At 67.4% G+C, this 55,980-nt stretch carries 52 protein-coding genes and 1 tRNA gene (1 of these 53 only partly in view); 40 read left to right on the top strand and 13 right to left on the bottom strand.

From position 1 onward, the window contains the following. A protein-coding gene (locus G4G00_RS04840) for a TIGR03862 family flavoprotein (protein ID WP_164271611.1) crosses the window boundary here: on the bottom strand, nt 1-230 show its 5' end (the start). 1,018 nt of this gene lie to the left of the window's left edge; only the first 230 of its 1,248 coding nucleotides appear in the window; its start codon is at nt 228-230; its stop codon lies beyond the left edge, outside the window. Continuing rightward, nucleotides 217-651 (bottom strand): FKBP-type peptidyl-prolyl cis-trans isomerase, encoded by a 435-nt coding sequence (locus G4G00_RS04835; protein WP_108749211.1) that lies wholly within the window; start codon nt 649-651, stop codon nt 217-219. Before G4G00_RS04835 ends, G4G00_RS04840 begins: the two co-directional genes overlap by 14 nt. Nucleotides 652-717: 66 nt before the next feature. Here G4G00_RS04835 and G4G00_RS04830 point away from each other — a divergent pair, with 66 nt between their 5' ends. The 4 genes from G4G00_RS04830 (at nt 718) to G4G00_RS04815 (ending at nt 3,865) form a co-directional block, all read left to right on the top strand. Beyond that, the gene (locus G4G00_RS04830) at nt 718-1,083 is read left to right on the top strand and encodes a DUF6164 family protein (RefSeq protein ID WP_108761715.1); all 366 of its coding nucleotides are present in this window, start codon (nt 718-720) and stop codon (nt 1,081-1,083) included. Nucleotides 1,084-1,396: 313 nt separating this feature from the next. Continuing rightward, nucleotides 1,397-2,164, top strand: coding sequence for a sulfurtransferase (locus tag G4G00_RS04825; RefSeq protein WP_108752725.1), 768 nt, complete (start codon nt 1,397-1,399; stop codon nt 2,162-2,164). A gap of 138 nt (nt 2,165-2,302) precedes the next feature. Further along, nucleotides 2,303-3,298: an LLM class flavin-dependent oxidoreductase gene (locus G4G00_RS04820; RefSeq protein WP_108749214.1), complete on the top strand. Its 996-nt coding sequence runs from the start codon at nt 2,303-2,305 to the stop codon at nt 3,296-3,298. Nucleotides 3,299-3,367: 69 nt separating this feature from the next. Further along, entirely contained in the window at nt 3,368-3,865 is a 498-nt protein-coding gene (locus tag G4G00_RS04815) for a pyridoxamine 5'-phosphate oxidase family protein (protein WP_164271608.1), read from the top strand. 91 nt (nt 3,866-3,956) lie between these two features. On the opposite strand, the gene G4G00_RS04810 is transcribed toward G4G00_RS04815, so the two are convergent. Both G4G00_RS04810 and G4G00_RS04805 read right to left on the bottom strand, forming a co-directional pair. Beyond that, complete coding sequence (locus G4G00_RS04810; RefSeq protein WP_108752728.1) at nt 3,957-4,616, bottom strand: exopolysaccharide biosynthesis protein; 660 nt, start codon at nt 4,614-4,616, stop codon at nt 3,957-3,959. Continuing rightward, a complete protein-coding gene (locus G4G00_RS04805) occupies nt 4,600-5,943 on the bottom strand; it encodes a hemolysin family protein (protein WP_108752729.1) in 1,344 nt (447 codons plus the stop codon). Before G4G00_RS04805 ends, G4G00_RS04810 begins: the two co-directional genes overlap by 17 nt. A gap of 283 nt (nt 5,944-6,226) precedes the next feature. Between G4G00_RS04805 and G4G00_RS04800 the strand changes: the two genes are divergently transcribed. Together G4G00_RS04800 and G4G00_RS04795 are read left to right on the top strand one after the other, a co-directional pair. Continuing rightward, entirely contained in the window at nt 6,227-6,853 is a 627-nt protein-coding gene (locus tag G4G00_RS04800; protein WP_079221423.1) for a DUF47 family protein, read from the top strand. Nucleotides 6,854-6,866: 13 nt separating this feature from the next. Continuing rightward, complete coding sequence (locus G4G00_RS04795) at nt 6,867-7,988, top strand: inorganic phosphate transporter (RefSeq protein ID WP_108752730.1); 1,122 nt, start codon at nt 6,867-6,869, stop codon at nt 7,986-7,988. 507 nt (nt 7,989-8,495) lie between these two features. On the opposite strand, the gene G4G00_RS04790 is transcribed toward G4G00_RS04795, so the two are convergent. The 3 genes from G4G00_RS04790 to parE all read right to left on the bottom strand — a co-directional run bounded on the left by G4G00_RS04790 (nt 8,496) and on the right by parE (nt 12,744). Continuing rightward, on the bottom strand, nt 8,496-9,989 hold the full coding sequence (locus G4G00_RS04790) for a S10 family peptidase (protein WP_164271605.1): 1,494 nt from the start codon (nt 9,987-9,989) through the stop codon (nt 8,496-8,498). Between the two features lie 121 nt (nt 9,990-10,110). Further along, entirely contained in the window at nt 10,111-10,686 is a 576-nt protein-coding gene (locus tag G4G00_RS04785) for a GNAT family protein (RefSeq protein ID WP_108752732.1), read from the bottom strand. Between the two features lie 168 nt (nt 10,687-10,854). Then, nucleotides 10,855-12,744: a DNA topoisomerase IV subunit B gene (gene parE / locus G4G00_RS04780; RefSeq protein ID WP_108749221.1), complete on the bottom strand. Its 1,890-nt coding sequence runs from the start codon at nt 12,742-12,744 to the stop codon at nt 10,855-10,857. A gap of 160 nt (nt 12,745-12,904) precedes the next feature. On the opposite strand from parE, the gene G4G00_RS04775 reads away from it, so the two are divergent. The 10 genes from G4G00_RS04775 to truD all read left to right on the top strand — a co-directional run bounded on the left by G4G00_RS04775 (nt 12,905) and on the right by truD (nt 20,857). Further along, nucleotides 12,905-13,141, top strand: coding sequence for a hypothetical protein (locus G4G00_RS04775; protein WP_108751520.1), 237 nt, complete (start codon nt 12,905-12,907; stop codon nt 13,139-13,141). Nucleotides 13,142-13,540: 399 nt separating this feature from the next. Continuing rightward, complete coding sequence (locus G4G00_RS04770) at nt 13,541-15,205, top strand: CTP synthase (protein ID WP_108752734.1); 1,665 nt, start codon at nt 13,541-13,543, stop codon at nt 15,203-15,205. An 88-nt stretch (nt 15,206-15,293) separates the two neighbouring features. Further along, nucleotides 15,294-16,124, top strand: coding sequence for a 3-deoxy-8-phosphooctulonate synthase (gene kdsA, locus G4G00_RS04765; protein WP_108749223.1), 831 nt, complete (start codon nt 15,294-15,296; stop codon nt 16,122-16,124). Continuing rightward, the gene (locus tag G4G00_RS04760; protein WP_108752735.1) at nt 16,121-16,477 is read left to right on the top strand and encodes a hypothetical protein; all 357 of its coding nucleotides are present in this window, start codon (nt 16,121-16,123) and stop codon (nt 16,475-16,477) included. Before kdsA ends, G4G00_RS04760 begins: the two co-directional genes overlap by 4 nt. Nucleotides 16,478-16,508: 31 nt before the next feature. Continuing rightward, entirely contained in the window at nt 16,509-16,901 is a 393-nt protein-coding gene (locus G4G00_RS04755) for a hypothetical protein (protein WP_240336084.1), read from the top strand. A gap of 53 nt (nt 16,902-16,954) precedes the next feature. Next, a complete protein-coding gene (gene eno, locus G4G00_RS04750; RefSeq protein WP_108752736.1) occupies nt 16,955-18,247 on the top strand; it encodes a phosphopyruvate hydratase in 1,293 nt (430 codons plus the stop codon). Between the two features lie 4 nt (nt 18,248-18,251). Continuing rightward, nucleotides 18,252-18,602: a cell division protein FtsB gene (ftsB, locus tag G4G00_RS04745; RefSeq protein WP_108755893.1), complete on the top strand. Its 351-nt coding sequence runs from the start codon at nt 18,252-18,254 to the stop codon at nt 18,600-18,602. Next, nucleotides 18,599-19,297 carry a 2-C-methyl-D-erythritol 4-phosphate cytidylyltransferase gene (gene ispD, locus G4G00_RS04740; RefSeq protein ID WP_108755894.1) on the top strand — a complete coding sequence of 233 codons (699 nt, stop codon included), beginning with the start codon at nt 18,599-18,601 and terminating at the stop codon, nt 19,295-19,297. The genes ftsB and ispD overlap by 4 nt, the downstream gene beginning before the upstream one ends. A 34-nt stretch (nt 19,298-19,331) precedes the next feature. Further along, a complete protein-coding gene (gene ispF, locus G4G00_RS04735) occupies nt 19,332-19,829 on the top strand; it encodes a 2-C-methyl-D-erythritol 2,4-cyclodiphosphate synthase (protein ID WP_005409005.1) in 498 nt (165 codons plus the stop codon). Beyond that, complete coding sequence (gene truD / locus G4G00_RS04730) at nt 19,826-20,857, top strand: tRNA pseudouridine(13) synthase TruD (RefSeq protein ID WP_164271602.1); 1,032 nt, start codon at nt 19,826-19,828, stop codon at nt 20,855-20,857. The genes ispF and truD overlap by 4 nt, the downstream gene beginning before the upstream one ends. An 85-nt stretch (nt 20,858-20,942) precedes the next feature. Here truD and G4G00_RS04725 read toward each other — a convergent pair whose 3' ends face one another. Then, the gene (locus G4G00_RS04725; protein WP_108749231.1) at nt 20,943-21,482 is read right to left on the bottom strand and encodes a Smr/MutS family protein; all 540 of its coding nucleotides are present in this window, start codon (nt 21,480-21,482) and stop codon (nt 20,943-20,945) included. Between the two features lie 209 nt (nt 21,483-21,691). On the opposite strand from G4G00_RS04725, the gene surE reads away from it, so the two are divergent. Genes surE through G4G00_RS04705 form a run of 4 tightly spaced genes read left to right on the top strand, consistent with a single transcriptional unit; the run spans nt 21,692 to nt 24,561 of the window. Continuing rightward, on the top strand, nt 21,692-22,471 hold the full coding sequence (surE, locus tag G4G00_RS04720) for a 5'/3'-nucleotidase SurE (RefSeq protein WP_108749232.1): 780 nt from the start codon (nt 21,692-21,694) through the stop codon (nt 22,469-22,471). Next, nucleotides 22,468-23,145, top strand: a complete 678-nt coding sequence (locus G4G00_RS04715; protein WP_108752742.1) for a protein-L-isoaspartate(D-aspartate) O-methyltransferase — start codon at nt 22,468-22,470, stop codon at nt 23,143-23,145. The genes surE and G4G00_RS04715 overlap by 4 nt, the downstream gene beginning before the upstream one ends. A gap of 19 nt (nt 23,146-23,164) precedes the next feature. After that, the gene (locus G4G00_RS04710) at nt 23,165-23,779 is read left to right on the top strand and encodes a YqaA family protein (protein WP_164271599.1); all 615 of its coding nucleotides are present in this window, start codon (nt 23,165-23,167) and stop codon (nt 23,777-23,779) included. Beyond that, entirely contained in the window at nt 23,776-24,561 is a 786-nt protein-coding gene (locus G4G00_RS04705; protein WP_108752744.1) for a peptidoglycan DD-metalloendopeptidase family protein, read from the top strand. Before G4G00_RS04710 ends, G4G00_RS04705 begins: the two co-directional genes overlap by 4 nt. Nucleotides 24,562-24,690: 129 nt before the next feature. Here the strand turns inward: G4G00_RS04705 and G4G00_RS04700 are convergent, their stop codons facing one another. Both G4G00_RS04700 and yhbY read right to left on the bottom strand, forming a co-directional pair. Further along, nucleotides 24,691-25,065 carry an Mth938-like domain-containing protein gene (locus G4G00_RS04700; protein ID WP_108752745.1) on the bottom strand — a complete coding sequence of 125 codons (375 nt, stop codon included), beginning with the start codon at nt 25,063-25,065 and terminating at the stop codon, nt 24,691-24,693. A 12-nt stretch (nt 25,066-25,077) separates the two neighbouring features. Then, nucleotides 25,078-25,383, bottom strand: coding sequence for a ribosome assembly RNA-binding protein YhbY (yhbY, locus tag G4G00_RS04695; RefSeq protein WP_108752746.1), 306 nt, complete (start codon nt 25,381-25,383; stop codon nt 25,078-25,080). Between the two features lie 64 nt (nt 25,384-25,447). Here yhbY and rlmE point away from each other — a divergent pair, with 64 nt between their 5' ends. The 18 genes from rlmE to G4G00_RS04605 all read left to right on the top strand — a co-directional run bounded on the left by rlmE (nt 25,448) and on the right by G4G00_RS04605 (nt 47,547). Beyond that, a complete protein-coding gene (rlmE, locus tag G4G00_RS04690; RefSeq protein ID WP_008265654.1) occupies nt 25,448-26,080 on the top strand; it encodes a 23S rRNA (uridine(2552)-2'-O)-methyltransferase RlmE in 633 nt (210 codons plus the stop codon). A gap of 67 nt (nt 26,081-26,147) precedes the next feature. Further along, a complete protein-coding gene (ftsH, locus tag G4G00_RS04685) occupies nt 26,148-28,085 on the top strand; it encodes an ATP-dependent zinc metalloprotease FtsH (RefSeq protein ID WP_164271596.1) in 1,938 nt (645 codons plus the stop codon). 94 nt (nt 28,086-28,179) lie between these two features. Next, nucleotides 28,180-28,368: a hypothetical protein gene (locus tag G4G00_RS04680; RefSeq protein WP_108752747.1), complete on the top strand. Its 189-nt coding sequence runs from the start codon at nt 28,180-28,182 to the stop codon at nt 28,366-28,368. Between the two features lie 500 nt (nt 28,369-28,868). Continuing rightward, entirely contained in the window at nt 28,869-29,765 is an 897-nt protein-coding gene (gene folP, locus G4G00_RS04675; protein WP_108752748.1) for a dihydropteroate synthase, read from the top strand. Further along, nucleotides 29,765-30,718 (top strand): tRNA (adenosine(37)-N6)-dimethylallyltransferase MiaA, encoded by a 954-nt coding sequence (miaA, locus tag G4G00_RS04670; protein WP_164271593.1) that lies wholly within the window; start codon nt 29,765-29,767, stop codon nt 30,716-30,718. The genes folP and miaA overlap by 1 nt, the downstream gene beginning before the upstream one ends. A 96-nt stretch (nt 30,719-30,814) precedes the next feature. Next, complete coding sequence (gene hfq / locus G4G00_RS04665; RefSeq protein ID WP_079221450.1) at nt 30,815-31,090, top strand: RNA chaperone Hfq; 276 nt, start codon at nt 30,815-30,817, stop codon at nt 31,088-31,090. Between the two features lie 14 nt (nt 31,091-31,104). After that, nucleotides 31,105-32,415: a ribosome rescue GTPase HflX gene (gene hflX, locus G4G00_RS04660; RefSeq protein WP_108752750.1), complete on the top strand. Its 1,311-nt coding sequence runs from the start codon at nt 31,105-31,107 to the stop codon at nt 32,413-32,415. 186 nt (nt 32,416-32,601) lie between these two features. Then, nucleotides 32,602-33,909, top strand: a complete 1,308-nt coding sequence (locus tag G4G00_RS04655) for an MFS family transporter (protein ID WP_108752751.1) — start codon at nt 32,602-32,604, stop codon at nt 33,907-33,909. A 62-nt stretch (nt 33,910-33,971) separates the two neighbouring features. After that, a complete protein-coding gene (locus G4G00_RS04650) occupies nt 33,972-34,466 on the top strand; it encodes a nicotinamide-nucleotide amidohydrolase family protein (protein WP_108751521.1) in 495 nt (164 codons plus the stop codon). A 35-nt stretch (nt 34,467-34,501) separates the two neighbouring features. Beyond that, a complete protein-coding gene (ubiB, locus tag G4G00_RS04645; RefSeq protein ID WP_108755901.1) occupies nt 34,502-36,184 on the top strand; it encodes a 2-polyprenylphenol 6-hydroxylase in 1,683 nt (560 codons plus the stop codon). A gap of 160 nt (nt 36,185-36,344) precedes the next feature. Continuing rightward, nucleotides 36,345-36,980, top strand: a complete 636-nt coding sequence (lexA, locus tag G4G00_RS04640; protein WP_108749246.1) for a transcriptional repressor LexA — start codon at nt 36,345-36,347, stop codon at nt 36,978-36,980. A 204-nt stretch (nt 36,981-37,184) separates the two neighbouring features. Beyond that, nucleotides 37,185-38,222, top strand: a complete 1,038-nt coding sequence (gene recA, locus G4G00_RS04635) for a recombinase RecA (RefSeq protein WP_108749247.1) — start codon at nt 37,185-37,187, stop codon at nt 38,220-38,222. 111 nt (nt 38,223-38,333) lie between these two features. Next, nucleotides 38,334-38,825, top strand: a complete 492-nt coding sequence (recX, locus tag G4G00_RS04630; protein WP_108749248.1) for a recombination regulator RecX — start codon at nt 38,334-38,336, stop codon at nt 38,823-38,825. Between the two features lie 109 nt (nt 38,826-38,934). Next, nucleotides 38,935-41,583, top strand: coding sequence for an alanine--tRNA ligase (gene alaS / locus G4G00_RS04625; RefSeq protein WP_164271590.1), 2,649 nt, complete (start codon nt 38,935-38,937; stop codon nt 41,581-41,583). Nucleotides 41,584-41,733: 150 nt separating this feature from the next. Next, a complete protein-coding gene (gene csrA / locus G4G00_RS04620; protein ID WP_108749250.1) occupies nt 41,734-41,937 on the top strand; it encodes a carbon storage regulator CsrA in 204 nt (67 codons plus the stop codon). A gap of 78 nt (nt 41,938-42,015) precedes the next feature. Then, nucleotides 42,016-42,108: transfer RNA gene (locus G4G00_RS04615), tRNA-Ser, on the top strand. 169 nt (nt 42,109-42,277) lie between these two features. Beyond that, entirely contained in the window at nt 42,278-46,963 is a 4,686-nt protein-coding gene (locus G4G00_RS04610) for an ATP-dependent helicase (RefSeq protein WP_164271588.1), read from the top strand. A 101-nt stretch (nt 46,964-47,064) separates the two neighbouring features. Beyond that, nucleotides 47,065-47,547 (top strand): LuxR family transcriptional regulator, encoded by a 483-nt coding sequence (locus G4G00_RS04605; protein WP_164271585.1) that lies wholly within the window; start codon nt 47,065-47,067, stop codon nt 47,545-47,547. 44 nt (nt 47,548-47,591) lie between these two features. Here the strand turns inward: G4G00_RS04605 and G4G00_RS04600 are convergent, their stop codons facing one another. Both G4G00_RS04600 and G4G00_RS04595 read right to left on the bottom strand, forming a co-directional pair. Next, entirely contained in the window at nt 47,592-49,700 is a 2,109-nt protein-coding gene (locus tag G4G00_RS04600) for a phospholipase C, phosphocholine-specific (protein ID WP_164271583.1), read from the bottom strand. 8 nt (nt 49,701-49,708) lie between these two features. Beyond that, the gene (locus G4G00_RS04595; RefSeq protein WP_164271580.1) at nt 49,709-52,087 is read right to left on the bottom strand and encodes a TonB-dependent receptor; all 2,379 of its coding nucleotides are present in this window, start codon (nt 52,085-52,087) and stop codon (nt 49,709-49,711) included. A 233-nt stretch (nt 52,088-52,320) separates the two neighbouring features. Between G4G00_RS04595 and G4G00_RS04590 the strand changes: the two genes are divergently transcribed. After that, nucleotides 52,321-53,433 carry an alpha/beta fold hydrolase gene (locus G4G00_RS04590; protein ID WP_164271566.1) on the top strand — a complete coding sequence of 371 codons (1,113 nt, stop codon included), beginning with the start codon at nt 52,321-52,323 and terminating at the stop codon, nt 53,431-53,433. 45 nt (nt 53,434-53,478) lie between these two features. Here the strand turns inward: G4G00_RS04590 and G4G00_RS04585 are convergent, their stop codons facing one another. Continuing rightward, a complete protein-coding gene (locus G4G00_RS04585; RefSeq protein WP_164271564.1) occupies nt 53,479-54,180 on the bottom strand; it encodes a pirin family protein in 702 nt (233 codons plus the stop codon). A 139-nt stretch (nt 54,181-54,319) separates the two neighbouring features. On the opposite strand from G4G00_RS04585, the gene G4G00_RS04580 reads away from it, so the two are divergent. Further along, nucleotides 54,320-55,234: a LysR family transcriptional regulator gene (locus tag G4G00_RS04580; protein ID WP_108755908.1), complete on the top strand. Its 915-nt coding sequence runs from the start codon at nt 54,320-54,322 to the stop codon at nt 55,232-55,234. Nucleotides 55,235-55,980: the final 746 nt, after the last annotated feature.

Genomic DNA, 55,980 nt, shown 5'->3' with positions numbered 1-55,980 from the left:
GCGGCGCTGTGTTCGCGGTAACGGCTGTCGAACAATGGCCGTTCGTCGGAATGGGTCAGGTTCAGCCCGCCCTTGCCGGCAATCAGGAACTTGCGGCCGGGCGAGCCCTTGGCCTCGTACAGATCGACCTCCAAGCCGGCCGCGCGCAGGCGCTCGGCGGCGAACAGGCCAGCCGGGCCGCCGCCGACCACGGCGACGCGGCGCGGCGGTTGCAGATCAGGGTTGGACATCGAGCAGCTCGACGTCGAACACCAGCGAAGAGCCGGCCGGGATCGGGCCGACGCCACGGTCGCCATAGCCATACTCCGGCGGGATCATCAGGGTGCGCTTGCCGCCTACCTTCATGCCGGCCACGCCTTCGTCCCAGCCACGGATGACCTGGCCGGCGCCGAGCGCGAAGACGAAGGGCTGGCCGCGACCGACCGAGCTGTCGAAGGTCTTGCCGTGCTTGTTCTCGGTGCGGTTGTCGTAGATCCAGCCGGTGTAGTGCACGGTTACTTTCTGCCCGGGCACGGCTTCGGCGCCGGTTCCCACCTGGGTATCGATGCGTTCGAAGGTGGTCAGGGTGCCGCCCGGGGGCGGGCCGGCGGGTTCGGACGAACAACCGGCGGCAACAAGGGACAGCAGCAGGGGAAGCAGCAGGCGGCGCATCGGGCGTCTCCGTAGGGTGTTCGCGGGCGGCAAGGGTAGCGCATCGGCGCCGGGTATCATGGTGGCATGGCCAAACTTCTGCTCAACCTGCGCAATGTCGGCGACGACGAGTACGCCGATGTGTGCGCCCTGCTGGACCAGCACGGCATCGCCTGGTATCGCACCGAACCCAGCCCCTGGGGCATTTCCAATGGCGGCCTGTGGCTGCGCGATGATGCGGACCAGCCGCGCGCCAAGGCCCTGATGGCCGATTACCAGGCCGAGCGGGCGCCGCGCATCCGTGCCGAGCGCGAGCAGGCGCTGCGCGATGGCACGGCCGAAACGTTCGGCAGCCTGCTGCGGCGGCGGCCGCTGTTCGTGGTGCTGGTGCTGCTGGGGATGGCGGGTGCGGCGGCGCTGGTGCTGCTGCCGTTCATGCTGCTGCGGGGGTAGGGGGCTGTTGCGGCCGGGTTGCACCCGGCACCCGCCGAAGCAACGTCAACGTAAACGTCAAAAGCGGGTTTTCCGTGAACGGGCAGGGCGGTGGGGGCAGGCGGGGGACGGCAAGAGCTGCTCCTGCGTGCCTCGTAGAGCGCCATCCATGGCGCTCTGCGCCCCCGCCTGCCCCCACCGCCCCGCCTCTGACAGGTTCACTCGGCTGTTGGTAGGTGTCGACCTTGGTCGACACAGGGAACCGCACGGGGTCGGATCCCTCTGCTGCGCAGAGGGCTCTGACCCCGATGCCTGAAGGCGGTAAAATGGCGGAATGATCGCCAATACCGCTGCCTACCATTTCGCCGTCATCGACGCCCCCCAGGCCCTGTGCGACCAGCTGCTGGCGCGTGCCGAGGCGGCGGCGCTGCGTGGCACGATCCTGGTGGCGGGCGAGGGGCTGAACCTGTTCCTGGCCGGGGCGCCGCAGGCGGTGCAGGGCTTCTACGCGGAACTGCACGCCGATGCGCGCTTTGCCGACATGCGGGTCAAGACCAGCTTCAGCGAACACCAGCCGTTCGCGCGGCTCAAGGCCAAGGTGAAGGACGAGATCATCAGCTTCCGGCGCGACGATGGCCAGCCGCTGGCGTACCCGCGTGCGCCGGCGGTCGATCCGGCCACGGTGCAGCGCTGGCTGCGCCAGGGCCACGACGATGCCGGCAAGCCGGTGGTGATGCTCGATACGCGCAACCTGCAGGAGGTGGCCCATGGCACCTTCAAGGATGCGCTGGTGCTGCCCATCGAGAAGTTCACCGATCTGCCTGAAGCGCTGGCGCCGCATCGGCAGGCGCTGCAGGACAGCACCGTGGTCAGCTTCTGCACCGGGGGCATCCGTTGCGAAAAGGCGGCGCTGTGGATGGTCAACGATGGCATGGACAATGTCCTGCAGCTCGATGGCGGCATCCTGGGCTACTTCGAGGAGGTCGGTGGCGAAGGCTATGAGGGTCGCTGCTTCGTCTTCGACGAGCGCGTGGCGCTGGATGCCGAGTTGAAGCCGCTGGTCGACCAGCCGCTGCCCGAGCCGCGCCCCAGCGCGTTCTGATCCGCCCTTGAGGTCGCGCCGGGACCTGCCCGGCGCGCGCTGAACCGGTCCGGCAGGAATCAGCATTCCGCCACCGTCACTGGCCGTGGCGCCGTCGCGACCCCATGCATGGGGAATCCTGTGACGGAAAACCCCCTGATGATCCCGTTGTCGATCCTCGACCTGGCCCCGGTCTGCGAGGGCAGTGATACCACCGCCGCCTTCGCCAACATGCTGGAACTGGCCCAGCATGCCGATGCGCTGGGCTACCGCCGCTACTGGCTGGCCGAACACCACAACATGCCGGGCATCGCCAGCGCCGCCACTGCGGTGTTGATCGGCCATGTGGCCGGAGGCACGCGGCGCATCCGCGTCGGCGCCGGCGGCATCATGCTGCCCAACCACGCGCCGCTGCAGGTGGCCGAGCAGTTCGGCACGCTGGCGTCGCTGTACCCGGACCGCATCGATCTGGGCCTGGGCCGTGCGCCGGGCACCGACCAGCCCACTGCGCGTGCACTGCGCCGGTATTTCGACAGTGCCGACCAGTTCCCGCAGGACGTGCGCGAAGTGCTGCATTACTTCGAACCGGTGCAGGCCGGGCAGGCGGTGCAGGCAGTGCCCGGCGGCGGTCTGCGGGTGCCGACCTGGATCCTCGGTTCCAGCCTGTTCGGTGCGCGCCTGGCCGCCTCCATGGGGCTGCCGTACGCGTTCGCCTCGCACTTCGCGCCCGATGCGATGGATGAAGCGCTGGCCGTCTACCGCCGTGAGTTCCGGCCCTCGGCCACGCTGAAGCAGCCGCACGCCATGCTGGCGCTGAACGTCGTGGCCAGCGACAGCGAAGCCGAGTCGCGCCGGCTGTTCACCAGCCAGCAGCAGAGCTTCGTCAATCTGCGCCGGGGCCGCCCGGGCCGCATTCCCGCGCCGATCGACGACATCGACAGCTTCTGGGAGCCGCATGAAAAGCTGGGTGTGGAACGCGCCCTGGCCTGCACCGTGCTGGGCGATGCGCAGCAGGTGGGCGAGGGTATCGCCGCCTTCGTCGACCGCCACGCGCCGGACGAACTGCTGCTGACCGCCAACCTGTACGACCACCGCGCGCGCCTACGTTCGTTCGAACTGGCCATGCAGGCCTGGCACGCCCGCCACGCCGGCTGAACGTTTGCGTCACGGCGCATTGCAGGGCGACGCGCTCTGATGGGGGCTCCTGATTCCGGAGCCCCTTCCATGACCGACACCCGTGCCGAGCACATCGCCCAGTTGTCCGAACTGATCAAGGATGTGGAGGTGGCCATGTTCACCACCACCGGCGTGGACGGTCGGCTGTACAGCCGGCCGCTGGGCACCCAGCAGGTCGATTTCGACGGCGACCTGTGGTTCGCCACCGCCGCTGACAGTCCGAAGGTGGCGGAGATCGCCTTGAACCCGCGGGTCAACGTGGCCTATGCCTCGACGTCGAAGAACACCTATGTGTCGGTGTCCGGGCGGGCGCGCATCGTCGATGACCGGGCGCGGATCGAGGCGCTGTGGTCGCCGGCGATGAAGCTGTTCTTCCCCGGTGGCAAGGATGACCCGAACCTGCGCCTGATCCAGGTACGTGCGGAGACCGCCGAGTACTGGGAAGGCCCGGGCACGCTGCTGGGCAAGGCGTTGAGCTTCGTGTTGTCGGCGGTGCAGGATGATCCGGCGCAGTTGGGCGATAACGGGTTCATTGATCTGCGGTGAGGCACCCCGCCGGGCCGTTCCATCCACGCATGGCCCGGCGCCACGGGGCCGGGTAGATCCACGCCATGCGTGGATGCGGCGTCTCCGGCGCTCAGAACCAGCGCTGGAACAGGTCGGCGGTGTAACCGACCAGCTGGCCGGAGCTGAAACCGAAGAAGGCCACCGCCACCACGCCGCCAATCCAGTTGAACAGCATCAGCGCGCCATCGCGTTCCAGCAACGCCAGCGAGAACAGCAGCAGCTGGAACCCGAACAGGTAGTTGGTGAACGGGATCGGCAGCGACAGCAGCAGCCCCAGCAGGACCAGCAGCAGACCGGTGAAGGCGTGTGCCGGCGCTGGCGCCACACACTGCGGCATGCGCGGCTTCAGCATGCGGTCCAGCCGTCGCAGCGGCCGATCGATGCGGTCCAGGAACCGGTGCATGGTGCCGCGGCGGGGCCCGCGGCGGGCGATGAAGCCCGGCAGCCAGGGCTTGCGCATGCAGAACAGCATCTGCAGCCCGATCAGGATGACCAGCGGCCCGCTGACCGCGCCGCCCAGCCCCGGGATGGGGATGAAGGCCGGCAGGATGGCCACGAACAGGAATACGCCGAACGCGCTCTGCTGCAGGTCCTGCAGGATCTGGCCCAGCTTCATGTGCTGGGCCGGATCACCGAATTCGAACATCGCCAGCAGGGTGCGGATGCCCTCGTTGCGATAGCTCGGGCGCTCGTCGCCCGCGCCGTGGCCTGGATCAGGCGGTGAGCTCATCGGCCTGCTCGTCCGACAGCGTGCGCAGCAGCAGCTTGTCCACGCGGGCGCCGTCCAGGTCGACGACTTCAAAGCGCCAGCCAGCCCAATCGAAGTACTCGCCCGCATGCGGGATGCGGCCGAAGTAGTGGATGCACATGCCGGCCAGTGTGTAGTAATCGCCTTCCTCGGCATCGGGCAGCTCGTTGCTGCCGATCAGTTCGCGCAGGTCCTCGATCGGCAACGAACCATCCACCAGCAGCGAGCCGTCCTCGCGGGTCACCACCAGCGCATCCTCGTCGGCGTTCTCCACCGCCTGCAGGCGGCCGACCACCGCGCCCATCAGATCGCTGATGGTCACCAGGCCCTGGATTTCACCGTATTCGTCCACCACCAGCGCCATCGACTGCTGTTCCTCGCGGAAGATTTCCAGCAGCTTCATCGCATGGGTCGACTCGGACACATACAGCGCTTCGCGCAGGGTCTGGAACAGGGCGTTGTCGCCGCGTGCCATGCGGGTGGCCAGCGATTTCAGTTCCAGCACGCCCACCACGTCCTGGTCGTTGTCGCGGAACACTGGATAGCGCGAGAACTCGTGCTCGGCCATGATTTCCAGGTTGCGCTCCAGGCCAGCCTGGGTGTCCAGCCAGGCAATGCGGTTGCGCGGGGTCATCAGGCTGTCGGCGGTGCGGTCGCCCAGGCGCATCACGCGGTTCATCATGTCGCGCTCGTGAGCGTCGATCACGCCGGCTTCGTGGCTCTCTGCCACCAGCATGCGGATTTCTTCTTCGGTGACCGAGGCGGCTTCGTCCTTGCCCAGGCCCAGCAGGCGCAGCACCAGACGGGTCGAATGGGACAGCAGCCAGACCGCCGGGAATGCGATGCGGGCCAGCCAGCCCATCGGCAGGGCCACCATGCCGGCAATGTCTTCGGAACGGGTGATGGCCAGGCGCTTGGGCACCAGCTCGCCGAAGATCAGGGTCAGGAAGGTGATCAGCGCGACGGCCAGCGTCTTGCCAATGAGATTGGCCAGCGACTGCGGCTCACCAAACAGGGTGATGGGGTCGGCCAGGGAGGGGAACATCGCCTGCAGGTGGTGGGCGATGCTGCTGCCAATGGCTTCACCACCGTAGACGCCGGTCAGGATGCCGCCCAGGGTGATGCCGATCTGGACGGTGGACAGGAAATTCTCGGGCTTCTCGGACAGTTCAAGCGCCTTGGCTGCGCGCTTGGAGGTGCTGGCCATCTGCTTCAGGCGGCTCTTGCGCGAGGTCATGACCGACATTTCGGACATGGCGAAAAAGCCGTTGAAGACAATCAGGGCCAGGACAATCAGGATCTCAAACACGGGCGTCGTCCCCGGTTGGTGGCAGGGAGGGCGGGTGCTTGCGGTGGCGGCTGGCGCTCAGGAACGGGGTCCGGCGCGGCGCGGGGGGATAAGGGTCGTCGTCCATAAGGTGCGCCCGGGGGCGCGCTGGCATCTTAGCAAAGGGGCGTGGCGGGATGGCAACTGCCTGTTCAGGTTGGGGGTTTTCCACCCCCCGAAGCGGGCGGGTATACCCGTGATGGTCATCTAGCCGTCATAATTCCCTCTGGTGCCGTCCTTCCCGCGACGGCTGACAGGTTTCTCAATGTTCTCTCTGCAGACCATTTTCGGTTCCGGCAAACAGTTCTACACCCTGCTTGATGAGGCTGCCGTCGCGGCTAACGATGCCGCCAAGGCGCTGCATTCCATGCTGCGCGAGGCCGACCGCCAGCCGGCGCTGGACGCCTTCAAGCTGGCCCGCCTGCGCGAGCGCGCGGCGTCGGACAAGATCAGCCAGGCGCTGGTGGACAGCTTCATGACCCCCATCGAGCGCGAAGACATCGAAGCGCTGGGCTCGGCCCTGTACAAGATTCCCAAGCAGATCGAGAAGTTCGCCGATCGCTATTCGCTGGCCACCACCCACCTGGAACACATCGACTTCGCGCCGCGCGCGGCGATGCTGGAACAGGCCGCTGGCGTGGTCGTGGAAATGGTGGCCGACCTGCGCCACATGAACCTGGACCGCATGACCGCACTGAACGAGAAGCTGCGTTCGCTGGAAAACGAAGCCGACCGCCTGATGCTGGAGCTGTACCGCGACATCTACTCCGGTCGCCTGGACAACCTGCAGATGTTCCTGCTGAAGGAATTCTTCGAGATCCTGGAAAAGGCCATCGACCGTTGCCGCGAGGCCGGCGTGGTGGCGTACCAGATCGTGTTGAAGAACAGCTGACGGACGCCGCCGCATGTTGACCCTTGTCCTGGTGGTGATCCTGGCCGCGCTCGTCTTCGAGTTCATCAACGGCTTCCACGACACCGCCAATTCCATTGCCACCGTGGTGGCGACCAAGGTGCTCTCGCCCGGCTGGGCGGTGATGCTGGCCGCCTTCATGAACCTCATCGGCGCGCTGACCGGTACCGCGGTGGCGCTGACCATTGCCTCGGGCCTGCTCAACACCAACGTGGTCGATGTCACCCCGCAGGTGATCCTGTGCGCCCTGCTGGGCGGCATCATCTGGAACCTGATCACCTGGTGGAAGGGCCTGCCGTCCTCGTCCTCGCACGCGCTGATCGGCGGTCTGTGCGGCGCCGGCCTGGCGGCCGCCCACAACAACTGGGATGCGCTGATCTGGTCCGAGCGCCTGGGCAGCTGGGCGCAGAACAAGGGCCTGCTGTGGAAGGTCTTCGTGCCGATGATCACCTCGCCGATCGCCGGCTTCCTGCTGGGCATCGTGGTGATGGTGCTGCTGTGGGGCCTGATCGCCGGCCTGGCCAAGATCGGCGGTGCCATCGGCCGCCTGGCCCGTCCGCGCATCGTCAACGCGTTCTTCGGCAAGGCGCAGATCGCCTCGGCGGCCTACATGGGCTTCGCCCACGGCCACAACGACGCGCAGAAGACCATGGGCATCATCGCCATGACCCTGATCGGCGCTGAAGCCACCGGCGCGCTGGACAACCTGCCGTCGTGGCTGGCCTTCATGCACCCCGATGCCAGCGCCGGCGACGGCATTGCCATGTGGATTGTGCTGACCTGTGCGGTGGTGATGGCTGCCGGTACCGCCTCGGGCGGCTGGAAGATCATCAAGACCCTGGGCCACAAGATGGTCAAGCTGCACCCGATCCACGGCTTCGCCGCGGAGACCAGCTCGGCCACCATCCTGACCCTGGCCGCCCACTTCGGCATGCCGGTCTCGACCACCCACAGCATCTCCACCGCGATCATGGGCGTGGGCTTTGCCAAGAACCCGCGTTCGCTGAAGTTCGGCGTGATCGAACGCATCGTCTGGGCCTGGATCCTGACCATCCCGGCAGCCGGTGGCTGTGCGTACCTGATCCTGAAGCTGTTCGAGCTGGCCGGCTGGACCTGATGCCGGCAGCCTGAGGGTCAGAGCCCTTTCCCTGCGGGACATGGATCTGACCCCCGGAAACAGAAAAAGCCCGCCGGATTCCGGCGGGCTTTTTCATGGGAGAAATCATTCTTCCGGACCCAGCGTGTCGACCAAGGTCGACACCTACCAGAGCAGGACCAGGGCCAAAGCCCGTGCCGACCAACGGTCGGCACCCACCAACAGCAGACGGTCGGCACCCACCAGCAGCGCCATGAACCTGTCAGCGGCGGGGTGGGGTGGGCAGGCGGGGGCGCAGAGCGCCATGGATGGCGCTCTACGAGGCACGCAGGAGCGGTTCTTGCCGTCCCCCGCCTGCCCACCCCATCCCGCCGCCCCCGAGATGCAGGCTTTTGCCGTTGCCGTTGCCGTTGCCGTTGCCGTCGCTGTTGCCGTTGCTGTTGCTGTTGCCGTTGCTGTTGCTGTTGCTGTTGCCGTTGCTGTTGCCGTCAGCGGATGCCGGGCCGCAGGCCCGGCCTGCAACCCACCTCAGTTGCGCTGGAACAGGGCCTGCACATCGCGACGGAACGCGGCCTGGCTGTCCGCCCGGCTGTAGAACATATGCCCGCCCGGATAGCTGCGCACCTGCACCCGGTCCGGGTTGCTGCCCATCGTCGGCATCTGGTCCACCGTCAGGATCGAACCCATGAACGGGCACGACAGATCGTTCCAGCCATGCACGATCAGCACCTGCAGGTGCGGGTCGATCGCCACCGCCTGGCGCAGCTGGGTCACCGCCCCCTGGCGCAGGTCGCCATTGCGGTCCCACAGCCGGTTCACCTCGTAGTTCAGTGCCTGGTAGCGCGCATCCACCTTCCAGCCCACCACGCGGGTCACGAAGTCGACCATGGCCGTGGTGGTCGGCGCGATGATGCTGTCCAGCAGCGGGTCGTTGGCGCGCTGCTCAGGATCATTCGGGAACGGATCGAACGCGGTCACGTTGGAATCGTAGCGGCTGCCCAGCGTGCCCTTGTCACGGAACACTTCGCGCAGGTACGCCTGCGTTTCCAGTCGACCACCGGCACGGCGCACGAACTGCGGGTCCAGCCCGGTCAGCTCGCTCACCCTGCGCAGCATCGCTTCGGTGGCCTGCGGATCGCTGCGGCCCTTCATCAGCGCGGTGGCATAGTCGCCGCGGGTGTATTCGACCACCTCGCGCATGGCCGCATCGGTCAGCTTGCCCTGGCGTTCCAGGTGCGCGGCGGCAATGGAGGGCAGGGTCTGCATCCACGCCATCGGCGAGACATCGGCGTTGTCTTCCAGGGTCGGGCTCAGGTAAGGCGACACCAGTACCAGGCCGTTCATCGCCACGCCCAGCCGGGTCTGCAGATAGTGGGTGATGCGCGGGCCGCGGTAGCCACCGTAGCTTTCACCGGTCAGGTACTTACGAGAGGCCATGCGCTGGTTGCGCAGCAGCCAGTCGTAGATGGTGCGTGACAGGTACTCGACGTCGGCGCTGGGGGTGTACAGCTGCTTCTTCGCCTCGTCATCGCCGATGCGCGCGCGGCTGAAGCCGGTGCCGACCGGATCGATGAACACCAGATCGGTGAAGTCCAGCCAGGTGCCGGGATTGTCGTGCAGGGTGGCCGGTGCCGATGCACTGTCGCCTTCCGAACCGAAGGTGACCACCTTCGGGCCGATCGCACCCAGATTGAGGTAGACCGACGATGCGCCGGGACCGCCGTTGAGGGCGAAGGTGACCGGGCGGTCCTTGCCGGGCATCGTGTAGGCGGTGAACACCACGTCGGCAATCACCTTGCCCTTGTCATCGCGTACCGGCAGGGTGCCGACGCTGGCGGTGTAATCCAGCGTGCGGCCGCCCAGGCGCATGCTCTGCCGCACCGACGCATCGGCGGGCAGGGCCGCAGCTTCGGTGGCAGGGGCCTTGGTTTCGGCGGCGTCGGCAGCAGGCGCCGCCAGGGCGCTGGCAGGGGCAACAAGCAGGCCGACGCAGAGCGCGGCAGTGTGCAGCAGGAACTTCATGGCACCAGAGCGGTAGCGGAAGGGGACTGCGATGCTAGGTCGCCACGCCGCGCGCGGTATGTGTCCAAAGGCATGGCCCGGCCGCGCACGCCGTTTCGGCCAAGGTTGCGGCCAGATTAGGTCAAGCCGGTCGCGGGGCGCGGTCGTCGTCGGCCAGCAGGCCGTACACCACCGAATCGGCCAGTTCGCCCTGGATGCGCCAGCGCTGCCGCAGCAGGCCTTCGCGGGCGAAGCCCAGTCGTTCCAGCACGTGCGCCGAGGGCGCATTGCGCGGATCGAGCTCGGCTTCCACGCGATGCAGCCGCAGTGTCTGGAACAGGTAATCCAGCAGCCGCTGCAGCGCTTCATGCATGTAGCCCTGGCCCTGCTGCGCCGGTGCCAGCAGGTAGCCAATCTCGGCCCGCTGCGCATCACGGTCCAGTGCGAACACCACGCAGATGCCCAGCAGCGGGCCATCGATCGATTCGCGCACGGCCAGCTTCAGCTGGGTGCCGGTGGCCTGTGCGGCCAGGTCATCGTCTATCTGCGCACGCGCTTCGGCCGGGCGGGTCCAGGCCGGGTGGTTCCACCAGCGCATCACTTCGGCATCGGACTGCAGGGCGTAGAGCGCGGCGGCGTCGTCGCGGCGGATCGGGCTCAGGACCAGGCGTGCGCTGTGCAGCGGCAGGCCCGGGAACAGCAGCGAGTGGCTGGGCAATACAGTGGTCCGCGCGGGTGAACGCGCATTATCGCGCTGCCGGCTTTGCCGATGGCGGCGGAAGGGCGGGGTCGGATCCCTTTCCGCAGGAAAGGGTTCTGACCCCATCGCCAGGAAGCAGGGGTCGGAGCCCGTTGCTGCGCAACCGGATCCGACCCCGCGCTGGAATCAGGCTTCCAGCGAAGCCAGGTCGCCCTTGCTTTCCAGCCAGCCCTTGCGATCGCTCGCGCGCTTCTTGGCCAGCAGCATGTCCATCAGCGAGCGGGTCTGCTCGCCATCGTCCACGGTCAACTGCACCAACCGGCGCGTATCGGGGTGGATGGTGGATTCACGCAGCTGCGGCGGATTCATTTCACCCAGGCCCTTGAAGCGGGTCACGTTCACCGCGCCCTTGATCTTCTCGCGCTCGATCTTGTCCAGCATGGAACGCTTCTCTTCCTCGTCCAGCGCGTAGAACACCTGCTTGCCCACGTCGATGCGGAACAGCGGCGGCATCGCCACGAACACGTGGCCGGCATCGACCAGCGCCGGGAAGTGCTTAAGGAACAGCGCGGTCAGCAGGGTGGCGATGTGCAGGCCATCGGAGTCGGCGTCGGCCAGGATCACCACCTTGCCGTAGCGCAGGCCGCTGATGTCATCCTTGCCCGGGTCACAGCCGATGGCGATGGCCAGGTTGTGCACTTCTTCCGAGGCCAGCACGCTGTTGGACGACACTTCCCAGGTGTTCAGGATCTTGCCACGCAGCGGCATGATCGCCTGGAAATCCTTGTCGCGCGCCTGCTTGGCACTGCCGCCTGCCGAATCACCTTCCACCAGGAACAGTTCGGTGCGCGACAGGTCCTGGCTGATGCAGTCGGCCAGCTTGCCGGGCAGGGCAGGGCCCTGGGTGACCTTCTTGCGCACCACCAGCTTTTCGGTCTTCAGGCGCGCACTGGCGCGTTCGATGGCGATCTGCGCGATCTTTTCGCCCAGCTCCACGTTCTGGTTCAGCAGCAGGCTGAAGGCATCGTGGGCGGCGCCTTCGACGAAGCCGGCGGCCTGGCGCGAGGACAGGCGTTCCTTGGTCTGGCCGCTGAACTGCGGGTCGGTCATCTTCAGCGACAGCACGAAGGACACGCGGTCCCACACGTCTTCCGGGGCCAGCTTGACGCCGCGCGGCAGCAGGTTGCGGAAATCGCAGAACTCGCGCAGCGCCTCGGTCAGGCCGGTACGCAGGCCGTTCACGTGGGTGCCGTGCTGGGCGGTGGGAATCAGGTTGACGTAGCTTTCCTGCACCAGCTCCCCTTCCGGCAGCCAGGCCACGGCCCAGTCCACCACTTCGGTGTCCTTCTTCAGGTTGCCCACGAACAGGTCGGCCGGCAGCGATTCGCGCTCGCCCAGTTCCAGCTTCAGGTAATCGCGCAGGCCGTCTTCGTAGTACCAGGTATCGACTTCGCCGGTGGCCTCGTCGGTCAGCTTCACGGTCAGGCCCGGGCACAGCACGGCCTTGGCGCGCAGCAGGTGCTTGAGCGCGCGCACGGCGAACTTGGGCGTATCGAAGTACTTCGGGTCGGGCCAGAAGCGCACGCGGGTACCGGTGTTCTTCTTGCCCACCGTGCCGACCACTTCCAGCGGGGTGGCGCGGTCGCCGTTGCGGAAGGTGATGCGGTGCTCGGCGCCTTCGCGCTTGATGTGCACTTCCACCAGGGTGGACAGCGCGTTGACCACGCTCACGCCCACGCCGTGCAGGCCGCCGGAGAAGGTGTAGTTGTTGTTGCTGAACTTGCCGCCCGCATGCAGGCGGGTCAGGATCAGCTCCACGCCGGGAATCTTTTCTTCCGGGTGGATGTCCACCGGCATGCCGCGGCCGTCATCGCTGACTTCCACGCTGCCATCCTTGTACAGGGTGATCTCGATGGAGCGGGCATGGCCGGCCAGCGCCTCGTCCACCGAGTTGTCGATCACTTCCTGCGCCAGATGGTTCGGGCGCGCGGTGTCGGTATACATGCCGGGACGGCGCTTGACCGGGTCAAGGCCGGACAGGACTTCAATATCGGCGGCGTTATAGCGGGCGTTCATCTATGTTCGGAAGCTTGGAGCGACGCGCAAGTGTGCGGTCTGGAACGCGATTTTGCACGCCTGCGGTTCAGCCTCGGCCGCCACAAGGGGGTAAAATGGGCATCGCTGGAATCCAGACGCCGGCACCCCCATGTCGAAGCGATACCGCGAGGAGGACTCCATGAAGAAGTTGCTGACCATTGCGATCCTGGCCGCCGCCGCCGTTGCCGTGCCCCTGGTGATGGCGCAGAACGCCGGCCAGCCGGCCCCGCAGCAGAACGACCAGGCCGACAAGGCTGCGCAGTCCGAAGCCGATGCCAAGGCCAAGCGCCGGGCCCAGGCCAATGCCGAAATGAAGGCCAAGGGCCAGCCGGTCCCGCAGCAGGAAGAAGAAGAGGAAGCGCGGAAGAAGCGTTAAGGCTTCCGCCCCCAAGCCCCTTGGTACAAGGGTTCTGTTCCTGAACGCCCCGCATTGCGGGGCGTTTTCTTTTGCCCTTGCCGCCATCTGCCCCTTGGGTTGGCGGCCCTCTATCTGTAAACTATGGCTTTCCGGGAGTAAGTGCGTGTCCACCCTTTGCGAATGGGCTGGAAGGGCCAGGTCTGGCCTCCAGCAATGCGGGTCGCAGGTGACGGTCGAAATGGCCGGCACGGCCGCCCCGACCTCGCACGAAGGTTCCCGCCCGGCGCCTGCCGCCGGCCAGGTCCGCACCTCCCTCGCTGTCCCAGCGAACCGGAAAACCCCCTCTCTGCACCCTGTCTGCCCCCCGGGCAGGCGTGGTGCTGCCGTTTTCCATTTCCAGACAGGATGCTTGCAGCCATGACTCCCTTGATTTTCGTAACCGGCGGCGTGGTGTCCTCGCTCGGCAAAGGCATTGCCGCTGCGTCGCTGGCCGCCATTCTTGAAGCGCGTGGCCTGAAGGTCACGATGATGAAGCTCGACCCGTACATCAACGTGGACCCGGGCACCATGAGCCCGTTCCAGCACGGCGAGGTCTACGTCACCGACGATGGCGCCGAGACCGACCTCGACCTGGGCCATTACGAGCGTTTCGTGCGCACCCGCCTGAGCCGCAAGAACTCGGTCACCACCGGTCGCATCTACGAGAACGTGATCCGCAAGGAGCGCCGCGGCGACTACCTGGGCGCGACCGTGCAGGTCATTCCGCACATCACCGACGAGATCCGCCGCTGCATCGACGAAGCCACCGAGGGCTACGACGTGGCCCTGGTCGAGATCGGCGGCACGGTGGGCGACATCGAATCGCTGCCGTTCCTGGAGGCCATCCGCCAGGTGCGCACCGAGCGTGGCCCGGAGAAGGCCCTGTTCATGCACCTCACCCTGGTGCCCTACATCGGCGCTGCCGGTGAGCTGAAGACCAAGCCGACCCAGCATTCGGTGAAGGAACTGCGCTCGATCGGCATCCAGCCGGACGTGCTGCTGTGCCGTTCCGAGCAGGCCGTGCCCGATTCGGAGCGCCGCAAGATCGCCCAGTTCACCAACGTCTCCGAACGCGCCGTCATCAGCGTGCCGGACGTGGACGTGCTCTATCGCATTCCCTCGGGCCTGCACGCGCAGGGCCTGGACGAGATCGTGGTGAACCAGCTGAAGCTGGCCGACAAGGCCGGCCCGGTGGACCTGTCGATGTGGGAAGACGCCGTCGATGCCACCCTGCACCCGCTGGACGAAGTGACCATCGCCGTGGTCGGCAAGTACGTCGACCACCAGGACGCCTACAAGTCGGTGGGTGAAGCGCTCAAGCATGGTGGCCTGCGCCAGCGCACCAAGGTCAACCTGAAGTGGTTGGAAGCGCAGGACCTGGAAGGCACCGACATGGCCGCCCTGGCCGACGTCGATGGCATCCTGGTGCCGGGCGGCTTCGGTGACCGTGGCTTCGAAGGCAAGGTGCTGACCTCGCAGTTCGCGCGCCAGAACAGCGTGCCGTACTTCGGCATCTGCTACGGCATGCAGGCCGCGGTGGTCGATTACGCGCGCCACGTGCTGGGCCTGGAGCAGGCCAACAGCACCGAGAACGACCGCCAGTCGCCGGACCCGGTGATCGGCCTGATCACCGAATGGCGCACCGCCACCGGTGATGTCGAAAAGCGCGACGACAAGAGCGACCTGGGCGGCACCATGCGCCTGGGCCTGCAGGAACAGCGCCTGAAGCCGGGCACCCTGGCCCGCGAGCTGTACGGCAAGGACGTGGTGGCCGAGCGCCATCGCCACCGCTACGAGTTCAACAACCGCTACCGCACCCAGCTGGAAGATGCCGGCCTGGTGATCTCGGGCAAGTCGATGGACGACACCCTGGTGGAAGTGGTGGAACTGCCGCGCGATGCGCACCCGTGGTTCCTGGCCTGCCAGGCGCACCCGGAATTCCTGTCCACGCCGCGCGACGGCCACCCGCTGTTCATCGGCTTCATCCGTGCCGCGCGTGAGCGCAAGGCCGGCGGCGCGCTGCTGGCCGAAGCCCGCGCCTGACTTGTGAATGGGGGTTGCGGCCCCCATCCTGCATGCTTCAACCCCAGCGCGCTGGCTTGTACGGCGCGCGGACCAACAAGGAAACGCCATGAAACTGTGTGGATTCGAGGTTGGGCTGGACCAGCCCCTGTTCCTGATCGCTGGACCCTGCGTGATCGAGTCGATGCAGCTGCAGCTCGATACCGCCGGCAAGCTGAAGGAAATCACCGACAAGCTTGGCGTCAACTTCATCTTCAAGTCGAGCTTCGACAAGGCCAACCGTACCTCGGGCACCGCGTTCCGCGGCCCGGGCATGGAAGAAGGCCTGAAGGTGCTGGCCGAAGTGAAGAAGCAGATCGGCGTGCCGGTGCTGACCGACGTGCATGAATACACCCCGATGGACGAAGTGGCCTCGGTGGTGGACGTGCTGCAGACCCCGGCATTCCTGGTCCGCCAGACCGATTTCATCCGCAAGGTGTGCGCCGCCGGCAAGCCGGTCAACATCAAGAAGGGCCAGTTCCTGGCGCCGTGGGACATGAAGCCGGTCGTTGAGAAGGCCAAGTCCACGGGCAACGAGCAGATCATGGTCTGCGAGCGTGGCGCCAGCTTCGGCTACAACAACCTGGTCAGCGACATGCGTTCGCTGGCGGTGATGCGCGACACCGGCTGCCCGGTGGTGTTCGACGCCACCCATTCGGTGCAGCTGCCGGGCGGGCAGGGCACCAGTTCCGGTGGCCAGCGTGAACACGTGCCGGTGCTGGCGCGCGCTGCCGTGGCCGTGGGCATTTCCGGCCTGTTCGCCGAAACCCATCCGGACCCGTCCAAGGCGCTGTCCGACGGTCCCAATGCGTGGCCGCTGGACCAGATGGAAGCGCTGCTCGAGACCCTGATGGAGCTCGATGCGGTGACCAAGAAGCACGGTTTCTCGCGCTTCGCGTGAGTCTGGATCCGTGGGCGGCGCTGGAAGCCCAGCGTCGCCGGCGGCACTGGCGGCAGTGGCCGTGGGGCTGGGTGGCCGTGGCCTTCGGCGTGCTGATGTGGGCGGCGCTGGCCTATGCCGTGCTGCTGGCGGCGGGAAGCATGCGCATGCCCGGCGACGGTGCCGCGCCGCGCTGGCAGCACACGATGGGCTGGGCCTGCCTGAACACGGCGGCCGTGTCGTGCGTGTTGAGCGCGGTCACTACCGTGCTGGGCTGGCGCCTGCGTCGTGCGCGTGGCGCGGCCATGCTGGCAGGCCTGCTGTTGCTTGCTCTGGCGCTGCTGCTTGGCGGGGTCGTGCTGGCCCAGCTGTGATCCTCACCCGGGCGGGGAGCCCATTCACTTCATGAATCCAACGTCTTCCGCGCCCGTTTCGCGCCGGCCGTGGCCCTGGGGCCTGTGTGCGCTCGGCCTGGCCGTGCTGGCCTGGGCGGCTCTGGGCGCAGGCCTGCTGGTGTTTCTGTCGGCCATCGGTTCACCTGGCGATGGCAGCCATGCGCTGGAATCGGTACAGGTGGCCCTGTTTGCGGCCATCGGCGTGCTGGCAGTGTCCGCGCTGGGCAGTGGCGTCGCTTCGGTGCTGGCGTGGCGCCTGCGGCGTGGGCGTGGCATGGCCGCGGTGGCGGCGTTGCTGCTGGCCCTGCTGGGCATGATCGTGGCCGTGCCGATGCTGGCGCAGGGCCAGGATCCGGTCGTGATCGGCGACACCATTTGGCAAGCGGCGGGCAGCCGGGGATAATCACGCGGCATTCGTTTTGTCGCCTCCTCTCCTTACAGGTAACCGGCCCGACCATGAGTACGATCCGCAGCATCCACGCCCGTGAAATCCTCGACAGCCGTGGCAACCCCACGCTGGAAGCCGAAGTCATCCTGGAGGACGGTTCGTTCGGTCGTGCCGCAGTCCCCTCCGGCGCCTCGACCGGCACCAAGGAAGCGGTGGAGCTGCGTGACGGCGACAAGACCCGTTACCTGGGCAAGGGCGTACGCAAGGCCGTCGACAACGTCAATGGCGCCATCGCCAACGCGCTGAAGGGCTTCGAAGCCACCGACCAGGCCGGCCTGGACCGTCGCCTGATCGATCTGGACGGCACCGAGAACAAGGGTCGCCTGGGCGCCAACGCGCTGCTGGGTGTTTCCATGGCCGCCGCGCACGCTGCCGCCGCTTCCAGCAAGCAGGCGCTGTGGCAGTACCTGGCCGGCAAGACCGGCGCCACCCCGTCGCTGCCGGTGCCGATGATGAACATCATCAACGGCGGTGCGCATGCCGACAACAACGTCGACTTCCAGGAGTTCATGGTGCTGCCGGTCGGCTTCACCTCGTTCTCCGAAGCGCTGCGCGCCGGCACCGAAATCTTCCATTCGCTGAAGTCGGTGCTGAAGGGTCACGGCCTGAGCACCGCCGTGGGCGACGAAGGCGGCTTCGCGCCGGACTTCCGCAGCAACGTCGAAGCGCTGGACACCATCCTGGAAGCCATCGGCAAGGCCGGCTACACCGCCGGTGAAGACGTGCTGCTGGGCCTGGACGTGGCCTCCAGCGAATTCTTCGAAAACGGCAAGTACAACCTGGTGGGCGAGAACAAGCGCCTGACCTCCGAGCAGTTCGTCGACTTCCTGGCCGACTGGGCCGCGCAGTACCCGATCATCACGATTGAAGATGGCCTGGCCGAGAACGACTGGGCCGGCTGGAAGCTGCTGACCGACCGCATCGGCAAGCAGGTGCAGCTGGTGGGCGACGATCTGTTCGTCACCAATCCGCGCATCTTCCAGGAAGGCATCGATTCGGGCACCGCCAACGCGATCCTGATCAAGGTCAACCAGATCGGTACGCTCAGCGAAACCCTGGAAGCGATCGCCATGGCCGATCGTGCCGGCTACGCCGCCGTGGTCTCGCACCGTTCGGGCGAAACCGAAGACACCACCATCGCCGACATCTCGGTGGCCACCACCGCGACCCAGATCAAGACCGGTTCGCTGTGCCGCAGCGATCGCGTGGCCAAGTACAACCAGCTGCTGCGCATCGAGGAAGCTCTCGGCGCCGGCGCGCGTTACGCCGGTCGTGACGCGTTCGTTTCGCTGAAGCGCTGAGCCCATGCGCGATTGGCGCTGGCTGCTGCTGGTGCTGGCCCTGCTGCTGGCATGGCTGCAGTACCGTTTCTGGTTCGGCCCGGGCAATTCGGGTGAAGTGATGATGCTCGAGGCCCAGGTCGCCAACCAGGAACGGGACAACGAAGGTCTGCAGCAGCGCAACGATGCGCTGGCTGCCGAAGTGAAGGACCTGAAGGAAGGCCAGGCCGCCATCGAAGAGCGCGCTCGCAGCGAGCTGGGCATGATCAAGCCCGGCGAGAAGTTCTACCGCGTGGTAGAGGACGCCGCCTCGCGTCCACCGGCGGCTGCACCGGTGGCTGCACAGACCGGCGACCACACGGCGGACGTGCCATGAGCGCGGCCATCTGGGTAGTGGTGCCCGCGGCAGGCCGCGGAACCCGCTTCGGTGCACCGCTGCCCAAGCAGTACCTGCAGGCAGGCGGCAGGATCCTGCTGGCCCACACCCTGGATGCGCTGCTGGCGCATCCGGCGGTGGCCGGCGTGATGGTCGTGCTGGGCCCGGACGATGCCGACTGGCCGGGCTGGACAGAGTTCGCGGGCAAGCCGGTGCTGACCTGCATCGGCGGCGCCACCCGCGCCGCGTCGGTGCTGGCCGGCCTGCAGGCGTTGCCCGACAGCGTGCGCGCCGATGAATTCGTGCTGGTGCACGATGCCGCGCGCCCGAACCTGTCGCCGGCCGATCTGGGCCGGCTGCTGGAAGTGGGGCGTGCCGACCCGGTCGGCGCCATCCTGGCCGCGCCGGTGCGCGACACCCTGAAGCGTGCCGGCGACGATGGTGGCATCGATGCCACCGAGCCGCGCGCACGCCTGTGGCGCGCGCTCACCCCGCAGCTGTTCCGCCGCCACCAGCTGGCCCGCGCGCTGGCCGATGCCGCCGCTGCCGATGTCGAGGTGACCGACGAGGCCATGGCCATGGAACGCCAGGGCCACCGCCCGCTGCTGGTGGAAGGCAGCGAGGACAACTTCAAGATCACCACGCCGGCCGACCTGGACCGTTTCGAATTCGTACTTTCCCGCCGCGCTGGTTGAGTGACCGCGCGGCCCTGCTGCAAGGGTTGCATCCATGAGCACCGCTCCGTTCCCGCCCGTCCGAATCGGCCAGGGCTATGACGTCCATGCCTTCGGTGAAGGCGACCACATCATGCTTGGCGGCGTGAACGTACCGCACAGCTGCGGCGTGCTGGCCCACAGCGATGGCGACGTGATCCTGCACGCGCTGTGCGATGCGATGCTGGGCGCGCTTGCGCTGGGCGATATCGGCCAGCACTTCCCGCCCAGCGACGACCGCTGGAAGGGCGCCGACAGCAGCGATTTCGTACGCCACTGCGACAGCCTGCTGCGCGAGCGCGGCTGGCGGGTCGGCAACACCGACATCACCGTCATCTGCGAGCGCCCCAAGGTCGGCCCGCATGCGCTGGCCATGCGTGAGCGCATCGGCGGCCTGTTGCAGCTGCCGCTGGACGCGGTCAGCGTGAAGGCCACCACCTCGGAGAAGCTGGGCTTCACCGGGCGTGGCGAAGGCATCGCCGCGCAGGCGGTGGTGCTGCTGGTGGCCGCATGATTCCGGTGCCGTTGGCGTTCGGTGCGCCGTTGCTGCGCGCCCGCATCCGCAGCACGCCGGAAGATTTCCAGGTGGACGAACTGCCGGCCTTCGAGGCCACGGGCGAGGGCGAGCACCTGCTGTTGCACATCCGCAAGCGCGGCGCCAACACGGTGCACGTGGCCAAGCTGCTGGCAGCCTGGGCCGGCCTGCCGGACATGGCGGTCAGCTATGCCGGCATGAAGGACCGCCACGCGGTCACCACCCAGCGCTTCAGCGTGCACCTGCCCAAGCGGGTGGCGCCTGACCTGGTCGCACTGGCCAGCGATGAGATTGAAGTGCTCGACGCCACCTGGCACAACCGCAAGCTGCAGCGCGGCGCCCTGGCCGGAAATCGCTTCAAGCTGGTCCTGCGTGACGTGCAGGGCGACGCCGCCGCGATCAGCGAACGCCTGCAGCAGATCGCCAGCCGTGGCCTGCCCAACTGGTTCGGCGAGCAGCGTTTTGGTCGCGACGGTGGCAACGTGCCGGCGGCGCTGGCCATGTTCGGCGGTCGCCGCATGCGCAAGGACCAGCGCTCGCTGCTGCTGTCGGCCGCCCGTTCGGCGCTGTTCAACCGGGTGCTGGCTGCCCGGGTGGAGCAGGGCAGCTGGGATCAGCCGCTGCAGGGTGAGGTGTGGATGCTCGATGGCAGCCGCAGCGTGTTCGGTCCGGAGCCGTACACCGATGCGTTGGCTGACCGCCTGGCACGGTTCGACATCCATCCCAGCGCGCCGTTGTGGGGCGAGGGCGAGCTGCGCAGTACCGATGCCGCGCGCGCGCTGGAACTGGGCGCGCTGGACGATGAAGAATCCAAGGCACTGCGTGCGGGGCTGGAAGATGCGCGCCTGAAGCAGGAGCGGCGCGCGTTGCGCCTGCGCCCAGCGTTGCTGCAGCACCAGTGGCTGGCCGAAGACGTGCTCGAACTTTCCTTTGCGCTGCCACCGGGCTGCTACGCCACTGCAGTGCTGCATGAGCTGGGTCCGGTGGAGGACGCCTCGCAGGGGTGAGGACCCGGCGGTGCGGCGCATCCACGCCTGGCGTGGATGCATGCCTCACCGCCCGGTAGATCCACGCCACGCGTGGATGAATGCCTCACCGCCGCGCCAACAACACCAGCACCGCACCGGTGCCGCCCTGGCCGGCCGGCGCCGAATGAAACGCCAGCACATCGTTGCGCAGCCGCAACAGGCGGTCCACCAGGTTCTTCAGCACCGGCGCGCCGCCGTCAGACTGCAGCCCCTTGCCGTGGATGATGCGCACGCAACCGAACTCATGCGCGTGCGCTTCCAGCAGGAACTGGCGCAGCAGCGCTTCGGCCTGCGCGGCAGTCGCGCCATGCAGGTCCAGTTCGTCCTGCACCGAATACTGGCCGCGCTTGAGCCGCTGGAACATGCGCGGCGGCAGCGTGTCACGCCGGTAGCTGGCGGTATCGCCCGCCTCCAGCGGACTGCTGTCGCGCAGCAGCCGGGCGAACTCACCGGCCGCTTCCTGCTCGTCGCGTTCGGCCATGCGGGCGCGCGGTTTCGGCCGTGGCGCGGCCGGCGCCGGTTCGGCATCCTTGCGCAGCGGGGTGACTTCGCCGATGGCCGCGCGGAACAGCGCAGCGGGGTCTTCATCTTCTGGGTGCGACATGTGCACAGGGTAAACCGCCACTGATGCGCTGCCTACGGCATTTCAAACGCTTCCGTGACCGCCGGCAGGGTAGGACCCGCGCCCCGCTTGCGGCACAATAGTGGACGCACTTGCGAGATCGCCGGTTCCCGAGGGGGCGGCTGCCGGTCCCGCCCACGCGGCAAGGTGATGGAATCGAATTCTTGGAAAATCAAGCGGTTGAATCGAACATGCGCATCCTGGTCAGCAACGACGACGGCGTAGACGCTGCAGGCATCCGGATGCTGGCGCAGGTGCTGCGCGAAGCCGGGCATGAAGTCACGGTGGTTGCCCCCGACCGCGACCGGTCCGGTGCCAGCAACTCATTGACGCTGGATCTGCCGATCCGGCTCAAGCGCATCGACCACTACACCGTCTCGGTGGCGGGCACGCCCACCGACTGCGTGCATCTGGCGCTGACCGGCCTGCTCGAGTTCGAACCGGATATCGTCGTGTCGGGCATCAACAATGCCGCCAACCTCGGCGACGATGTCATCTACTCCGGCACGGTATCGGCGGCCATGGAAGGGCGGTTCCTGGGCCTGCCGGCGGTCGCGGTCTCGCTGGTCAGCCGCAACCATGACCCGAAGCATTTCGAAACCGCGGCGCGTGCGGCGGTGGAGATCGTGGCCCGGCTGAAGGCCGACCCGCTGCCGGCCGACACCATTCTGAACGTGAACGTGCCTGACCTGCCGTGGGGCGAGGTGAAGGGCTTCGAAGTGACCCGCCTGGGCAACCGCCACCGCGCCGAAGGGTGCATCGCGCAGAAAGATCCGCGCGGCAACGAGGTGTACTGGATCGGTCCGGCCGGTCGCGAGCAGGACTCCGGTCCCGGTACCGATTTCCACGCGGTGCGCACCGGCCATATTTCGATCACCCCCATCCAGGTCGACCTGACCCGCTACCAGGCACTGGAGAAGGTGGCCAGCTGGGTCGGTGGCCTGAGCGCCGCGCTGGACCAGCCGGCATGAGCCCGCGCCTGCGCCTGCAGCCGGAAGCCGTGGGGATCGGCATGACTTCGCAGCGCGTGCGCGACCGCCTGGTCGATCGCCTGCGCGAGGCCGGCATTGCCGACGAGGCCACGCTCAATGCCATCCGCATCGTGCCGCGCCATCTGTTCATCGATGAAGCCCTGGCCTCGCGTGCCTATGAGGACACCGCGCTGCCGATCGGCCATGGCCAGACCATTTCCCAGCCCTGGGTGGTGGCGCGGATGACCGAAGCGGTGCTGCAGGTTGCACCGAAGACGGTGCTGGAAGTGGGCACCGGCTCGGGCTACCAGGCCGCCGTACTCGGCGCGGTGGGGCTTGAGGTCTACACGGTCGAACGCATCGGCGATCTGCTGCGGCAGGCGCGCAAGCGCTTCCGCGCGCTGGGCATGAACATCCGCACCAAGCATGACGACGGCCGGGTGGGCTGGGCCGAGCACGGCCCGTACGACGCCGTGGTGGTCACCGCAGCCGCACCGGCGCTGGTCGATGCGCTGGTCGAGCAGTTGGCCGTGGGGGGGCGCCTGGTGGCGCCGGTCGGCGGCCCCGGTGGGCAATCGCTGGTACAGCTCGACCGCAAGGCCGACGGCAGCATCGAACAACGCGTGCTGGCACCGGTCACCTTCGTGCCGCTGCTGTCCGGCATGCTCGACTGAATCCAGGGAGCAGGGTTGCATGAAGATTTTCGGACCGCTGTACGAGCGGGCGATGAAATGGGCGGCGCACGAACGCGCGCCGACCTATCTGACCGTCTTGAGTTTTTTCGAAGCCATCATCTTCCCGGTCATGCCGGAAGTGATGCTGGCGCCGATGTGCGTGGCCCAGCCCAAGCGCGGCTGGTGGTTTGCCACCCTCAGCCTGGCCGGCTCGATGGTGGGCGCGGTGATCGGTTACGCCCTGGGCCACTACGCCTTCGAGGCGGTGAAGCCGCTGTTCGAGATGCTCGGCATGCTGCCGGCCATTGAGGACGGCATCGCCACGGTGCAGGCCAAGATGGCCGAGTCGCCCTGGGCGGTGTTCACCTTCCTGGTGCTGGGTGGCTTCATGCCCATCCCGATGAAGGTCTTCACGTGGGCATCGGGTATCGTCGGTGTGCCCATGCCGCAGTATCTGTTGAGCATGCTGATCGGTCGCGGCAAGCGTGTGTACGTTCTGGCCGCCGTGATCCGCATTGGCGGCCCGCGCGCGGAAGCCGCGCTGCGGCGCTGGATTGAACCGCTGGGCTGGATCGCCACCGCGATGGTGGTGGTGCTGGTTGCCTGGCTTGTATGGAGGTCGAAGTTCGCATGAATGCAAATGGTCTGGGCAAGGGAGTGCGCATTGGCGCGCTGGCATTGCTGGTTTCCTCGCTGGCTGCCTGTGGCACCGCCACGGTGGTCCGCCCCGGTGGCAGTGGTGCGGCAGCCAGTACGCCCAAGACCTCGGTGCCCAAGCCGGGGCAGACCGTGGTCGTGCGCAAGGGCGACACCATCTACGCACTCGCGCGCATCCACGACATCACTCCGGCCGACCTGATTGCCTGGAACCGGCTGGACAACCCGTCGCAGATCTACCCGGGCCAGGTCATCCGGTTGTATCCGCAGGGTGCCGGCAGCGGCCGCGCGCCCACCACGGTGGTCACCGCGCCGCGTCCGGCCACCGGCAGTGGCAGCACGCCTTCGACGGCGCCGAGCACCGCGCCGGCTACACCGGTGAAGAGCAGCATTGCCTGGCGCTGGCCGGCCGACGGTGCGGTGGTGGGGCGCTATGTGGCTGGCGATGCCACCAAGCAGGGCGTCGACATTGCCGGCAGCAGCGGGGCCCCGGTGCGCGCATCTGCCAACGGCGTGGTGGTGTACTCCGGCGCAGGCCTGGTGGGCTACGGCGAGCTGATCATCATCAAGCACAGTGACCAGTGGCTGTCGGCGTATGGCCACAACCGCAAGCGCCTGGTGAACGAAGGGCAGAACGTGAAGGCCGGCGAGCAGATCGCGGAAATGGGCCGCACCGGTGCGAACCGCGACATGCTGCACTTCGAGATTCGTTACAACGGCAAGCCGGTCGACCCGCAGCAGTATCTGCCGGCGCGCTAGCGCGGGCAGATACGGGTAGCGCCGGGCCATGCCCGGCGGCGCTTCGCGCCCACACGAAAGCGCCCGAGCATCGGCTCGGGCGCTGTGGGTATCGCGATCTGATCCGGGCTACGCCCGGCGGCTCCCGCGTCAACCTTCCAGGATGAAGGCCGCGGCGACCTTGCGGCCTTCGCCGGCAAGAATATTGAACGTGCGCGCGGCGGCCGGATTGTTCATCACTTCCAGGCCGATGCCCCGCGAAAGGCAGGCGGCCATCACCACGGCCGGCGGGAATACCTGGCGATCGCCGGTACCCAGCACGATCAGCGCCGGGCCCAGGGCCAGGATCGGTTCCAGGTCGGCCACCTGCAGATCGGCAGCGCGCACTACCGGCCAGTTCGTTGCCAACTGTTCAGGCGTCAGGAAGAAGCTGCTGGACAGCGACTGGTCGTTCACCCGCGCCGAGCGGCCATCGGCCGCGCGCAGGCTGTAAGCGTAATCAGGCGGTTCGTGGTTCAGCTGCATGGGGCAGGGCGATCAGCCGCGCGGAAGCACGATCTGTCGCTGCTCCTTGCTCGGGCGGTAGAGCACGGCCACGTGGCCGATACGCTGCACCAGCGCGGCTTCGGTCGCTTCGACGATCTCGCCGATCATCACGTCGCGGGCGTCGCGATCTTCAGCGGCCACCTTCACTTTCACCAGTTCGTGGCGCTCCAGCACCTCGTTCAGCTCGGCGATGAACGCGGGCGTGATGCCCTTGCCGCCGGTCTGCAGCAGTGCCTTCAGATCGTGGGCTTGGCCGCGCAGGAAACGGGTCTGGGAAGCGGTCAGGGCGATGGGCATGCAGAAAACACGGTTGAATGGGGTGATCAGGGTATCATGACGACCCCGTAACCCCCTATTTCCAATGGCTACCCGCAGCAAAAGCAGCCAGCGCTGGCTCAAGGAACACTTCTCCGACCCCTTCGTGAAGAAGGCGCAGGCCGAAGGCATGCGCTCGCGTGCCGCCTACAAGCTCGAAGAGCTGCTCGAACGTGACCGGCTGCTGAAGCCGCACATGGTCGTGGTCGATCTCGGCGCGGCCCCGGGCGGTTGGTCTCAGCAGGTGCGGAGACAGATTGGCGACACCGGCCGCGTGCTGGCCCTGGACATCCTGGACATGCCGCCGCTGGCCGGGGTGGAGTTCCTTCACGGTGACTTCAGGGAAGAAACCGTCCTATCGCAGTTCGAGGCCATGCTGGGCGATCAGCCGGTAGACCTTGTGCTGTCGGACATGGCCCCCAATAAGAGTGGTGTAGGCGCGGTCGACCAGCCGCGGATGATGCACCTGGCAGAGCTGGCCCTGGATTTCGCCGACAACCACCTCAAGACCGGTGGGGCGTTCCTGATCAAGCTGTTCCAGGGCGAAGGCTTCGATGACTACGTGCGTGAAATGCGCCGTCGGTACGACAAGGTCTCCATCCGCAAGCCGGAAGCCTCGCGCAAGCGTTCCCCCGAGGTCTACGCCTTGGGTCAGGGAAAACGCGCCCACATGAAGTAAGCTCGACCCGTAAGCTCGACCCCAACGCAATGCCCGCACTGAAAGAGGAACGCTGGAGCCAATGAGGATGAACGACTTGACCAAGAACCTCCTGCTATGGGTGGTCGTCGCCGTCGTGCTGATGGTGGTCTTCCAGAGCTTCTCGCCCAAGTCCTCCGGGGCCGGGGCGCAGGCCACATCGTATTCGCAGTTCCTGGACCAGGTGGACAGCGGCAACGTGCAGAAGGTCACCTTCGGTGGCGATTCGCGCGGCCTGACCAACGAAATCACCTACACCACCCGTGGCGGCCAGACCGGTACGGTGTCGGCACCGGCTGATCGCGACCTGATCAACGTGCTGCGTACCAAGAACGTGGACATCGTGCAGGAACAGCCGTCCAGCGGCATTTCCTTCGCGGCCATCCTGATGAACTTCCTGCCGGTCATCCTGATCATCGGCTTCTGGCTGTTCATCATGCGCCAGATGCAGGGCGGTGGCGGTGGTGCCAAGGGCGCCATGTCCTTCGGCAAGTCGCGCGCCAAGCTGCAGGGCGAAGACCAGATCAAGGTCACCTTCGCCGACGTTGCTGGCTGCGATGAAGCCAAGGAAGAAGTGGGCGAGCTCGTCGACTTCCTGCGTGATCCGTCCAAGTTCACCAAGCTGGGCGGCAAGATTCCGCGCGGCGTGCTGATGGTCGGTCCGCCCGGTACCGGCAAGACGCTGCTGGCCAAGGCCATCGCCGGCGAAGCCAAGGTGCCGTTCTTCTCGATCTCCGGTTCGGATTTCGTGGAAATGTTCGTCGGCGTCGGCGCCAGCCGCGTGCGCGACATGTTCGAGCAGGCCAAGAAGCACGCCCCGTGCATCATCTTCATCGATGAAATCGACGCCGTCGGTCGCCACCGTGGTGCCGGCCTGGGCGGCGGTCATGACGAACGCGAGCAGACCCTGAACCAGCTGCTTGTCGAGATGGACGGTTTCGAAGGTGGCGAAGGCGTGATCGTGATCGCCGCGACCAACCGTCCGGACGTGCTGGACCCGGCGCTGCTGCGCCCGGGCCGTTTCGACCGCCAGGTCGTGGTCGGCCTGCCGGATGTGAAGGGCCGCGAGCACATCCTGAAGGTGCACATGCGCAAGCTGCCGCTGGCCGATGACGTCGAGCCGATGGTGATCGCGCGCGGTACCCCGGGCTTCTCCGGTGCCGACCTGGCCAACCTGTGCAACGAAGCGGCGCTGTTCGCCGCGCGTGGCAACGAGAAGGAAGTCCGCATGGACCACTTCGACCGTGCCCGCGACAAGATCCTGATGGGCGCCGAGCGCCGCTCGATGGCCATGAGCGAGGAAGAGAAGACCCTCACCGCGTACCACGAAGCCGGCCACGCCATCGTCGGTCGCCTGGTGCCCGAGCATGATCCGGTCTACAAGGTCACCATCATTCCGCGCGGTCGTGCGCTGGGTGTGACCATGTACCTGCCGGAAGGCGACCGCTATTCGATGAACCGCGTGGCGATCAAGTCGCAGCTGTGCTCGCTGTACGGTGGTCGCGTGGCCGAGGAGCTGATCTTCGGTGCCGACAAGGTCACCACCGGTGCCTCCAACGACATCGAGCGCGCCACCAAGATGGCCCGCAACATGGTCACCAAGTGGGGCCTGTCCGACCAGCTCGGCCCGATCGCCTATGGCGAAGAGGACGACGAGGTGTTCTTGGGCCGTTCGGTCACCCAGCACAAGAGCGTGTCCAACGACACCGCCCGCCGCATCGACGAGGAAGTGCGCAACATCCTGGACGAGGCCTACGCGCGTACCACCGAGCTGATGACGGCCAACCTGGACAAGCTGCACGCGATGTCGCAGCTGCTGCTGCAGTACGAAACCATCGACGCGCCGCAGATCGACGCGATCATGGAAGGCCGCGATCCGCCGCCGCCGATGGGCTGGAACAAGTCCAACAAGGATGGCGGCAGCAACGACAAGGGCGGCGACGCCCGTCCGCTGCCGCCGATCGCCGGCCCGGCCGAGTCGCACTGACGGCCCGCCAATGCTGATCGCAGACGAGGCCGGGGCAACCCGGCCTCGTTGTTTCCGCGCTACACCCGCACCCCTGTCTTTCGCTGGAGCCCGTATGTCCATTCCCCCGCCGCAGCCGATCTCCCACACCGTTGAAATGGTCATCGCCACCATCGTCGGTGTCGTGGTCGGGCTGACCCTGGACAACCTGTTGCTCGGCTGCGGTGTCGGCATTGGCGTGGGTATCGTGCTGAGCGTCATCAAGACCCTGTACGTCGACCGCAAACGCCGCCGCCCGCGCTGAGGGTTTCCCGGCAGGGCTGCGCCCTGCACCCGCTCAACGTCAACGTCAACGTCAACGTCAAAAGCGTGCATTCCGTGGGACACCGCCCCACTTCTGACAGATTCCGTGTGCTGTTGGTAGGTGTCGACCTTGGTCGACACGGTAGATCCACGCCATGCGTGGATGAATCTGTCCGATATCGATCTTCATTTGGGGTCGGATCCCGTTGCGCAGCAACGGGATCCGACCCCGTGCCGTTCCGACAGATCGCGGGAAGCTGTCGAAGGCGGGGTGGGTCCGGTTGCGGGGGCGTGAGCGCCATGGACGGCGCGACCGAGGCTACATGGACGTACTTGCGCCGTCCCCCGCAACCGGACCCACCCCGCCATCCCGAAGCAAACCCGCTGCTGCTGTTGCTTCGGCTTTTGATGTTGTTTCAGTCGAGCACGGCTCGACTCTACAAGGGTGCAGGGCGCAGCCCTGCCGAACTAAACTAAACGCCGTTACCCGCAGGATCGCTCATGTTCGACATCTCGCCCCAGCTCGATTGCGCCGGCCGCATCCTGCGCCTGGATCGCGCCCAGGTCATGGGCATCGTCAATGTAACCCCCGATTCGTTCTCCGACGGCGGCGCACATGACAGCACCGACGCGGCGGTCGCCCATGGCCTGAAGCTGGTGGAGCAGGGCGCCGACCTGCTCGATATCGGCGGTGAATCCACCCGCCCGGGCGCCGCCCCGGTGTCGATCGACGAAGAGCTGCAGCGCGTCGTGCCGGTCATCGAACAGCTCGCGGCGCGCACCCAGGTGCCGATCAGCATCGACACCTTCAAGCCGGAAGTGATGCGTGCGGCCGTGGCCGCTGGCGCGGGCATGATCAACGACATCTACGGCCTGCGCCAGGAAGGCGCGCTGGAAGCCGCCGCCGCCGCGGGCGTGCCGGTGGTGCTGATGCACATGCAGGGCGAGCCCGGCAACATGCAGGCCGAACCGCACTACGACGACGTGGTGGCCGAGGTACACGGCTTCCTGGTGCAGCGCCTGTTCGCCGCTGAAATGGCCGGCATCGCCAAGAAACACCTGGTCATCGACCTCGGCTTCGGCTTCGGCAAGACCACTGCGCACAACATGACTCTGCTGGCCCGTTCCGAGCGCTTTCTGGAACTGGGCGTGCCGATGCTGGCCGGCCTGTCGCGCAAGCGCAGCCTGGGCGAGCTGACCGGGCGGCAGGTGCCAACCGAGCGTGTCGCAGCGTCGGTGGCCGCGCACCTGATCGCGGTGCAGCGCGGTGCGCGCATCGTGCGCGTGCACGACGTGGCCGCCACGGTCGACGCCTTGAAGATCTGGCAGGCGGTCGAGGCCGTGCCCGCCCCGCGCGTGGCCGCCACCGCGGCGATCCGCTGGCCGGACGAAGACTGATGGCCGCCGACCGGCGACCGCTGGCGATCGCCGTGATGGGGCCGACCGCCAGCGGCAAGACCGCCACCGCGATCGCCCTGGCCAAACAGTTGAACGGCGAGATCGTCAGCGTCGATTCGGCGCTGGTCTACCGCGGCCTGGATATCGGCTCGGCCAAGCCGGACGCCGCCGAGCGCGCGCAGGCGCCGCACCATCTGCTGGACCTGCGTGATCCCTGGCAGACCTATTCGGCCGCCGAGTTCGCCGCCGACGCCGGCCGCGTGGTGGCCGACATCGTGGCCCGTGGCCGCATGCCGATCCTGGCCGGCGGCACCGGCCTGTACTTCCGGGCGTTGCTGGAAGGCCTTTCGCCGATGCCGGAAGCCGATCCCGGCCTGCGCGAAGCGCTGGCGGCCGAGGCGGCCGAGCGTGGTTGGGCGGCCCTGCACAACGATCTGGCGGCGGTCGATCCGGCCGCGGCGGCGCGCATCCATGCCACCGACCCGCAGCGCATCCAGCGGGCGCTGGAGGTGTACCGGCTGACCGGCACGCCGATCACCGAACTGCAGCGCCAGCGCGGTGTTGCGCCGCTGCCGGTGCGGACCCTGAAGCTGATCCTGGCCCCGCGCGAGCGGGCGCTGCTGCACCAGCGCATCGAAGCGCGTTTCGACGCCATGCTGGCGCAGGGGTTCCTGGACGAGGTGCGCGCCCTGCGCGCCCTGCCGCAGATGGCTGCCGTGGCTGCGCCGCTGGACCTGCCGGCGGTCAGGGCGGTCGGTTACCGCCAGGCCTGGGAATTCCTGGACGGGCAGGGCACTGCCGCCGGGTTCCGTGACAAGGGTATCTTCGCCACCCGCCAGCTGGCCAAGCGCCAGCTGACCTGGCTGCGCGGCGAGCTTGATGCCCGCTGGTTCGACCCCCATATCGACCAACAGCGGCTGGCCGACGCAGTCGCGACCTTCGTCGCACGCTGAACGGCCGCTGGCCGTGTACCATCATGGGCCGGCGTGCGGCTCGGGGGCCGCAGCCAGCGCCGGCAATCCAATAAGAACAATAATCAGGAGTATGCAATGTCCAAGGGGCAATCGCTGCAGGATCCTTTCCTGAACGCACTGCGGCGCGAACGCGTGCCGGTTTCGGTGTACCTGGTCAACGGTATCAAGCTGCAGGGCACGATCGAATCGTTCGATCAGTTCGTGGTCCTGCTGCGCAACACCGTCAGCCAGATGGTCTACAAGCACGCCATCTCCACGGTGGTGCCGGCGCGCAACGTCAAGGTCGGCCCGGGCGGCGGCTACGTGCAGTCGGGTGAAAATGGTCAGGCGGGTGATGAAGCAGACGAGTAACAACGGAGCGGTGAATGTTTGACCGCTCGAAACGGGGCGAACACGCCCTGCTGATCCAGCCCCACTTCGGCAAGCTGGAAGAGGATGTGCTGGAAGAATTCGGCGATCTGGCCCGCTCGGCCGGGGCCAGCATCGCTGCCACCATCACCGCGCGTCTGGATCGCCCCAATCCGTCCACCCTGATCGGCAGCGGCAAGCTGGATGAGATCAAGGCGGCGGTGGAGGCCACCGGCGCCGACCTGATCCTGGTCAACCACGCACTCAGCCCTGGCCAGGAACGCAACCTGGAACGCTTCCTGGAACGCCGGGTGATCGACCGTACCGGTCTGATCCTGGACATCTTCGCCCAGCGTGCGCACAGCCACGAAGGCAAGCTGCAGGTCGAGCTGGCCCAGCTGCGGCATATCGCCACGCGGCTGGTGCGCGGCTGGACCCACCTGGAGCGCCAGCGCGGTGGTTCGATCGGCCTGCGTGGCCCGGGTGAAACCCAGCTGGAAACCGACCGCCGCCTGCTGCAGAAGCGGGTGGAACAGCTGCAGAAGCGGCTGGAGAAGGTGGAAGTGCAGCGCACCCAGATGCGCCGTGCACGTGTGCGCAGCGAACTGCCGCGCGTGGCCCTGGTGGGCTACACCAACGCCGGCAAGTCCACGCTGTTCAACGCGCTGACCGGTGCCGAGGCGTACGCGGCCGACCAGCTGTTCGCTACGCTGGATCCGACCGTGCGGCGCATTGCGGTGCCCGGTGGCAACGTGGTGCTGGCCGACACCGTGGGCTTCGTGCGCGACCTGCCGCATGACCTGGTGGCGGCGTTCCGCTCCACCCTGTCCGAGGCGCGCGAGGCGGATTTCCTGCTGCACATCGTCGATGCCGCCGACCCGCACCGCGAAGAGCGCATCGCCCAGGTGGACGAGGTGCTGGCCGCGGTGGGTGCAGGCGACCTGCCGCAGTTGCTGGTGTTCAACAAGATCGACCGCATTGACGGTGCGCAGGTGCGCCACGACGGCCAGGACGGCGTGCCCGACGAGGCCCGTCGCGAGCGGGTCTGGATTTCGGCGCGTGACGGCCAGGGCCTGGAGCTGCTGCAGACCGTGCTGGGCCGCCGCCTGGGCCTGCAGCACGTGACCGGCGAGCTGCGCCTGCCACCCAGTGCGGGGCGCCTGCGCGCACGCCTGCACCAGCTGGAAGTGATCCGCAGCGAGCAGGCCGATGAAGACGGCTGGCTGCTGCAGGTCGATCTGCCGATCGCCGAGGCCGAGAAACTGGCGGCCAGCGCCGATGGCGCGCCGATCCGTGCGTTGCTGCCGGAAAAACTGCCGGAGTGGTGATGCCGGCGCGTGGGGTCGGAGCCCGTTGCGTTGCAACGGGATTCGACCCCTTCGCCTTTCGGGATCCGACCCCGTCGCACAACCGGCCGATTACCGCACGCCAGCCGCCTGATGCTGCACACCGTCTTGCACACGGCGGGAGGATGATCCGAAGGTCGGCCCCCACGGCCCCCTTCGGAGTTCCCCATGTCGCAGGCCCCGGCCGTCGATCTGCCCCAGTACACCGCTGCGGAGAAGCGCCATCGCGTCTTCGCCATCATGTCGGCCTCGTCCGGCAACCTGGTGGAATGGTTCGACTTCTACGTCTACGCGTTCTGTGCGATCTACTTCGCGGGCGCCTTCTTCCCCGCCTCCAATCCCACCGTGCAGCTGCTCAACACGGCTGGCGTGTTCGCGGCCGGCTTCCTGATGCGGCCGATCGGCGGCTGGCTGTTCGGTCGCATTGCCGACCGCCTGGGGCGCAAGAAATCGCTGCTGATCTCGGTCAGCATGATGTGCGGTGGTTCGCTGATGGTGGCCTGCCTGCCGACCTACGCGACCATCGGTGCGCTGGCGCCGGTGCTGCTGCTGGTGGCGCGCCTGATCCAGGGCCTGTCGGTGGGCGGCGAGTACGGCACCACGGCCACCTACATGAGCGAAGTCGCGCTGCGCGGCCAGCGCGGATTCTTCTCTTCGTTCCAGTACGTCACCCTGATCGGCGGCCAGCTGCTGGCCGTGCTGGTGATCGTCATCATGGAATCCGTGCTGAGCGAGGCCGAGATCCGTGCCTGGGGCTGGCGCATTCCATTCGTGCTGGGTGCCGTCGCTGCCGTGGTCGCGCTGCTGCTGCGGCGAACACTGCACGAGACCCAGAGCGAATCGAGCCGCGATGACAAGGACGCCGGCACGCTGGGCGCGCTGTTCCGCGACCACAAGGCGGCTTTCTTCACCGTGCTCGGCTATACCGCCGGCGGCTCGCTGATCTTCTACACCTTCACCACCTACATGCAGAAGTTCCTGGTGAACACGGTGCACCTGCCGATCAAGACCGCCAGTTACGTGATGACCGGGGCATTGTTCCTGTACATGTGCATGCAGCCGCTGTTCGGCATGCTCTCCGACCGCATCGGCCGTCGCACCAGCATGATGCTGTTCGGTGCGCTCGGTGCGCTCACCACCGTGCCGATCCTGATTACCCTGCAGCACGTCACCAGCCCGTGGGCGGCCTTCGGGCTGATCGTGCTGGCGTTGGCCATCGTCAGTTTCTACACGTCCATCTCGGGCATCGTGAAAGCCGAAATGTTCCCACCGCAGGTGCGCGCACTGGGCGTGGGCCTGGCCTACGCCATCGGCAACGCCGTGTTCGGTGGCAGCGCCGAGTACGCCGCGCTGGGGCTGAAGCAGCTGGGCCATGAGCAGCTGTTCTTCTGGTATGTCACGGTGATGATGGTGGTGGCTTTTCTGGTCAGCCTGCGCCTGCCGGCCCAGGCCCGTTACCTGCACCACGACCACTGATGCGGCGGGACAGCGGAGCGGATCTGCGGTACAACGTGCCGTCGTTTCCGCGAACCCTGCCGATGTCCATTCCCACCGATGCCGATCTGAACGCCCAGGCCGCCGCGCTTGGGCAGCGCCTGCAGCACGCCGCGCTGCAACTGGTCACCGCCGAAAGCTGCAGTGGCGGCTGGATCGCCAAGTGCATGACCGATATCGCCGGTTCGTCGGCGTTCTTCGACTGCGGCATGGTGGTCTACAGCTACGAGGCCAAGCAGCGGCTGCTGGGGGTGCGCGCGCAGACGCTGGAGCAGTCCGGTGCGGTCAGCCGCGAAACGGTGCTTGAAATGGTGTCCGGCGCGCTGGTCAATTCCGGGGCGGGCATCGCCGTGGCGGTCACCGGCATTGCCGGCCCGGGCGGTGGGAGCGCGGACAAGCCGGTGGGCAGTGTCTGGATCGGCTGGAAGCGCCGCGGCGGCTATGCGCATGCGGAATTGTTCCAGTTCGATGGCGACCGCGACGCCATCCGCCGGCAGACCGTTGCGGCCGCATTGCGCGGTATCGACGCCCAGCTGTGACATGCTGGCCCGGTACATGACCGGAGGCGTCAGCGATGTGGGAAACACTGGGCACAGTCCGTGACCTGGGCCGGCTGCAGGAAATCGCGGCCGTCCTGATCCGCTATGGATTCGGTGATGTGGTGCGCCGCATCGGCCTGGCCAGCGTGCTGGAGCGCGCCGGCCGCCTGCTGCACTGGAACGAGGAAGGCCAGCAGATGCTGCGCATGACCGCGCCGGTGCGCGTGCGCAGCGCCTTGCAGGATCTGGGGCCGACCTTCGTGAAACTGGGCCAGGTGCTGGCCACCCGCGTGGACCTGCTGCCGCCGGACTGGATCGCCGAGCTGTCCGAACTGCAGAACGCCGTGCCCGCGCTGCCGTACGCGGCCATCCGCGAACAACTGGAGGCCGACCTGGGGGCGCCGCCGGCGCAGGTGTTCGCTTTCCTGGATGAAACGCCGATGGCGGCCGCCTCGCTGGCCCAGGCACACCGGGCGCGCCTGCATGACGGCAGCGAGGTGGTGTTGAAAGTGCGCCGGCCCGGCATCCGTGACGTGGTCGAAGCCGACCTGCGACTGCTGGCGCGCCTGGCCGAGATCGTGGAAGCGCGCCTTCCAGACCTGCGCCGCTACCGGCCGGCCGAGGTCGTGCAGCAGTTCACCGTATCGCTGCGCCGCGAACTCGACTTCGCCGCCGAGTGCCGCAACGCCGAGCGCATTGCCCGCAATTTCCAGGGGCGCGACGACATCCTGGTTCCCGCGGTGCACTGGCAGTGGACCTGCGAAAGCCTGAACGTGCAGGACTTCGTGGACGGCATTCCCGGCCGTGACCTGGCGGCCGTGGATGCCGCGGGCCTGGACCGTCGCACCTTGGCGCGGCGCGGTGCCGATATCGTCCTGAAGATGGTGCTCGAGGACGGCAGCTTCCATGCTGATCCGCATCCAGGCAACATCATCTATCTGCGCGATGGCCGTATCGGGGTGATCGACTTCGGCATGGTTGGCGCCTTGTCCGAGGTGCGCCGCTTCCAGGTCGCGCAGCTGCTGCACGGCCTGGTGGAACAAGACCCGCAGGGCGTGGCCGACGTGCTGCTGGACTGGGCCGGGGGCGTGGAGGTGGATGAAAACCGGCTGCAGCACGACATCAGCCAGTTCGTCGACCAGTACCGCGGGGTGCCGCTGAAGGACCTGCGCATCGGCCTGATGCTGGGTGACATCACCCAGCTGCTGCGCAGCTACAGCCTGACCCTGCCGGCCGACCTGGCCCTGATGATCAAGGCCTTCCTGACCCTGGAGGGCATGGGCCGGCAGCTGGACCCGGATTTCGACATGGCCAGCGCCGCGCGCCCGTTCCTGGAACGCGTGGTGCTGCAGCGCTATGCGCCGCGGGCGCTGATCAAGCGTGGCCGGCGCTCCCTGCAGGGCATGATCGACCTGGCCGGGGAACTGCCGCGCGACCTGCGTAAGCTGGTCCAGGCGGCGCGCCGCGGCCGCCTGCAGCTGAAGGTGGAGACCAGCGCCCTGCAGGGCTTCGGCGACCAGGTGAACCGGGCCGCCAACCGGCTGGTAATGGGCATCGTCACCGCCGCGCTGATCATCGGCTCGTCCATCGTGATGCACAGCGTGGGCGGCATCTCCAGCCGCTGGCTGCTGGCGCTGGGGGTGTGCGGCTTCGTCGGCGCCGGGTTCTGCGGGGTGTGGATCCTGTTCTCGATCTGGCGCAGCGGCAAACACACGTAACCTGCGCGATCCCGGTAGAGCCGATCCGGTAGAGCCGATCCGGTAGAGCCGACTGTCAGTCGGCTGCCCTTGCCCTTGCCGTTGCCTGCTGGTCCATGCCCCGCCGCCGTGTCGCACCCGGCACTTGCGGTGGCCGATATTAGTAGTAATACTACTAACCATGGACCTGACCGACACCCAGCAGGCGATCCTGCAGTTGATCGCCGAGCGTATCGAGAGCGATGGCGCACCGCCGTCGCAGACTGAAATCGCACGCGCCTTCGGCTTCAAGGGCGTCCGCGCGGCCCAGTACCACCTGGAAGCGCTGGAGCAGGCCGGGGCGATCCGCCGCATCCCGGGCCAGGCCCGCGGCATCCGCCTGGTGCAGGCTCCTCCGCTGCAGAAGCTGGCCGAGCCGGGCTTGCCCGACAGCGTGCTGCGGCTGCCGGTGCTGGGTCGGGTCGCGGCCGGTCTGCCGATCGGCGCCGACATCGGCTCGGACGACTTCGTGGTGCTGGACCGGGTGTTCTTCTCGCCCGCGCCGGACTACCTGCTGAAGGTGCAGGGCGATTCGATGATCGACGAAGGCATCTTCGACGGCGACCTGATCGGTGTGCACCGCACCCGCGATGCCCATTCCGGGCAGATCGTGGTGGCCCGCATCGATGACGAGATCACCGTCAAGCTGCTGAAGATCGCCAAGGACCGCATCCGTCTGCTGCCGCGCAACCCCGACTACAAGCCGATCGAGGTCCTGCCCGACCAGGACTTCGCCATCGAGGGCCTGTACTGCGGCCTGCTGCGGCCCAACCGTTGACCCGTTCCACAGCGCAATTCCCCGCGGTCTTTTGTGGCGATTCTCTGGTTCCACTGAGGTTGGTACGGATGTCCGATAATTCTTTTCAGAGCGCCGGGCAGAATCTCAGCCTGTGCGATACGTCCGACTTAAAGTGAACCCATGGCAAAGAAGACCCCCAAAGACAGCACCCCCAACGACATGACCTCTGCAAGGACCAATACGATGGACGAGAACAAGAAGCGCGCCTTGGCTGCTGCTCTGGGCCAGATCGAGAAGCAGTTCGGCAAGGGCTCGGTGATGCGCATGGGCGACCGCGTGGTCGAGCCCGTCGAAGCCATCCCGACCGGTTCGCTGATGCTCGACATCGCACTGGGCATCGGCGGTCTGCCGAAGGGCCGTGTCGTTGAAATCTATGGTCCGGAATCGTCGGGCAAGACCACCCTGACCCTGCAGGCCATTGCCGAATGCCAGAAGATGGGCGGCACCGCTGCCTTCATCGACGCCGAGCATGCGCTGGACCCGATCTACGCCGGCAAGCTGGGCGTGAACGTGGACGACCTGCTGCTGTCCCAGCCCGATACCGGTGAGCAGGCGCTGGAAATCGCCGACATGCTGGTGCGTTCGGGTTCGGTGGACATCCTGGTGATCGACTCGGTTGCCGCGCTGACCCCGAAGGCCGAAATCGAAGGCGAAATGGGTGATCAGCTGCCGGGCCTGCAGGCCCGCCTGATGAGCCAGGCGCTGCGCAAGCTGACCGGCAACATCAAGCGTTCCAACACGCTGGTGATCTTCATCAACCAGCTGCGCATGAAGATCGGCGTGATGATGCCGGGCCAGAGCCCGGAAACCACCACCGGTGGCAATGCGCTGAAGTTCTACGCCTCGGTCCGCCTGGATATCCGCCGCATCGGCGCGATCAAGAAGGGCGACGAGATCATCGGCAACCAGACCAAGATCAAGGTCGTCAAGAACAAGCTGGCACCGCCGTTCAAGCAGGTCATCACTGAAATCCTGTACGGCGAGGGCATCAGCCGCGAGGGCGAGCTGATCGATATGGGCGTGGACGCCAAGCTGGTCGAGAAGGCCGGCGCCTGGTACAGCTACGGCGAAGAGCGAATCGGCCAGGGCAAGGACAACGCCCGCGGCTATCTGCGCGACAACCCGTCCGTGGCTGCCAAGCTGGAAGCCGAACTGCGCGAGAAGTTCCAGCCGGCCGAAGCGGCGCGCGAAGAAGGCGACGACGACGGCGACGACGAGTAAGTCTTGCTGTGGGGCAGGGCGGCGCCGTCAGTGAAGTTGCCCTGTCCCGCAGGTTCGAATCGCCCACGGATGGGCTGGGTGCCAGGGACGGCGCCACCCTTGGAGTAACCGATGTCCGACGCTGACGACGTCCCCACCGGCCGCAAGCGCCGGCCCCGCGAGCAGACGCCGGTGCAGCGCGCCCTGGGCCTGCTGGTGCGGCGTGAGCATTCGCGCAAGGAATTGACCCGCAAGCTGACCGCCCGCGGGATCGAAGACGAGGCCGCGCAGGCCGCCGTGGCCAAGCTGACCGAGGCTGGCTGGCAGGACGACACCCGTTTTGCCGAGAATCTGGTGCGCATGCGCGCCAACACCGGTTATGGCCCGATCCACGTGCGTGCCGAACTGGGCACCCATGGCCTGGACAGTGCGGCCATCAGCGCTGCCATGGACAGCTATGAGGGCGATTGGCAGGAAAACGCCCGTGACCTGGTCCGCCGCCGCTTCGGCGAGGACGGCCCACAGGACCTGGCCCAGCGCCGCAAGGCCGCCGATCTGCTGGCCCGGCGGGGCTTCGACGGCGACACCATCCGCCGCGCCACCCGCTTCGACCCGGATGACTGAGACTGGCGGCGCCGGGCCTGCTACCCTTTAGGTTTTCGGCGGTCCGTCGCGACCCCGGCCAGTGCGGCCGGCGGTGCAGGGTCGCCGGCCCGCAGACTGCCAGCCCCCAATGAACGCATCCGCCAAATTCACGACCTCCCAGATCCGCAGCGATTTCCTTGAATTCTTCAAGGGCAAAGGCCACACCATCGTGCCGTCCGCGCCGCTGGTGCCGGGCAACGATCCGACCCTGCTGTTCACCAATTCCGGCATGGTGCAGTTCAAGGACGTGTTCCTTGGCGCGGAAAAGCGCAGCTACGTGCGCGCGGCCGACGTGCAGCGCTGCCTGCGTGCCGGCGGCAAGCACAACGATCTGGACCAGGTGGGCTACACCGCGCGCCACCACACCTTCTTTGAAATGCTGGGCAACTGGTCCTTCGGTGACTACTTCAAGAAGGACGCCATTGCCTGGGCCTGGGAACTGCTGACCCAGGTCTGGAAGCTGCCGGCCGAGCGCCTGCTGGTCACCGTCTACCAGACCGACGACGAAGCCTATGCGCTGTGGCGCGACATGGTCGGTATTCCGGAAGAGCGCATCGTGCGCATCGGCGACAACAAGGGTGCCCCGTTCGCCTCGGACAACTTCTGGCAGATGGCCGACACCGGGCCCTGCGGCCCGTGCACCGAGATCTTCTACGACCATGGCGACCATATCGCCGGTGGCCCCCCGGGTTCGCCGGATGAAGACGGCGACCGCTTCATCGAGATCTGGAACCTGGTCTTCATGCAGTTCGACCGCCAGCCCGACGGCACCCTGGTGCCGCTGCCGGCGCCGTGCGTGGACACCGGCATGGGCCTGGAGCGCTTGGCGGCGATCCTGCAGCACGTTCACACCAATTACGAGATCGACCTGTTCCAGGCGCTGATCCGCAAGGCCAGCGAGCTGACCGGCACGGCCGATCTGGAAAACAAGTCGCTGCGGGTGATCGCCGATCACATCCGCGCCTGTTCGTTCCTGATCGTCGATGGCGTGCTGCCGTCCAATGAAGGCCGCGGCTATGTCCTGCGCCGCATCATCCGCCGCGCCCTGCGCCACGGCTGGATGCTGGGCGTGCGCCAGCCGTTCTTCAGCAAGCTGGTGCCGACCCTGGTCGAGCAGATGGGCAAGGCCTACCCGGAACTGCCGGCGGCGGTGGACACCGTCACCCGCGCCCTGCAGGCCGAAGAGGAGCGTTTCGCCGAAACCCTCGACGCCGGCATGAAGATCTTCGAGGACGTGGCCGCCAAGGCTGGCAACGGCGTCATTCCCGGCGTGGACGCGTTCCGCCTGTACGACACCTACGGCTTCCCGCTGGACCTGACCCAGGACATCGCCCGCGAGCGCGAACTGACCGTGGACATCGCCGGTTTCGATGCGGCCATGGAACAGCAGCGCGAGACGGCGCGCGCGGCCGGCAAGTTCGGCGGCGGCGTGACCCTGCCGGCCGAGCTGGTGGCCACGCTCACCCCGACCGTGTTCCTGGGCTACGACCGCCTGCAGGCCGACGGCCTGACCGTGCTGGCCGTGCTCAAGGACGGTCGCCCGGTGGCTGCGGCCGATGCCGGCGATGCGGTCATCGTGATCACCGACAAGACTCCGTTCTATGCTGAATCCGGCGGCCAGGTAGGCGATACCGGCGTGCTGAGCGGCGCCGGCGTGCGCCTGGACGTGACCGACACGCAGAAGTTCGCTGGCCAGTTCCATGGCCACGTCGGCACCCTGGCCGAGGGCGGCCTGAAGGTGGGCGACGTGCTGGCTGGCCAGGTCGATGGCGAGCGCCGTGGCGCCACCATTCTCAACCACTCGGCCACCCACCTGCTGCATGCCGCCCTGCGCGAAGTGCTGGGCACCCACGTGCAGCAGAAGGGCTCGCTGGTGGCGCCGGACCGCCTGCGCTTCGATTTCTCGCATTTCCAGCCGATCACGGCCGAGGAACTGGCGATCATCGAGCGCAAGGTCAACCAGCAGGTGCGTGCCAACAACGCCGCCGAAGTGCACAACATGGGCATGCAGGAAGCGCTGGATTTCGGTGCGATGGCGCTGTTCGGCGAGAAGTACGGCGAGAACGTGCGCGTGCTGAAGATGGGTGACTACTCCACCGAACTGTGTGGCGGTACCCACGTCGGGCGCACCGGCGATATCGGTCTGTTCAAGATCACCTCTGAAGGCGGTGTCTCGGCCGGCGTGCGCCGCATCGAGGCGGTGACCGGGCAGGGCGCGCTGGACTACGTGGATGCCGAAGAGGCCCGCCTGGCCGAAGCGGCCGAACTGCTGGGCGGCAGCGCCGCCGACGTGGTCGAGAAGATCCGCGCGCTGGGCCAGCGCCAGAAGCAGCTGGAACGCGAACTGGAGGCAGTGAAGGCCAAGGTTGCCGCCGGCGCCACCGCCGACCTGTCCAGCCAGGCCGTGGAAGTGGCCGGGGTGAAGGTCCTGGCCGCCCGCCTGGAAGGCTTCGATGCCAAGGCCCTGCGTGATGCCATCGACCGCCTGAAGCAGCAGCTGGGTGACGCGGTGATCGTGCTGGCCGGCGCCCAGGACGGCAAGGCCGCCCTGGTTGCCGGTGTGAACGGCAGTGCAATGGGCAAGGTCAAGGCCGGGGAACTGTTGTCCCATATCGCCGGTCAGATCGGGGGCAAGGGCGGCGGACGCCCGGACCTCGCCCAGGGTGGTGGCGAGGACGGGCCCGCCCTTGCTACCGCGCTGGCCGCGGTCGTCGAATGGGTCAGCCCCCGCCTGTGATGAATGCCCGGCCGTCCCCCTCCTTGTAGGAGCGGGACGGCTGACGGTACCATTGCGGAATCTTTTCCCTTTGTCGTGGGGACGCTTCTTGACGGAGCGTCAAGCCGGTGGGGGATACCCTTCCACACGGTTCCATGGAGACTTACAAAAATGTTGATCCTCACTCGCCGCGTTGGCGAAACCCTGATGATCGGTGACTCGGTCAGCGTCACTGTGCTGGGCGTCAAGGGCAACCAGGTGCGCATCGGCATTACCGCGCCGAAGGACGTTGCCGTGCATCGCGAAGAGATCTACCAGCGCATCCAGCGCGGTGACGAAGCCGGCAGCACCGGCAACGAAAATTCTGCGGAATAAAGCTTTACCTTCGCGCGTGATTAACGTTATGATTCACGCCCCGCTGAGGTGCAACGCACCAGACGCGGTAAAAACCCCGGAGCGATGCCCGAGTGGCTGAAGGGGCTCCCCTGCTAAGGGAGTATAGGGTCAAAAGCTCTATCGAGGGTTCGAATCCCTCTCGCTCCGCCAGATACAAGAAAGCGCCCGCAGATTTCCGATCTGCGGGCGTTTTTCGTTGTGCGCGTTTCTCTGCGTGCAGCTGTCTGTCGCATGCATGTCTCGACCCTTGCGGCCCGCCCGGGGCCGCACTGGTCTTCACGGCGTTGTGCAGCTTCGCCGTATCATCGAACCGTCGAACATGGCGACCGTCCCTGCCTTGGATTCCCTGCAGAACTTCCATCCCGCCACGCGTGACTGGTTCGGTTCCACGTTCGCGGCATCGACGCCGGTGCAGGACCAGGCATGGGCATCGATCGCCGCAGGCCAGCACACGCTGGTGGTCGCGCCCACCGGGTCGGGAAAGACGCTGGCGGCCTTCCTGCATGCGATCGACCAGGTGTTCGCCGAACGCGATGGCGATGCGCGCCGCGACCCTGCGGCCAGGCCCGTGGCGCGCACGCGCGTGCTGTACCTGTCGCCGATCAAGGCGCTGGGCAGCGATGTGCAGCGCAACCTGCAGGTGCCGCTGCAGGGCATCAGTGCGCGCCGCAGTGAACGCGGCGACCCGGCCGTTGCGCTTACCGTGGCCATGCGCACCGGCGATACCAGCAGCAGCGACCGCGCGCGGCTGCTGCGGCGTCCGCCGGACATCCTGATCACCACGCCCGAGTCGCTGTACCTGATGCTGACCTCACAGGCGCGGGAGATCCTGCGCGATGTGCATACGGTCATCCTCGATGAGATCCATGCCGTGGCCGGCGGCAAGCGAGGCTCGCATCTGGCCCTCAGCCTGGAGCGGCTGGACGCCTTGCTGCAGGCGCCTGCACAGCGCATCGGCCTGTCCGCCACGGTGCGCCCGGTGCAGGGCGTGGCCGCCTTCCTTGGCGGCGATCGTCCGGTGCAGGTGGTGCAGCCGCCTTCGCAGCGGCAGTTGCAGCTGAAGATCGTGGTTCCGATGGAGGACATGACCGACCTGGCCATGCACGGCCCGGCGCAAGGGCGCGGTGCAGGCACACGCGTGGGGTCGATCTGGCCGCACGTGGAAGCCAGCATCCTCGACAACGTGATGCGGCATCGCTCAACAATCGTCTTTGCCAATTCGCGCGGCGTGGCCGAACGGCTCACCGCGCGGCTCAACGAACTGCATGCCGAGCGCACGAGTGCGGGAAGCGCGAGCGACACCGAAGGTGCGGCCGCAACCGCCTACGGATCATTTACCGGCAGCACGGTGAACCGCGTCACGGCACCCGACGCGGTGATCGCGCGCTCGCACCATGGCTCGGTGTCCAAGGAGCAGCGCGCCGCCATCGAGCAGGCGCTGAAGACGGGTGAACTGCGCTGCGTCGTAGCGACGTCCAGCCTCGAGCTGGGCATCGACATGGGCCTGGTGGATCTGGTGATCCAGGTTGCCGCGCCGCCGTCGGTGTCCAGTGCACTGCAGCGGGTGGGGCGTGCGGGACACCAGGTGGGCGGTATGTCGCGCGGCCTGCTCTACCCGCGCACACGACGTGACCTGGTCGATGCCGCCGTGGTGGTGGACAGTATGATGGATGGGCGCATCGAAGCCATCGATCCACCGCGCAACCCGCTTGATGTGCTGGCCCAGCAGACCGTTGCCGCAGTGGCGATGGAGCCACTCGATGCAGAGGCCTGGTTTGAACGGGTGTGCCGCGCCGCGCCTTACCGCACGCTGCCCCGCAGTGCCTTCGACGCGGTGCTGGACATGTTGGCCGGGCGCTATCCGTCCGACGAATTCGCGGGCTTCCGCCCCCGCCTGGTGTGGGACCGGAAGACAGGCACGTTGACCGCGCGCCCCGGCGCCCGGCAGTTGGCGGTCACCAGTGGCGGCACGATTCCGGACCGCGGCATGTACGCGGTGGTACTGCCCGAGGGCGAGGAGCAGGCCGGCTCGCGTCGGGTGGGCGAGCTGGACGAGGAGATGGTGCACGAGTCGCGGGTGAACGATGTCATCACCCTTGGCGCCACATCCTGGCGCATCGACCAGATCACCCTCGACCAGGTCGTGGTGACGCCCGCACCCGGGCGCTCGGCGCGGCTGCCGTTCTGGCGTGGCGAGGGCATGGGGCGCCCGGCCGAGCTGGGGCAGGCCACCGGCGCGTTCCTTGCCGAACTGGAAGACGATCCGCGCGCCGCTGGCGAGCCGTCACCGGCGCTGCTGGCCCGGCTGCGCGGGCGTGGCTTGGACGACAATGCGATCGGCAACATGCTGGCGCTTGTTGCCGAGCAGCAGCAGGCGACCGGCGTGCTGCCGACCGACCTGCGCCTGGTGGTCGAGCGCTGCCGTGATGAACTGGGCGATTGGCGGGTCATGCTGCACTCGCCCTACGGGCGTCGCGTGCACGACCCCTGGGCCTTGGCGGTAGCCGCGCGGCTGCGCGAGCAGGCGGGCATCGACCCGGCCGTGGTGGCCAGCGACGATGGCATCATCGTGCGCATCCCTGACCGCAGCGGCGCGGCGCCGGGCGCGGACGTCTTTCTGTTCGACGCGGCCAGCCTGCGCCACACCATCACGCTGTCGGTCACCGGCTCGGCTCTGTTCGCCGCCCATTTCCGTGAGTGCGCCTCGCGTGCCCTGCTGCTGCCGCGCCGCACGCCGGGCAAGCGCTCGCCGTTGTGGCAGCAGCGCCTGCGTGCGGGGCAGTTGCTGGAGATCGCGCGTGGCCACGAGGGTTTCCCCATCCTGGTCGAGACCGCGCGCGAATGCCTGCAGGATGTCTACGACCTGGACGCGCTGGATGCGCTGATGCTGCGCGTGCAGGCCGGCCAGGTCCAGGTGGTGGAGGTGGAGACCGCCGTGCCGTCGCCCTTCGCGGCGGACCTGTTGTTCGGCTATGTCGCCGAGTTCATGTACGAAGCCGACGTGCCCCTGGCTGAACGACGCGCATCGGTGCTGTCGCTCGACAGTGGCCTGCTCGCCGAGCTGCTGGGCCAGGTCGACCTCGGTGAGCTGCTGGACGATGAGGTGGTGGCCACCGTCGCCCGTGAACTGCAGCGCTTGGACCCGCCCCGCCACGCGCGTGGCATCGAAGGCGTGGCCGATCTGCTGCGCGAGCTTGGCCCATTGCCGGCCAGCGACATCGCGCAGCGCAGCGCCGAACCCACGCAGGTGGCGGCCTGGCTGCAGGCGTTGCAGGCTGCTGGGCGTGCCATCCGCGTGACCATTGCCGGTGTTGAACAGTGGGCAGCGGTGGAGGACGCCGCGCGGCTGCGCGATGCCCTCGGGATCGACCCGCCAGCGGACATTGCCGGGGTATTCCTGGCATCGGTGGTGGATCCACTGGGTGACCTGCTCGGCCGACACGCGCGCCACGCTGGGCCGTTCAGCAGCGGCAGCGTGGCGGCCCGCTTCGGGTTGGGCGTGGCGGTGGTGGATGACGCGCTGCAGGTATTGCAGGAGCAGGGCCGGATAGTTCGTGGTCGCTTTGGCCTTGATCGTCGCCAGCCCCCCGACAGCGTCGCACCGCCTTCGCCGCGCGCGGCCCATCAATGGGTGGCCGCCGATGTGCTGCAGCGGTTGCGGCTGCGCTCGCTGCAGGCCGCCCGCGCGGCAACGCGGCCGGTACCGGTGGAAGCCTACGTGGGCGTATTGCTGGAAGGGCAGGGCGTGCTGCCGAAGGCCACGCCTGGCAGCGACAGCGAGGCCGTGCTGCAGGTGATTGGACAACTGGCGGGCCTGCCACTGCCGGCATCGCTGTGGGAGCAGCAGGTGCTGCCTGCACGGGTGCCCGGTTACACGCCTGCGCTGCTGGATGAACTGCTGGCCACCGGTACGGTGCTCTGGGCCGGCCACGGCCGCCTGGGCGACGATGATGGACGGGTATCGCTGCACCTGCGGGACCATGCGGCCGAAACCCTGCCGCTCATGGACAGCGATGCCATCCCATCGCCGATGCAGCAGGCCATCCTGCAGGTGCTGGCTGCAGGCGGTGCGTTCTTCGCCCGGCAACTGGCGATGCAGGTACAGCCGCATCCCGCCGATGCAGGCAGTGCAGGCGAGGCTTTCCAGACGGCGCTGTGGCAGCTGGCATGGCGCGGGCAGATCAGCAGTGACCTGTGGGCACCGCTGCGCGCGCTCGACGGCGTGCGCCCGGCGCGGGCGCGGCCGATGTCCGTGTCCCGCCGCCGCCGTGACCGTGCCTTCGCACCCCTGGCGACGGGCACCGCGGGACTGGCCCTGGCCAGCAGCGCGGGGCCGACGCTGGCCGGGCGCTGGTCGCTGCTGCCACAGGAGCGGGCCAATGACACGGTGCGTGCGCTGGCGCAGACCGAGGCGCTGCTGGACCGCTACACGGTGCTCACCCGCAGCGCGGCGATGAGCGAGGCCGTGGCCGGCGGCTTCCCGGCACTGCGGCCGGTGCTGCGCAGCATGGAGGACGCAGGCCAGCTGCTGCGCGGGCGCTTCGTGCAGGGGATGGGCGGTGCCCAGTTCGCCCAGCGCGCAGACATCGACCACCTGCGTGCCTGTGCCGAGCGTGCGGGCGGCGCTGGCGGATGGGTTGCGCTGTCCGCGCTGGATCCAGCCAACCCGTTCGGCAGCCTGTTGCCGTGGCCGCAGGCCCTGGCCGGGTCGAGGCCGGTGCGACGCGCCGGTGCGCTGGTGGTGATCGGTGAAGGTCGGCTGCAGCTGTACCTGCCGCAAGGGGGCCGCCAGCTGTCCAGTTGGATCGATGACACCGACGCCGACGCTGCAGTGCGCTGGACGGCGGCGGCACAGGCGCTGGCTGTCGGCCTGCGGCGCGGTCGGCGGCTGTCCTTCACGCTGCAGCGGATCAATGCCGAACCGGTCCACCGCGGCCTCGCCGTGGACGCCCTGCGCGCGGCAGGGTTCAGCAGTGAGCCGCGCGGGCTGGGCTGGAACGGCTGACGTCGCGCCCAGGGCGAGCGTGAACAGGCGGCTGGGTGAAACTGTGTTCCAGTGTGCGCACGCGTTGCCGCAGATCCTTGTTCACTCAAACGGAGCCTTGCATGAAGCTGTTGTCCGCTGTGCTGCTGTCCGCGCTGTCACTGCAGGCCGGTGCCACTTCCGCTGCCGATGCCTCCCCGTCGCCGCTGCTGGGCCGCTGGTCGCTGGACATCTCCACGTCGGCCCTGCCGGAAGCGCAGCGTCCGAAGCAGGTGGTGCTGGAATTCAAGGATGCCGGTGGCGGCCGCTGGAGCTCGCACGTGGACATCGTGCTGCACGATGGCAAGACCATGAAGTCCGACGGCACCCTGTCGCTGGATGGCACGCCGGGCCCGCTGTCGGGTACCTACGGCGCCGACCAGGCCAACCTCAAGCTGCCGTCGCCCTCCACCTTGGTGATGCAGCTGGTCGACCACGGCGCCCCCGCGTCCACGCGCATCTACACGATCGCGGCCGACCCGTCGACGATGACCGAGACCAAGGCGTTCTACACCCACGAGGGCACGCCGATCCTGCAGACCAACCTGTTCCGGCGCCTGCCCTGAGCGAACGCTCGCGCAGGGCGGGCGCCGCATGCCCGCGCAGGGATTCAGCCGTGCGCGAAACGCAGCGGCTGGCTGCCCATTGCCGGGTCACTGCTGCCGGGGCGACCATCTTCGGCGCGACCGGCCAGGCGCAGCTGCTGCTCACCGGCCTGCAGGTGCAGGTCATACCAGCCCGCAGTAGGTGCGGCATTCCAGTCCAACACCTGTTCGGCACCGGCGGCCAGCGACAGCGTTTGTTCCGGCATGTGTCCCGCGTAGGCACCGGCGCTCACGCGGACCGTCTGCGCAGTGGTGCCGGGATTGCGCAACGACAGGTGCAGCCTGTCATCGCGATGCTGCACGAGGGCCTGCAGCGCAGGCGCACTCGCATTTCCCTGGAAGTGACGATGGAAGCCGTTCGGACCCAGCACCCACAGGTCGTAGCGCCCCTGCGCATCCAGCGGCCAGTGATCCTGCAACGGGTGCCCCGGCAGCAGCGTATAGCGCCGCGGAATCTGCTCCAGCCGCAGCCGGTCGTACACGTGCAGTACGGCAGCAGCGCCTTCGCACGACAGCGCCAGCGTGATGCTGTCGGTATCGCGCGTTTGCACCTGCACCTGCGGTCGATAGGGCAGCGCACGCGCCGGACGCACGCCGCGTTCCTGTTGAGCAGGCTGCAGTTCGTCCGGCAATGCCGGCACGGTACGCCCCGGCAGCGTGGCGGCGCGGGCGGCCACCGCGCTGATATCGGGCAGGGCGCGCACGAACGGCCGGGTATCGCGCTGGGCGAAGTCGAACGCATTGACCAGATCGCCACTGACCGCACGCCGCCACGGTGAGATGTCCGGGCAGGCCACGCCGAAGCGTCGCTCGATCAGGCGCAGCACCGAGGTGTGGTCGTACACCTGCGAGTCGACCCAACCCCCACGGCTCCACGGCGAAATCACGTACAGGGGCACGCGCGGACCCATTCCATAAGGGCGGCCACGCAGTTCGGCGTCGTCGTACTTCTCATCGCCCGGTGCCGGGTGCAGGTGGTATTCGCCTTCGGTGCTGACCGCAGAAGCGCCGGCCCAGCCATCGCCCTGCGCCGAGGGCGGTGCCGGCGGCGGCATGTGGTCGAAGAAGCCGTCGTTCTCGTCGAACATCAGCAGCAGCGCGGTACGGCTCCACACATCAGGATCGGCGGTAAGTGCATCGAGCACGCGCGCGGTGTAGGCCGCGCCCTGGGCGGGGCTGGACGGTCCGGGATGCTCGCTGCCGGCGGCGTCGGCAATGATGAAGCTGACCTGCGGCAACGTCCCGTCGATCACATCCTGGCGCAGCTGCGCCAGCCCGCGGCTGCTGACCGCACGGCGGCGCAGCTCCGGGTCGTGTCCTTCAGCGCCGCGGTAGGCCTGGCGGAACGCTTCGAAGCCGGCCAGCGGGTTGTCGGTGAAGTTGTCGTCCATGTCCTGGTAGATCTGCCAGGACACGCCGGCCTGCTGCAGGCGTTCCACGTAGCTGGCCCAGTGATACGACTGCGCGTGGCCGCCGTACTCGGGGAAGTTGTCGTGGGAATTGGCGATGACCGGGCCACCGGCCCGTGCAAAGGCATCGTTGTGGCCGGTCCACAGAAACACGCGATTCGGGTTGGTGCCCGCCTGCATGGCGCAGTGGTAGGCATCGCAGACGGTGAACGCTTCGGCCAGGGCGAACTGGAACGGCAGGTCGGTCCGCTGGAAGTAGCCCATCGAGTGGTTCTGCTTGGCCTGGGGCCAGCGCGCCATGCGCCCGTGGTCCCAGGCGCGCTGCGCATCGGGCCAGGTGTGCGGGGTGCCTTCCACGCGCATGTAGCCGAAGTGCCGGGCCGTATCCAGGGCGAAGGGCGCGATCGCCCGGTGGCCGTCGGCATCGGGTTGCAGCCACAGCGTGCGCGGCCCCTCGGCATCGGCCAGCGGCGGTGCCGGCGCCACGAACCGATCACCGAAACCGCGCACGCCGGGCAGGGTGCCGAAGTAGTGGTCGAACGAGCGGTTTTCCTGCATGAACACCACGATGTGCTGCAGGTCCTGCAGGCTGCGCGTATGCGCCGCCGGGGCGATCGCTGCGGCCCGGGCAATGCTGGGCAGCAGCGGGGAAAGGCCGGCAGCCACGCCGGCCTGCAACAACCGGCGTCGGCCGATATCAGTCACGGGCTTGCTCACAGATCCACACGGAAAGAGATGCCGACGGTACGCGGCGCGCCGATGAAGGCGGAATCGCGACCATCCACCCCTGCAAGATACCGCTTGTCGGTCAGGTTGCTCACCACCAGGTTGGCGCCCATGCCCTTCAGGCGCGGCGACAGGCCCTGCAGGTCGAAGCCGATGTTGGCGTTGAAGACGGTGGCCGAGGGCAACTTGTTGACGTTGGCCGCATCCAGGTAGCGGCTGCCCAGGTAGCGCCCGGACAGGCCGAAGTTCCAGTTCGTGCCCTGCCAGTCGGCCGACAGCACCAGGGTGTTTTCCGCCTGGCCGATCACCTTGGCGCCGTCCACGATGCCCAGTTCGGTATCGCGGGCTGCGTCGCCGCTGCCCAGATAGGTGGAGCGGTTGTAGGTGTAGGCCGCGTTGACCCGCCAGCCGTTGTCCCAGCCGTAGCCGAACGCGGCTTCCAGGCCATTGCTTTCCACGCCGCCGAAGTTCTCATACACGCCATCGGTCTCGTCCAGGTAGTCGATGCCACTGACCAGGCCGGCCGGCAGGTAGACGATGCGGTTGTCGAAGCGGATGTTGTACAGGGTGACCGATGCGGTCAGCGGCCAGCGGCTGATGCGCAGGCCCAGTTCGATGTTGTCGGCGGTTTCCGGTTCCACGTTGCGGAAGCGCTGCGGGTCGGTCTCGCCCAGCACCCCGGACGGGATGGCCGCGAAGTTCTGCGAGAAGCCGGCGAACAGCTCCATGCCTTCCGGGCCGGGGGCCCAGGTGAAGCCGGTGGACAGCAGCGGGTCGGACTTCGAGTCGCTGCTGACCTGTTCGTTGGCACCGATGGTGCGCCGGCGCGACTGGTCGACGAAGAACTGCTTCACGCCCAGGCGGGCGCTGAACGGGCCGAAGCGCGCCACATCCTCGATGTAGTACATCTGCTCGTCGACCTTGTAACGGTCGTCGAACTGCACCCAGTACGGCTGGTGGTCGAAGCCGATGTTCTGGCCGACGCTGAGCAGGCGGTGCCAGTCGCGGCGCGCCGTGCGGTCCAGCTTCTCCACCCACAGACCTCCTCGGATCGTGTTGTCAACGCTGCCGAAGGTCTGCCGCCATTCCACGTCTGCGGTCACGCCCATGCGGTCGTTGTCGTAGTGGGTGTGGCGGTAGGACTGCGCGCCCAGCACGTTGCCGGCATAGCAGTTCGGATCGTACTCGGCGCTGAAGCCGGCGCGCGGCGTGCAGCCGGCGATCGGCTGGGCGGCGCTGCCATCGGGGTTCACGAAGTAGATCTGGCCCAGGTTGCCGCCGCCGTATACGGTGCGGCCGCCCAGGTAATCCGATTCCGGGCGGCCGGCGCCGTCGGCGCTGACATCGGCCAGGTAGGGCGGCAGCCAGTCACCGCGGCCCTGCATGCGGTGGCCGTAGGCCGCCATCGAGGCCTTGAAGCCATTGCCGCCGTCGAATGCGGCGCGCAGGTAGCCGAAGGTGTTCTCGCGCAGCGCGCGCGAGCCGGAACGGTAGTTCTGGTCCAGATAGGGAATGCCGGTGAGGGTGCCGACCAGGTTGTCGCGGTCGGGCTGGGTGGCGAAGCCCTGCGGGGTGACGCTGGTGTACTCCGGCTCGTCGGCGTCGTTGTAGGACAGGTAGCCGGTCAGGGTCCAGCGATCCAGTTCGGTGATGAACTTGCCGGCGATATGGTCGTTGCTGGCGTGGCCGGTGCCGTCGATCCAGTCGTTCACTTCGGCCGACGAGGCGCTGATCCAGGCGCGGGTGTGGCCGCCCAGCAGACCGGTGTCGTAGCGCACGTAGTACTTGCGTGCATCGTTGTCACCGGCGCCGACCACGAAGCGCAGGCGGCTGTCGTGCAGCGGGTCGCTGGTGAGGAAGTTGAGCGTGCCGCCGAGTGCTTCGTTGGAGCGCGAGGAAATATCGGCCGTGCCCTGGCTGACTTCCACCGTTTCCAGATCCAGCGTGTCGATGTAGCGGTTGGCCAGCGAACCGCCGCCGTAGCCGGAGCCGCCGTTGGGCAGGCCGTCGATGGTGGTGCCGATCTGCTGGGTATCGCGGTTGGTGACAAAGCCGCGCATGCTGATCTGCGTGCCCCAGACGGACGAGCCGGTGGCATCGGCTTCGCTGACCACCACGCCCGGCACTTCATTCAGTGCATCGTTCACGCTGCTCATCGCCATCTGCCGGTTCAGGGTTTCAGCGCTGACCGCGGTCTTGGCGTAGCTGGTGGCCTGGCCGATCACCTGCACCTGGTCCAGGGTGCGCGCATCGGTGCTGGCGGTGTCGGCGCTGTCGGCGGTGGGCGCTGCGGCCATGGCATCCAGGGCGGGGGCGATCAGCAGGGCCAGCAGGGAGAGGCGGGGGAACGATGCACGCATGGGCATTGAGAGCGGACCTTCGGTGGGAAAGCCCGCGAGTGTCGGCAGCGCCAATGACATGGGGGTGACGTGAAGACGCAGGTTCGATGGCACTGCGGCGGCGGTCACAGCGCGGCTGTGGGGCAGAGTGGGGGGCTGAACCGTGGCTGGGTTGTCATCAACTCGTCATGACAGTGCGATAGATGACACGCCGTGACGCAGATAGCCTGTCGCGCTGTCGTCCCTTTCCCTTGATGCCCATGAAGCGCCTGCTGCTGCTCCTGCTGGCGTGCGCCGGCCTGTGGCTGGCTGCATGCTCCTCCTCGATCAATGCCGGTTCCACCTCGCTCAGCGACCGTCTGGTCGCGCCGGGTGGGGTCTCGACCCTGCTGGACCAGCCGCGCCTGCAGGCGGCCATTGCCGCATTGCCCACCCGCCATGGTTTCGCCCGTGGCCGCGAGGGCGTACCGATCTTCTGGCGGGTGTTCGATCCGGGCGACTACGGTGCCCGCTACCACTACCTGCCGCAGCACCACCAGAATGGCCGGGCGCTGGATACCGGGCTGAGCCTTGCGTTGCCACATCCATTCCGCGCACAGGCGCCGCGCGGCACCGTGGTGCTGCTGCACGGCTGGATGATGAACGGTGATTCGATGCTGCCGTGGTCGCTGCAGCTGGCCGGGCAGGGCTACCGGGTGGTGACCCTGGACCTGCGCAACCATGGCCAATCGGGGGCGGGGCCTTCCGGCTACGGCACCTACGAGTCCGACGATGTAGTGGATGTGATCGCCGAACTGCGCGCGCGCGGCGAGATACGCGGCCCGCTGTACCTGTTCGGGGTGTCCTACGGCGCGGCCACCGCGCTGTTTGCGGCGGACAAGCTGGGTGACCAGGTCGAGGGTGTGGTGGCGATGGAGTCGTTCGCCAATGCGGGTGTGGCCATCCGCACGATGATTCCGCACCTGATGGCGCTGCAGCCGGAAGGGCTGAAAGCGCAGATGATCGCCGGCTATGCCCGCTGGCGTTACGGCGGCCAGGATATCGATCAGGTGGTGGCCGCCGCCGGGCAGCGCCTGGATCTGGACCTGGACCAGGTGGACGTGGCTCGCGCCCTGGCCGATACCCGTGCCTGTGTGCTGCTGCTGCACGGCCAGGGCGACCAGCACATTCCGGTCAGCCAGGGCCGCGAGCTGGCCCAGGCCAATCCGCGTGCGCATTACATCGAGATGCGCGGCGAAGACCACATCACGCTGCCGCTGCGTCTGGACCTGCTGGCCGGTGTGGTGGACGACTGGATGGCGCGCGATGCGCAGCATCCGGCCGCGACCTGTCCGGCGCCACGCCTGCCGGCGCAGGCGCATTGGCGGGCGTGAACCACTGAACCTGCGGCGCCACGTGGCACCGCAGGTTTCCGTGCCTTACAGCGGCAGGTCGAACACCAGCACTTCAGCGTCGTTGCCGTTTTCCAGGGTCAGCTGCGCTTCGTCGCTGACCTGCAGGGCATCGCCGGCTTCCAGGGTGATGCCGTTCACCTGCAGCTGGCCACGGGCCACCTGCACATAGGCGCCACGGCCGGTGGCCAGGGCATGGTGCAGCTTCTGCTCGCCGTCCAGGATGGTGGCGAAGATGCGGGCATCCTGCTGGATGCGCAGCGAACCTTCGGCACCATCGGGCGAGGCGATCAGGCGCAACTGGCCGCGCTTGCTCTCCGGCGCGAAGTGGGTCTCGCGGTAGGACGGCTCGATGTTCTCGCGGTCCGGGAAGACCCAGATCTGCAGGAAATGCACCGGATCGGTGGCCGAGTGGTTGAACTCACTGTGGCTGACGCCGCTGCCGGCGCTCATCACCTGCACGTCGCCGTAGCGCAGCACCGAGCCGGTACCCATCGAGTCCTTGTGCTCCAGCGCGCCGCCCAGCACGTAGGAAATGATTTCCATGTTGCTGTGGCTGTGGGTGCCGAAGCCCTGGCCGCCGATCACCTTGTCTTCGTTGATGACCCGCAGCGGGCCGAAGCTGACGTAGCGCGGGTCGTAGTAGCTGGCAAAGGAGAAGGTGTGGCGGGACGACAGCCAGCCATGCTCGGCCAGGCCACGGGTAGCGCTCTTGCGGATCTGCAGCATGATGATTCTCCTTGTTCGATGGTTTCGATGGGGCGGGGTGGGCCGGTGGCCGCTGTGTTTCCCCGTTGGAGAGAAGTATCTGCTTGCGCCGCGGGTTTGAAAAACGGATAGTTTTGACAGCCATCATCGAAAATTTCGAATGCTCAAGATCAGCCTCGATGCCCTGCAGATCCTGGACGCCATCGACCGCCGCGGCTCGTTTGCCGGGGCCGGCAAGGCCCTGCACAAGGTGCCGTCCACCATTTCCTACACGGTGGCCAAGCTGGAGGAAGACCTGGGCGTGCAGTTGTTCGACCGGGTGGGCCCGCGCGCCGAGCTGACCGAGGCCGGGCGCGCCTTGCTGGACGAGGGCCGGCACCTGTTGCGTGCGGCCCGCGAGCTGGAGCTGCGGGTGCGCCGGGTGGCGTCGGGCTGGGAGGCGGAGCTGAGTTTGGCGGTGGATTCGATGTTCCCGACCTGGCTGCTGGGCCCGGATATCGCCGCGTTCCGCGGTATCGAGGCGCCGACGCGCCTGCGGCTGTTCGGCGAGGCGCTGTCCGGCACGTGGGAGGCCCTGCTGGACCGGCGCGCCGATCTGCTGGTGGGGGCGGCGGGCGAGGGGCCCAGCGGCGGGGGCTATGTGGTGGAGCCGCTGGGCAGCGTGGATTTCGTGTTTGCGGTGGCGCCGGATCATCCGCTGGCGCAGGTGCCTGGTGTGCTGGGCCGCGAGCATCTGGCCGAGCATTGCGCCATTGCGGTGTCCGATTCCGCGCGGCGTCTGCTGCCGCGCACCGTGGGCCTGCTGATGGGGCAGGAGATCCTGACGGTGCCGGACATGGCCAGCAAGTTGAAGCTGCAATGCCAGGGGTTGGGATTCGGTTTCCTTCCCGAGCCGTGCGCGCGCGCGGCGGTAGCGCGTGGCGAGCTGGTGATCCGCGAGGTGGAAGAGCCCAAGGCGGAAGAGACCTTCTGGCTGGCCTGGCGCACCGGCGAGGATGGCGCGGCCCTGCGCTGGTGGCGCGAACGGCTGCGCAGGCCGGAGTTGCTGGCGCAGTGGTGGCAGGCAATGGGGTAGATCCACGCCATGCGTGGATGGGTGGGGGTTTGCAGGGCTGCGCCCTGCACCTGCTCACGGCAACGGCAACTGCAACGGCAACGGCAACGGCAACGGCAACGGCAAAAGCAAAAGCTGGGTATCCGTGGGGTGGCGGGGCGGTGTCGGATTGCGGGGACGCCGCAAGTACGTCCCTGTAGGCTTGGCAGCCGCATCCATGCGGCTGACACCCCGCAATCCGACACCGCCCCGCCTCTGACAGATCCCCGCTGCTGTTGGTAGGTGTCGACCTTGGTCGGCACGGTAGATCCACGCCATGCGTGGATGAAATCTGTCAGATGGCGATACGAATCTGGGGTCAGAGCCCGTTGCGTCGCAACGGGATCCGACCCCGTGCCTGCTATTGGTAGGTGTCGACCTTGGTCGACACACCAGAGCAGAACGCCGTTCCAACAGATCGCGGGAATCTGTCGGGGTGGGGGAGTGTCGGATTGCGGGGTGTCCGCGGCATGGATGCCGCGGCCAAGCCCCCATGGAAGGGTTTACGGCGTCCCCGCAATCCGACACTGCCCCGCCATCCCGCGGAATACACGCCCCTGACGTTGACGTTGACGTTGTATTGAGCAGGTGCAGGGCGCAGCCCTGCAGAAAACACACATAAAAAAACAGCAGGCCGAGGCCTGCTGTTTCGGTGTAGTGGTGCGCCCGGAGAGATTCGAACTCCCGACCGCCTGGTTCGTAGCCAGGTACTCTATCCAACTGAGCTA

Origin of the sequence: Stenotrophomonas sp. B1-1 (genome assembly GCF_010894375.1) — a bacterium.
In the GTDB taxonomy this organism is placed as follows: Bacteria; Pseudomonadota; Gammaproteobacteria; order Xanthomonadales; family Xanthomonadaceae; genus Stenotrophomonas.
This window is presented reverse-complemented; position numbering and strand designations above follow the sequence as displayed.

What these genes read in the sequence shown, in the direction of transcription:
- G4G00_RS04835 (WP_108749211.1), bottom strand. Translation starts at nt 651, where the DNA reads ATGCGCCGCCTGCTGCTTCCCCTGCTGCTGTCCCTTGTTGCCGCCGGT.
- G4G00_RS04830 (WP_108761715.1), top strand. Translation starts at nt 718, where the DNA reads ATGGCCAAACTTCTGCTCAACCTGCGCAATGTCGGCGACGACGAGTAC.
- G4G00_RS04825 (WP_108752725.1), top strand. Translation starts at nt 1,397, where the DNA reads ATGATCGCCAATACCGCTGCCTACCATTTCGCCGTCATCGACGCCCCC.
- G4G00_RS04820 (WP_108749214.1), top strand. Translation starts at nt 2,303, where the DNA reads ATGATCCCGTTGTCGATCCTCGACCTGGCCCCGGTCTGCGAGGGCAGT.
- G4G00_RS04815 (WP_164271608.1), top strand. Translation starts at nt 3,368, where the DNA reads ATGACCGACACCCGTGCCGAGCACATCGCCCAGTTGTCCGAACTGATC.
- G4G00_RS04810 (WP_108752728.1), bottom strand. Translation starts at nt 4,616, where the DNA reads ATGAGCTCACCGCCTGATCCAGGCCACGGCGCGGGCGACGAGCGCCCG.
- G4G00_RS04800 (WP_079221423.1), top strand. Translation starts at nt 6,227, where the DNA reads ATGTTCTCTCTGCAGACCATTTTCGGTTCCGGCAAACAGTTCTACACC.
- G4G00_RS04795 (WP_108752730.1), top strand. Translation starts at nt 6,867, where the DNA reads ATGTTGACCCTTGTCCTGGTGGTGATCCTGGCCGCGCTCGTCTTCGAG.
- G4G00_RS04790 (WP_164271605.1), bottom strand. Translation starts at nt 9,989, where the DNA reads ATGAAGTTCCTGCTGCACACTGCCGCGCTCTGCGTCGGCCTGCTTGTT.
- parE (WP_108749221.1), bottom strand. Translation starts at nt 12,744, where the DNA reads ATGAACGCCCGCTATAACGCCGCCGATATTGAAGTCCTGTCCGGCCTT.
- G4G00_RS04775 (WP_108751520.1), top strand. Translation starts at nt 12,905, where the DNA reads ATGAAGAAGTTGCTGACCATTGCGATCCTGGCCGCCGCCGCCGTTGCC.
- G4G00_RS04770 (WP_108752734.1), top strand. Translation starts at nt 13,541, where the DNA reads ATGACTCCCTTGATTTTCGTAACCGGCGGCGTGGTGTCCTCGCTCGGC.
- kdsA (WP_108749223.1), top strand. Translation starts at nt 15,294, where the DNA reads ATGAAACTGTGTGGATTCGAGGTTGGGCTGGACCAGCCCCTGTTCCTG.
- G4G00_RS04755 (WP_240336084.1), top strand. Translation starts at nt 16,509, where the DNA reads ATGAATCCAACGTCTTCCGCGCCCGTTTCGCGCCGGCCGTGGCCCTGG.
- eno (WP_108752736.1), top strand. Translation starts at nt 16,955, where the DNA reads ATGAGTACGATCCGCAGCATCCACGCCCGTGAAATCCTCGACAGCCGT.
- ftsB (WP_108755893.1), top strand. Translation starts at nt 18,252, where the DNA reads ATGCGCGATTGGCGCTGGCTGCTGCTGGTGCTGGCCCTGCTGCTGGCA.
- ispD (WP_108755894.1), top strand. Translation starts at nt 18,599, where the DNA reads ATGAGCGCGGCCATCTGGGTAGTGGTGCCCGCGGCAGGCCGCGGAACC.
- ispF (WP_005409005.1), top strand. Translation starts at nt 19,332, where the DNA reads ATGAGCACCGCTCCGTTCCCGCCCGTCCGAATCGGCCAGGGCTATGAC.
- truD (WP_164271602.1), top strand. Translation starts at nt 19,826, where the DNA reads ATGATTCCGGTGCCGTTGGCGTTCGGTGCGCCGTTGCTGCGCGCCCGC.
- G4G00_RS04725 (WP_108749231.1), bottom strand. Translation starts at nt 21,482, where the DNA reads ATGTCGCACCCAGAAGATGAAGACCCCGCTGCGCTGTTCCGCGCGGCC.
- surE (WP_108749232.1), top strand. Translation starts at nt 21,692, where the DNA reads ATGCGCATCCTGGTCAGCAACGACGACGGCGTAGACGCTGCAGGCATC.
- G4G00_RS04715 (WP_108752742.1), top strand. Translation starts at nt 22,468, where the DNA reads ATGAGCCCGCGCCTGCGCCTGCAGCCGGAAGCCGTGGGGATCGGCATG.
- G4G00_RS04710 (WP_164271599.1), top strand. Translation starts at nt 23,165, where the DNA reads ATGAAGATTTTCGGACCGCTGTACGAGCGGGCGATGAAATGGGCGGCG.
- G4G00_RS04705 (WP_108752744.1), top strand. Translation starts at nt 23,776, where the DNA reads ATGAATGCAAATGGTCTGGGCAAGGGAGTGCGCATTGGCGCGCTGGCA.
- G4G00_RS04700 (WP_108752745.1), bottom strand. Translation starts at nt 25,065, where the DNA reads ATGCAGCTGAACCACGAACCGCCTGATTACGCTTACAGCCTGCGCGCG.
- yhbY (WP_108752746.1), bottom strand. Translation starts at nt 25,383, where the DNA reads ATGCCCATCGCCCTGACCGCTTCCCAGACCCGTTTCCTGCGCGGCCAA.
- rlmE (WP_008265654.1), top strand. Translation starts at nt 25,448, where the DNA reads ATGGCTACCCGCAGCAAAAGCAGCCAGCGCTGGCTCAAGGAACACTTC.
- ftsH (WP_164271596.1), top strand. Translation starts at nt 26,148, where the DNA reads ATGAACGACTTGACCAAGAACCTCCTGCTATGGGTGGTCGTCGCCGTC.
- G4G00_RS04680 (WP_108752747.1), top strand. Translation starts at nt 28,180, where the DNA reads ATGTCCATTCCCCCGCCGCAGCCGATCTCCCACACCGTTGAAATGGTC.
- folP (WP_108752748.1), top strand. Translation starts at nt 28,869, where the DNA reads ATGTTCGACATCTCGCCCCAGCTCGATTGCGCCGGCCGCATCCTGCGC.
- miaA (WP_164271593.1), top strand. Translation starts at nt 29,765, where the DNA reads ATGGCCGCCGACCGGCGACCGCTGGCGATCGCCGTGATGGGGCCGACC.
- hfq (WP_079221450.1), top strand. Translation starts at nt 30,815, where the DNA reads ATGTCCAAGGGGCAATCGCTGCAGGATCCTTTCCTGAACGCACTGCGG.
- hflX (WP_108752750.1), top strand. Translation starts at nt 31,105, where the DNA reads ATGTTTGACCGCTCGAAACGGGGCGAACACGCCCTGCTGATCCAGCCC.
- G4G00_RS04655 (WP_108752751.1), top strand. Translation starts at nt 32,602, where the DNA reads ATGTCGCAGGCCCCGGCCGTCGATCTGCCCCAGTACACCGCTGCGGAG.
- G4G00_RS04650 (WP_108751521.1), top strand. Translation starts at nt 33,972, where the DNA reads ATGTCCATTCCCACCGATGCCGATCTGAACGCCCAGGCCGCCGCGCTT.
- ubiB (WP_108755901.1), top strand. Translation starts at nt 34,502, where the DNA reads ATGTGGGAAACACTGGGCACAGTCCGTGACCTGGGCCGGCTGCAGGAA.
- lexA (WP_108749246.1), top strand. Translation starts at nt 36,345, where the DNA reads ATGGACCTGACCGACACCCAGCAGGCGATCCTGCAGTTGATCGCCGAG.
- recA (WP_108749247.1), top strand. Translation starts at nt 37,185, where the DNA reads ATGGACGAGAACAAGAAGCGCGCCTTGGCTGCTGCTCTGGGCCAGATC.
- recX (WP_108749248.1), top strand. Translation starts at nt 38,334, where the DNA reads ATGTCCGACGCTGACGACGTCCCCACCGGCCGCAAGCGCCGGCCCCGC.
- alaS (WP_164271590.1), top strand. Translation starts at nt 38,935, where the DNA reads ATGAACGCATCCGCCAAATTCACGACCTCCCAGATCCGCAGCGATTTC.
- csrA (WP_108749250.1), top strand. Translation starts at nt 41,734, where the DNA reads ATGTTGATCCTCACTCGCCGCGTTGGCGAAACCCTGATGATCGGTGAC.
- G4G00_RS04610 (WP_164271588.1), top strand. Translation starts at nt 42,278, where the DNA reads ATGGCGACCGTCCCTGCCTTGGATTCCCTGCAGAACTTCCATCCCGCC.
- G4G00_RS04605 (WP_164271585.1), top strand. Translation starts at nt 47,065, where the DNA reads ATGAAGCTGTTGTCCGCTGTGCTGCTGTCCGCGCTGTCACTGCAGGCC.
- G4G00_RS04595 (WP_164271580.1), bottom strand. Translation starts at nt 52,087, where the DNA reads ATGCCCATGCGTGCATCGTTCCCCCGCCTCTCCCTGCTGGCCCTGCTG.
- G4G00_RS04590 (WP_164271566.1), top strand. Translation starts at nt 52,321, where the DNA reads ATGAAGCGCCTGCTGCTGCTCCTGCTGGCGTGCGCCGGCCTGTGGCTG.
- G4G00_RS04585 (WP_164271564.1), bottom strand. Translation starts at nt 54,180, where the DNA reads ATGCTGCAGATCCGCAAGAGCGCTACCCGTGGCCTGGCCGAGCATGGC.
- G4G00_RS04580 (WP_108755908.1), top strand. Translation starts at nt 54,320, where the DNA reads ATGCTCAAGATCAGCCTCGATGCCCTGCAGATCCTGGACGCCATCGAC.